Here is a 55,448-nt window from a genome sequence, read left to right as displayed (position 1 = left end):
GGTGTCGATGCTGATCCCGGAAGTGATCGGCTTCAAGCTCACCGGTAAATTGAAAGAAGGCATTACTGCCACTGACTTGGTGCTGACCGTGACCCAGATGCTGCGCAAAAAAGGCGTAGTGGGAAAATTTGTCGAATTCTACGGCGACGGCCTGGCCGACCTGCCGTTGGCCGACCGTGCCACCATCGCCAACATGGCCCCGGAATACGGCGCCACCTGCGGCTTTTTCCCGGTGGATGAGGTAACGCTGGACTACCTGCGCCTCTCCGGCCGTCCTACCGAAACCGTGAAACTGGTCGAGGCTTACACCAAGGCCCAGGGCCTGTGGCGCAACGCCGGCCAGGAGCCGGTGTTTACCGACAGCCTGGCCCTGGACATGGGCAGTGTCGAAGCCAGCCTGGCCGGGCCGAAACGCCCGCAGGACCGCGTGGCACTGCCCAATGTCGGCCAGGCCTTCAGTGACTTTCTCGACCTGCAATTCAAACCCACCAACAAAGAAGAGGGCCGCCTGGAAAGCGAAGGCGGCGGCGGAGTTGCCGTGGGCAATGCCGACCTGGTGGGCGAAACCGACTATGAGTACGACGGCCAGACCTATCGCCTGAAAAACGGCGCGGTGGTGATCGCCGCAATCACCTCCTGCACCAACACCTCCAACCCCAGCGTGATGATGGCGGCCGGGCTGGTGGCGAAAAAGGCCGTGGAAAAGGGCCTGACGCGCAAGCCTTGGGTCAAGACCTCCTTGGCGCCAGGCTCCAAAGTGGTCACCGACTACTACAAGGCGGCAGGCCTCACCCAGTACTTGGACAAGCTCGGCTTTGATCTGGTGGGCTACGGCTGCACCACCTGCATCGGCAACTCCGGCCCGCTGCCCGAGCCGATCGAAAAGGCTATCCAGAAAGCCGACCTTGCGGTGGCGTCGGTGCTGTCGGGCAACCGCAACTTCGAAGGCCGCGTGCACCCGCTGGTGAAAACCAACTGGCTGGCTTCGCCGCCGCTGGTGGTGGCGTATGCCTTGGCGGGCACTGTTCGCATCGATATCAGCAGTGAGCCGCTGGGGAATGACCAAGACGGCAAGCCGGTGTACCTCAAGGACATCTGGCCCAGCAGCAAGGAAATCGCGGATGCCGTGGCCCAGGTCAGCACCGGTATGTTCCACAAGGAATACGCCGAGGTGTTCGCCGGTGACGAGCAGTGGCAAGCCATTGAAGTGCCACAGGCCGCCACCTACGTCTGGCAAAAGGATTCCACCTACATTCAGCACCCGCCATTCTTCGACGACATTGCCGGGCCTCTGCCCGTGATCAAAGACGTCAAAGGCGCCAACGTGCTGGCGTTGCTGGGTGATTCGGTCACCACGGACCACATCTCCCCGGCCGGCAACATCAAGACCGACAGCCCCGCCGGCCGCTACCTGCGCGAACAAGGCGTGGAGCCGCGCGACTTCAACTCCTACGGCTCGCGCCGGGGCAACCATGAAGTGATGATGCGCGGCACCTTTGCCAATATCCGTATCCGCAATGAAATGCTCGGCGGCGAGGAAGGCGGAAATACGCTGTATATCCCCACCGGCGAGAAGATGGCGATCTATGACGCGTCGATGAAGTACCAGGCCTCGGGCACACCATTGGTGGTGGTCGCCGGCCAGGAATACGGCACCGGCTCCAGCCGCGACTGGGCAGCCAAGGGCACCAACCTGCTGGGCGTCAAGGCGGTGATCGCCGAAAGTTTCGAGCGTATCCACCGCTCCAACCTGGTGGGCATGGGCGTGCTGCCGTTGCAGTTCAAGCTGGATCAGAACCGCAAGACGCTCAAGCTGACCGGGAAGGAGAAGATCGACATTCTCGGGCTGACCGACGTGGAGATCGTGCCGCGGATGAACTTGACGCTGGTGATTACGCGGGAGGATGGGAGTACGGAGAAGGTGGAGGTGTTGTGCCGGATCGATACGCTTAATGAGGTGGAATACTTCAAGGCCGGGGGCATCTTGCACTATGTACTTCGCCAGCTGATCGCCTCTTAAGTAACACTGCAAAACAAATGTGGGAGCAAGCCCGCTCCCACATTTTTTACCGTGTTCTGATCAGAACAACCACTTCCACAACAGCACCAGCACCACCACCGCCAGCACCGGCCGCGCAATGCGGTAAGCCTTCGGATGCTTGCGCTTCCACTGCTTGACCACGCCGCTGAACTTGTCACTGAAAGTCTTGCTCCAGGCGTACGCCTGGTTGATCCCGCCCACGCGCTCGTCATCCAGGTTCTGCGGTGCAGTGGCGCGGCCCAATTGCTTGCTGACCCAGCGGTTGACGCGGGTCATGAAGCCATTGCTCAACGGCCGCTCGATGTCACAGAACAGGATCACGCGGGTCTGCTCGGTTTCGTTCTTGACCCAGTGCACATAGGTTTCGTCGAACATCACGTCTTCGCCGTCACGCCAGGCGTACACCTGGCCGTCGACAAAGATGCGGCAGTCGTCGGAGTTCGGCGTGGACAAACCCAGGTGATAACGCAGGGAACCGGCAAACGGGTCGCGGTGCGGGTTGAGGTGGCTACCGCCCGGCAACAGCGCGAACATCGCGCCTTTCACATTGGGAATGCTGCTCACCAGCGCTACGGTTTTCGGGCACAGCGCCTCGGCCGACGGCAGGGGTTTGTCGTACCACTTGAGGTAGAAACGCTTCCAGCCCTTCTTGAAGAACGAACCGAAGCCGGCGTCGTTGTTCTTTTCGGCGGCGCGGATGTAACCCTCGTCGAACAGGTGCATAGCCTCTTCGCGGATCACTTCCCAGTTGTCCTTGAGTACATCCAGTTCGGGGAACTTGCTGCGGTCCAGGTAGGGTTTGGACGGCACGGCCGAGAAGAGGTACATCAAGGCGTTATACGGGGCGAACAGCGCCGAATGGTTGACGAACTGGCGCAATACCGGCAAACGCGCCTTGCCGCGCAGGTGCACGTACAGTGTGCTGCCGATAAACACCAACAACACCGACAGCTTGGCCGCTAAAGAAAAGGTCATGCAGCAACTCCTGAAAAAATGCGCCGGGCATCATAAACACTTGGGCCAGTATGCAGAAGGCCCAAGGTGTCAGTGCTGACACACATCAAGCCTGGTTTTCCTGATCGGTAAACAAATCGCTGAACAGCATGCTCGACAGGTAGCGCTCACCGGAGTCCGGCAAAACCACCACAATGGTCTTGCCCTGCATCTCCGGTTTCTCGGCCAAGCGTACCGCCACGGCCATCGCGGCGCCGCAGGAGATACCGCACAGAATCCCCTCTTCCTGCATCAGGCGCAGGGCCATGGCCTTGGATTCGTCGTCGGTCACCAGCTCCACGCGGTCAACCATCGACAGGTCGAGGTTCTTCGGCACAAAACCGGCGCCGATGCCCTGGATCTTGTGCGGGCTGGGCTTGATCTCTTCGCCGGCCAGCGCCTGGGTAATCACCGGCGACACGATCGGCTCGACAGCCACCGACAGGATCGGCTTGCCCGCAATGTTCTTGATATAGCGCGAAACACCGGTGATGGTGCCGCCGGTACCCACACCCGCCACCAGCACGTCCACAGCGCCATCGGTGTCGTTCCAGATTTCCGGACCGGTGGTTTTTTCATGGATCGCCGGGTTGGCCGGGTTTTCGAATTGGGCCGGCATAAAGTAGGTGGCCGGGTCGCTGGCAACGATTTCGCCGGCTTTTTCGATCGCGCCCTTCATGCCCTTGGCCGGCTCGGTCAGCACCAGTTCGGCGCCGAGGGCCTTGAGTACCTTGCGGCGCTCGATACTCATGGACGCTGGCATGGTCAGCAGCAACTTATAGCCACGGGCGGCGGCGACGAATGCCAGGCCGATGCCGGTGTTGCCGGAGGTGGGTTCGACAATGGTCATGCCCGGCTTGAGTTTGCCGGTGCTTTCAGCGTCCCAGATCATGTTTGCGCCAATGCGGCATTTCACCGAGTAGCCTGGGTTACGCCCTTCGATCTTGGCCAGGATGGTCACGCCACGCGGTGCGATCCGGTTGATCTGAACCAGGGGCGTGTTACCGATGGAGTGCGCGTTGTCTGCAAAGATGCGGCTCATGACGGGTCCTATGGGTCGATTCAAGGAAGGCCACAAGGGTATGCCTCGTGCCGCAAAGCGTCCAGTCGGAGGAACGTTGCGCCCTTCGCAAGAGTCCATCCCCTATACGGACAGAGGACCCTCCCCATGAAACGTCGCTACAGCTGGCCACTATGGACCGTCGCCGGATTGCTGGTGGTACTGGTTGCCTTGAGCATCGCCCTGCCCTACCTGGTGCGTAACTACTTGAATGACAAGCTCGCCAACATGGGCGACTACCGCGGCCACGTCACGGATGTAGACCTGGCCCTGTGGCGCGGCGCCTACAAGATCAACGGCCTGGAAATCATCAAGGTCGACGGCAAAGTGCCAGTACCGTTCGTCAAGGCGCCGCTGATCGACCTCGCGGTGAGCTGGCACTCGTTGTGGTACGACCATGCGGTGGTGGCCAGGGTGCGTTTTATCAACCCCGAGGTGAACTTCGTCGACGGCGGCGCCAACAAGCAGGCGTCCCAGACCGGTAAAGGCACCGACTGGCGCGAGCAGTTAAGCAAACTGGCGCCCATCACCCTCGACGAAGTGCGCATCGAAGACGGCAAGATCGCCTTCCACAACTTCAGCTCCAAACCACCGGTCAACATCAACGCCACCGCGGTCAACGCCAGTTTCTACAACCTGACCAACGTGGTCGACGTCAAAGGCAAGCGCGACGCCCGCTTCGAGGGCAAGGCGCTGCTGCAAGGCCAGGCGCCGCTGGAAGCCACAGCCACCTTTGACCCGCTGAGCAATTTCGAGAACTTCGAATTCCGTTTCCGCGCCAAAGACTTGCAGCTCAAGCGCATGAATGACTTCGCCTCGGCCTACGGCAAATTCGACTTCAAGGCCGGCACCGGCGACGTGGTGATCGAAGCCCAGGCGGAAAAAGGCCAGTTGACCGGCTATATCAAGCCGCTGCTGCGCGACGTCGAAGTGTTCGACTGGCAGCAGGACGTGGAAAACAAAGACAAGAACATCTTCCGCTCGATCTGGGAGGCGGTGGTCGGCGCCAGTGAAACCGTGCTGAAAAACCAGGCGAAAAACCAGTTCGCCACCCGTGTTGAACTCAGTGGCAGCGTGCACCAGCAAAATGTCAGCGCGTTTTCCGCGTTTTTGGCGATTTTGCGCAACGGCTTCATCCAGGCGTTCAATGCGCGCTATGAACAACCCAAGCCCTCGGCGGACTGAAGGTGACTGGTCATTCAGAGACTGAATAAGCCGCCTGCGTTCACAGTCGCCGGGGCTGCGCGGTATAGTCCGGGCATTGATGAATGCGAGGAAACACCGATGAAGTTCGAAGGCACCCAGGCCTATGTGGCTACCGATGACCTGAAACTGGCCGTCAACGCCGCGATCACCCTGGAACGGCCGTTGCTGGTCAAGGGCGAGCCCGGCACCGGCAAGACCATGCTCGCCGAGCAATTGTCCGAGTCCTTCGGTGCCAAACTGATCACCTGGCACATCAAGTCCACCACCAAGGCCCATCAGGGCCTGTACGAGTACGACGCGGTGAGCCGCCTGCGCGACTCGCAACTGGGTGTGGACAAGGTCCACGATGTGCGCAACTACCTGAAAAAGGGCAAGCTCTGGGAAGCGTTCGAATCCGAAGAGCGGGTGATCCTGCTGATCGATGAAATCGACAAGGCCGACATCGAGTTCCCCAACGACCTGCTGCAAGAACTCGACAAGATGGAGTTCTACGTCTACGAAATCGACGAGACCATCAAGGCCAAGAAACGCCCGATCATCATCATTACCTCCAACAACGAAAAAGAGCTGCCGGACGCCTTCCTGCGCCGCTGCTTCTTCCACTACATCGCCTTCCCCGACCGCACCACCCTGCAAAAGATCGTCGATGTGCACTACCCCGACATCAAGAAGGACTTGGTCAGCGAAGCGCTGGATGTGTTCTTCGACGTGCGCAAAGTGCCGGGCCTGAAGAAAAAACCCTCCACCTCCGAACTGGTGGACTGGCTCAAGCTGCTGATGGCCGACAACATCGGCGAAGCCGTGCTGCGCGAACGTGACCCGACCAAGGCCATCCCGCCGCTGGCCGGTGCGTTGGTGAAGAACGAGCAGGACGTGCAGTTGCTGGAGCGTCTGGCGTTCATGAGCCGTCGCGGTAACCGCTGATGCTGCTCAACCTGTTCAACGAGATGCGTGCCGCCAAGGTGCCGGTGTCGGTGCGCGAGCTGCTCGACCTGATCAACGCGCTGAAAATGCGCGTGACCTTCGCCGACATGGACGAGTTCTACTACTTGGCCCGGGCGATCCTGGTCAAGGATGAGCGGCATTTCGACAAGTTCGACCGGGCCTTCGGTGCGTATTTCAACGGCCTGGAGAAACTCGACGACCATTTGCAGGCGCTGATCCCCGAAGAGTGGCTGCGCAAGGAGTTCGAACGCTCGCTGACCGATGAGGAACGTGCGCAGATCCAGTCCCTTGGCGGCCTGGACAAGCTGATCGAAGCATTCAAGAAACGCCTGGAAGAACAAAAGGAACGTCACGCCGGCGGCAACAAATGGATCGGCACCGGCGGCACCAGTCCGTTCGGCTCCGGCGGCTATAACCCGGAAGGCATCCGCGTCGGCGACGCCGGCAAGCGCCAGGGCAAGGCCGTTAAAGTGTGGGACCAGCGCGAGTACAAGAACCTCGACGACCAGGTTGAACTGGGCACGCGTAACATCAAGATCGCCCTGCGTCGCCTGCGCAAATTTGCGCGCCAGGGTGCGGCGGAAGAGCTGGATATCGACGGCACCATCGACCACACCGCCCGCGATGCCGGCTTGCTGAATATCCAGATGCGCCCGGAGCGGCGCAACACCATCAAGCTGCTGCTGCTGTTCGACATCGGCGGCTCGATGGATGCACACGTGAAGATCTGCGAAGAGCTGTTCTCCGCGTGCAAGACCGAGTTCAAGCATTTGGAGTACTTCTACTTCCATAACTTCGTGTACGAATCGGTGTGGAAGAACAACCAGCGCCGCACCTCGGAACGCACCTCGACCCAGGATTTGCTGCATAAGTACGGCGCGGATTACAAAGTGATTTTCATCGGCGATGCGTCGATGGCGCCGTATGAAATCACCCAGGCCGGCGGTAGCGTCGAGCATTGGAATGAGGAGCCGGGGTATGTGTGGATGCAGCGCTTCATGGCCAAGTACAAGAAGCTGATCTGGATTAACCCGTATCCGAAGGATACGTGGGGGTATACGGCGTCGACGGGGATTGTGCGGGAGTTGGTGGAGGATCAGATGTATCCGCTGACGTTGCGGGGGTTGGAAGAAGGGATGCGCTTTCTCTCGAAATAGCGTCGCTGTTTTGTGGCGAGGGAGCTTGCTCCCGTTGGCCTGCGCAGCAGGCCCAATGCCGGGGCCACTACGCGCCCCAACGGGAGCAAGCTCCCTCGCCACAGGTTTCACCCATTCAATAATCGCTGCAAAAAGTCGATGTGCTGGCGATGCGCAGTCTCCTGCACCACCGGCGCCAACCGCACCTTCTCCCCCGGCAAACACTGCGCCAAGCGCGCCAACGCCAATGGCGTCAAGGCTCCCAAGCGCGGATAACCGCCAATGGTCTGCCGGTCATTGAGCAACACAATCGGCTGCCCATCCGGCGGCACCTGGATCGCGCCCAACGGAATCCCCTCGGAGATCAGCGACGGCCCCTGATACTGCAACGGCGTGCCCAGCAGACGCATGCCCATGCGGTCGGCGCGGCTGTCCAGCGTCCATTCGGTGTTGAACGCATCGAACAGGCTTTGCCCACTGAACTGGCCGATCTGGGCACCGACGATCACGTCCAATGCAGTTTTGGAAAGGCCTGGATCATTCAGCACTTTCATTGCGCCGCCGACGCCGGAATACGCCAAGCGTCCACCTTCGACCAGTGCCTTACCGAAACCGTCCACGCCGCCCAGTTCTTCACGCACAACGGTGGCGCAACTGCCCAGCACGTCCGGCGCATCAAACCCGCCCGGCGCCGCCAGATAGGCCCGCGCGCCATTGAATGGCTGGGTAAAGCGCAAACGCTGGCCCTTTTGCAGGATAAAACTGCGGCCGGGGCTGATGGCACGTTCGTCGATGTAAGCACCCAAGTCCGCACCGGCCAGGGCCAGCAGGCAATAATCCTCGGCCTGCACGGTAAAGCCGCCCAGGGTGATTTCCACCACCGGCGCGTCCAGCGCATTGCCCAACAGCCAGTTGGCCCAGGACATCGACACCCAGTCCAGCGCCCCGCCCTGGGTCACGCCCAGATGGCGCACGCCAAAACGGCCGGCGTCCTGCAACAGGCACAGCGGTGTGCTGGCCTCAATGATCAAGCGGCTCATGCCTGCGCCTCCAACGGCGTGTCATCGCCACCCAGTTTGATGAATTGCGCGTGATCGACAGGTTCGAAGCGTACCGTGTCGCCCGGTTGCATCAGGCTGTAGCCGTCGCGCTCACGGTCGAACAACCTGGCCGGGGTGCGGCCGATCAGGTTCCAGCCCCCCGGTGACACCACCGGGTAAGCGGCGGTTTGCCGTTCAGCGATGCCGACACTGCCGGCCGCCACGCGCTTGCGCGGGGTACTCAGGCGCGGCGCGGCAAGGATTTCATCCACCAGGCCCATAAAGGCAAAACCGGGGGCGAAGCCGAGGGCGAAGACTTGGTATTCGTGGGCGCTGTGGCGGCGGATCACGTCATCGACACTTAGCCCGCTGCGCTGGCTGAGCAGGCTCAATTCGGGGCCGACGCTCTGGTCGTACCACACCGGCAGCACATGGCACTGGCCGCTGCCTTGAGTGCGCGGTTGCAGGTCGGTCAGGGCCTGGTCGATCAATTCCCGTGCCTGGGCCGGGTTCAATGCGCTGAGGTCGTAATGCACCATCAAGGTGGTGTAGGACGGCACCAGGTCGACCAAAGCCGCGCCGAAACCGTTGCGCAAGCGATGGGTGGCGGCGAGCATCCAGGGCATGTTGGCTTCGGCGATTGCATCAAACAGACGCACCATCAGGCAGTCGATGGCCACCACTTCAATCCGTGGCTTCATGCTGGCTTCAATGCCTCGCGGATGCGCTGTACGGCGGCGATCGAGCTGGCGTTGTCGCCATGCACGCACAGCGTGTTGGCTTGCAGGACCAACGAGCTGCCGTCGCTGGCGGTCAGCGCTTCCCCCCTGGAAATGGTCAGGGCTTGCTGCAGGATGGTGTCGGCATCGTGGTGCACGGCGCCGGGCAACTGCCGCGAGACCAGGTGGCCCTTATTGTCGTAGGCGCGGTCGGCAAAGGCTTCGAACCACAGGGTGACGCCATATTCATCGCCCAAGGCCTGCGCGGCGCTGTTGTCGCGGGTGGCGAGCAACATCAGCGGCAGGTCGCCGTAAGCCGCCACGGCCTGGATCACCGCGCGCAATTGCGCGGGCTTGGCCATCATGTCGTTGTACATCGCGCCGTGGGGCTTCACGTAGCGGACCCGCCCACCTTGCGCCCGGCAGATGCCGTCGAGGGCGCCGATCTGGTAGTGCAGCAGGTCCTGGATTTCCTGGGCGGTGTAGGCCATGGAGCGACGACCAAAGCCTTGCAGGTCCTGGTACGCCGGGTGCGCACCGACTTGCACGCCATGCTTGAGTGCCAGGCTGACGGTCTTGCGCATGATGCTCGGGTCGCCGGCATGGAAGCCGCACGCCACGTTGGCGCAATCAATGAACGGCATGACCTCGGCGTCCAGACCCATAGTCCAGTTGCCGAAGCTTTCGCCGATGTCGCAATTCAGAAGAAGGCGGCTCACGTTGGTCGCTCCTGTAGGCATTGTTATTTTGTAGTGTGGGATTTTTTACGCAGAACTCGCAACTTGTCCTGACACCCCAACGGCGCTTATCGTGGAATAGCTCGATTTTTGGCGCTGGCTCGGTGCGGCGTCCAACTAATAAAAACCGATCCATGCATAAGAAAAAGTTGATCCCATGAATTTGAAGTTCCTCGAAACCTTCGTCTGGGTGGCCAAGCTCAAGAGTTTCCGCCTGACCGCCGAGAAGTTGTTCACCACCCAGGCGTCGATCTCCAGCCGCATTGCCGTGCTGGAAAGCGAGTTGGGGGTGAAGCTGTTTCTGCGCGACTCACGCGGTGTGAGCCTGACCCCGGAAGGCTTGAAGGTGCTCGACTATGCCGAGCAGATGATGGTGACGATGCAGGGCCTGAAGCAGTCCCTGGAGACCACCAGCAGCAAGGTCGGGCGCATCCGCATTGGCGCGATGGACACGGTGATCCACACCTGGCTCAGCCCGTTGGTGGCGGAATTGATGGACCACTTCCCGCTGGTAGAAATCGAGTTGGTCGCCGATACCGCGCTGAATCTCAGCGATCAGCTGCAAAAAGGCTTCCTCGACCTGATCCTGCAAACCGACCTGCTGCGCCTCGAAACCGTGCGCAGCCTGGAGCTGTGCAGCCACCCCATGGCGTGGATCGTCGCCAGCCAGTCGATCTACAACCGTGACTACGCCTCCCTCGCCGAACTGGCGCAGGAACGCATCATCACCTACTCGAAAAACTCCCATCCACACCAGGACGTGATCAGCCTGATGCAGGCCAACGGCGTGGCCGCGCCACGGATGAACTGCGTGAACTCGGTGTCGGCCATCACCCGTTTACTGCGCGACGGTTTTGGCATTGGCGCACTGCCGCCGGTGCTGGTCAGCGAAGAACTGGCGCGCGGCGAATTGGTGATGTTGCCGATGGCGCAGAAACTGCCGAACTTGCAGGTGGTGGTGTCGTGGCGCGTGGGGGTGGAGCTGGTGGAGGAGATTGTCGGGTTATGCCAGAAAGTAGTGGCGCGGTATGCCGAGGAAGTGGGTGAGGAGCGGATGGTGCTCGCTCACCCGTGAGGCTCAGAGCCCTTTGAGGTCCCGCTCTTCGATCGGCCGGCTCTGGCGCAGGCGCTTGCCGCCCAACACCACCCAGTCGATCAAACGGAACAGGCACTCCAGGCCGAACGACAACAGCATCGCCCCGCCCAACCCCCAGCCCATGGCCTCGGGCGTCAGCAGGATCTGGTAGCTGTAGCCGTTCCAGGTCTCCTGGCGGATATCCGGGTCCGCCGCCACGGCCACTTGCAGGGCGCGGATGTACCACGGGCCTTGCATGGCCTGGAATTGCTTGTCCAACGCCACCTGGCGGTCAAGCATGGCGCCCAGGCTGTTGGCGTCGCTCTGGAACACCGGGTCATCACTGGCGCGGTAATGCGCGACCAACGCCTTCAAGTCACCGTTGAAGAACTGCCGCGCAGTGTTTTCAAACCCGCTGAGGCCGGTCTGGGCCTCGATCAGGTGAGCTTCGACGCGCTTGGCGTAGTCGTTGATGAAGCCCGGCACTTGCACGCCGACCAACAGGCCAATGGCAAACAGCACCAACCGCAGATAACTGAGCAACATGGTCGATATCCTTACTCGGTGATGCCCTGGCTGACGCATTCACCGCGTCGCCACAGGCTCCATTGGCCCGGTTCGTAGCGGGTCCAGTTTTCGTTGTCGGTCAAAGGTTCGGTGGCGATCACGGTCACCACGTCATTGGGCGTGGTTTCGGCCTGAAAATCGACGATCACGTCGACATCTTTCAAGCGTGCCGGGCCAAACGGGGCGCGACGGGTGATTTGCGCCAGCTTGGTCGAGCAATAGCAAAACAGCCAGTCGCCGTCGCTGAGCAGGCAGTTGAACACGCCTTTGCTACGATATTCGGAGCAGGCGGCGATCAGGTCCGGCAGGACTTTTTCAATGTCCACCGGCTCCGGGAAGGCTTCGCGCACGCGGTTGAGCAGATCGCAAAAGGCCGCTTCGCTGTCGGTATCGCCCACCGGGCGGTAGAAAGTGGCGCGGGGATTGAAGTCGGCCAACTGGCCGTTATGCGCAAAGCACCAGTTGCGGCCCCACAGTTCGCGCACGAACGGGTGAGTATTGGCCAGGCTGACCTTGCCGACGTTGGCCTGGCGGATATGGCCTATCACCACTTCGCTTTTGATCGGGTAACGCTGCACCAGCAGCGCGACTTCCGATTCGCTGCTGGCGGCCGGGTCCTGGAACAGGCGCAGGCCACGACCCTCATAGAACGCAATGCCCCAACCGTCACGGTGGGGACCGGTGCGCCCACCGCGCTGCATCAGCCCGGTGAAGCTGAACACGATATCGGTGGGGACGTTGGCACTCATGCCCAATAATTCACACATGCCAGGGCTCTCGCAGCAGGGCGGACAACGTTAAAGGCGCGGTTCGACGCGCAGACCGCTCACGGGTGCAGGACGGCGCAAAGGCACGTCATCGTCGTCCTGATCCGGTTCGGCGGCCAGGGCGGCATCGGCAGCAGCCTTGCGCTCACGGCGGGCCTTGGCGGCGCGCTCGATGGGCCAGCGGATCAGCACAAAGACCAGGTACACGCCAAAGGCGATCATGCTGTACATGAACAGATCGGAAATGGCCCGCCAGGCGTTATTGCCGACCTTGAGCACCAGGTCCAGGGCGGTGATGGCCACGGCCGGCGCGAACTGGGTCTTGACCGGGTCGACGATGGTCGGGCTGAACAGCAACACCGCCATCAGCAACAGCAGCGGCTCACGCAGCCAGCGCCAGATCCAGCGGGTCATGCGCCACCACACCAACAGGCAGCCCAAAGCGGCGAAGGCGTAAAGGCCCCAAGCGGTCAGATAGTCGTTCTCGGTCATGGTGTCCATGGCAAGGTTGGCAAACAGGCGGCTATGATAACGGCTTTTGCGTGTCGCGGCTGCAATGCCTGCCACCGTCCGCCTGATAGAGATTAATCCCATGCCTACATCGACCGCTCCGATCGCCCGCAAGGCCCAAGGCTCAGATCCGTACGCCTGGCTGCAAGAGCGCGACAGCGCTGAGGTGCTCGATTACCTCAAGGCCGAAAACGCCTGGCAGGAAGCGCAACTCGCCGATCAGGCAGCGCTGCGCGAAACCCTGTTCGAGGAGATCAAGGGCCGCATTCTCGAAACCGATCTGTCGCTGCCTTCGCCGTGGGGCCCGTATCTGTATTACACCCGCACCACCGCCGGTGACGAATACGCCCGCCACTACCGCTGCCGTCGCCCGGCCGACGACAGCAACCAGGTGGATGACAGCAGCGAAGAGTTGTTGCTGGACCCGAACGTGCTGGCCAATGGCGGTTTCTTCTCCCTCGGCGCGTTCAGCATCAGCCCCGACCACCAACGCCTGGCCTACAGCCTCGATACCAGCGGTGAAGAGATCTACACCCTGTACGTGAAGGAATTGGCCACCGGCAAAGTCAGCGAACTGGCGTTTGAAAACTGCGACGGCAGCATGACCTGGGCGAATGACAGCCTGACCCTGTTCTTCGGCGAACTGGACGACACCCACCGCCCGCACAAGCTGTATCGCTATCGCCTGGACGGCACGGCGGCGCAGGAAGTGTTCCATGAGCCGGACGGCCGTTTCTTCCTGCATTGCTACCGTTCCAGCTCCGAGCGCCAGCTGCTGCTGTCACTGGGCAGCAAGACCACCAGCGAAGTCTGGGCCCTGGACGCCGATCAGCCACACCTGGACTTCACCTGCCTGGCGCCACGGGTCGAGGATCATGAATACGATGTCGACCACGGCCAGCTGAATGGCGCGTGGACCTGGTTTATCCGCAGCAACCGCGATGGCATCAACTACGCGTTGTTCGTCGCGACCGACATTGGCGACGTACCGACCGAAGCTGAATGGCAGAACCTGATCCCCCACAGCGATGAGGTGATGCTCGACGGCGTGAGCCTGAACACCCACGCCATGACCCTGAGCCTGCGCATCGGTGGCCTGCCGGTGATCGAAGTGCACCCACAGGGCTTGCCGGCCTATCGCGTGGAATTGCCTGACGCCGCCTACAGCCTCTACGTACAGAACAGCCTGGAATTTGTCAGCGACAAGATCCGCCTGCGTTACGAAGCCCTGAACCGTCCGGCCCAGGTGCGTCAGCTGGAACTGGCCAGTGGCGCGCAACAGGTGCTCAAGGAAACCCCGGTACTCGGCGTGTTCAATGCCGACGATTACGTGAGCCAGCGCCTGTGGGCCACCTCGGCAGATGGCACTCAGGTGCCGATCAGCCTGGTGGTCAAGCGCGACCAGCTGGGTAAACCAACGCCTCTGTATCTGTACGGCTACGGCGCCTACGGTTCGAGCCTGGACCCGTGGTTCTCCCACGCACGCCTGAGCCTGCTGGACCGAGGCGTGGCGTTTGCCATCGCCCACGTGCGCGGCGGCGGTGAGCTGGGTGAGGCCTGGTACCGCAACGGCAAGCAGGAACACAAGCAGAACACCTTCAGCGACTTTATCGCCTGCGCCGAACACCTGATCGCCGAGGGCCTGACCACGTCCAAACAACTGGCCATCAGCGGCGGCAGTGCCGGCGGCCTGTTGATCGGCGCGGTGCTCAACCAGCGCCCGGAGCTGTTCCAGGCAGCGATTGCCGAAGTGCCGTTCGTCGACGTGCTCAACACCATGCTCGACCCGGAACTGCCGCTGACCATCACCGAGTACGACGAGTGGGGCAACCCGCAAGAACCGGACGTCTACGAACGCATCAAGGCCTACGCGCCCTACGAAAACGTTCGCGCCCAGGCCTACCCGCACCTGCTGGTGATCGCCGGCTACAACGACAGCCGCGTGCAATATTGGGAAGCCGCCAAGTGGGTGGCCAAGCTGCGCGACACCAAGACCGACGACAACCTGCTGTTGCTCAAGACCGAACTGGGCGCCGGCCACGGTGGCATGAGCGGTCGTTACCAGGGATTACGTGACGTAGCACTCGAATATGGCTTTGTGTTCAAGGCGCTGGGGCTGATTTAAGGAACTTAGCGGGGCGGTTCTGTCTGAACACAGGACCGCCTACTGATTGATGGACCAAGATTGCAGCCATGGCACTACCGACGCTAATGAATACCGAAATCCGCGACATGCTCATGGATTGCGGCCTGTTCGACCCGCTGTTGCCGGAAGACTTTCACGTCGCCGCCGGCTATTTCAATATCAGCAGCATTGCCCGCGACGAGGTAATTTTCCTTGAGGGCGATGCTGGCACGTTCATGTGCATCCTCCACAGCGGCCAGGTGGCGGTGCAAAAAACCAACTACGATGGCCAACGACTGACCATCGCCACCCTGCGCAGCGGCCGTGCCTTCGGCGAAATGGCGGTACTCGACGGCGAGCGCCGCTCGGCCAGTTGCATGGCGGCCAGTGACTGCGTGCTGTTGAACCTGGGCAAGGACTCCCTGGAAAAGATGCTCAACGAAGCGCCCAGGGTTGCCGCCAAGATCATCCGCGCGATTGCCATCGCCCTGTCCAAGCGCCTGCGCATGGCCGACGGGCAATTACTTTCGCAACAGTTTTAGCCGCCCGGCGTCTTCGGCTTGCTGTCGTTTTGCAGCAGGCCCGGCACCGTCTGGTCCTTGGGTGGCGTGGGCAGCACGATGGGCACCAAGGGCGGCGAGCCGTTGGTCTTGGGCACGGCCGGTGGGGTGACTTGCGGGTACAACGTCGGCGTCGGGGTGCCCGGTGCGCCTGGCGTTGGGGCGGGCGCGACCGGTACGGTTTGCAACTCCTGAGCCTGCACCGCACCAGAGGCGAGCGCGCTCAACACAATGACCGTTAGAATGCTGCACTTCATCGATGGCTCCATGGCCTGACCGGAATGTCGTAAGGCTACTCCCAACCGCGCAAGAATGCCCTTCCCAATGAGATTTCCATGAAACGTTTCGTTCTGCTGGACACCACCCCGATCCCCGACAACGGCGGTGCCTTGTGCCTGTTCGAATACGGTGAAGATTTCGTCATCAAGATCCAGGGCGGTGACGGCGGCCAGCTGATGAACACGCGCATGCACGGTTCCGAAGATGCCTTGGCCGAGATCCCCTGCCGCAAAGTTGCCGGGCGTGCGGATTCACGGGTGTTGATCGGTGGCTTGGGCATGGGCTTTACCCTGGCGTCAGCGCTCAAGCACCTGGGCAAGACGGCCGAAGTGGTCGTTGCAGAACTGGTACCAGGCGTCGTGGAATGGAACCGTGGGCCACTGGGCGAAAAATCCGGCCGGCCGCTGCTGGACCCGCGCACGGTGATCCGCCTGGAAGACGTGGCCAAGGTGCTGCAAGCCGAGCCCCAGGGCTTTGACGCGATCATGCTGGACGTGGACAACGGCCCCGAAGGCCTCACGCAAAAGGCCAACAGTTGGCTCTACTCGGCCGGAGGCCTGGCGGCCTGCGCCAAGGCCCTGCGCCCCAAAGGCGTGCTGGCCGTGTGGTCGGCCAGCGCGGACAAGCTGTTCAGCGACAAACTGCGCAAGGCCGGTTTCAAGGCCGAGGAAGTGCAGGTATTCGCCCATGGCAACAAGGGCACCCGACACACCATCTGGATTGCGCAGAAGCTGTGATCGGCTAACGCAGGGAGTTGCGGTAATCGATCACGTACGGCACTTTTTTGTCGAAGGTTTTTTCCAGCTCGTTACGGTCGAGTTGGGTCATGCCGCCCAGTTGATGGGCGGTGAAACCGCTGTCGCCGACCTGTGAGCCCGGCGCCAGGCTGACCATGCGCTTGGCCACGGCCTCGATGGCGTCCTTGTAGCCACCCTTCTTGTTCAGGTTGTACTTGCCCAGGTCAATTTGAGTGCGCAGCCAATTGCCCCAGTAGAACTCCAGGAACTCCGGCGCGATCTCGCCCGCCTCGGGCTTGCCATACGCGGCCTTGCGGGTGAAATACACCAGGCTGCGGAAGGTATCGTCCTGCAGGTTCTTGAAGCCCAGGTGCGCCGGCAATTGCTCGGGCGGCAAGGTCTGGCCTTGATTGTCCTTGAGCCAGACCTTGCGCGCGGCCTGCATGCGCTGCCAGAAGTTGGCCAGGGTGGGGCTGTTGCTGAAGTCGTCGGTGACCTTGACCCACATGTTCAGGCGAGGCCCGCCGCCGGGCACTTCCCACAAGGTGGTGAAGCTGTGGTGACCGTCGGTCAGGTACAACTGGCCGCCGGGGCCGACTACTACGGTTTTCATGTCGTCGGGATGGGTGCCCACCGGGTCCTTGCAGGTGAAGCTCGCCGGTATGTGAAGGTCCGCGCCCTTGGGCACGTTGTCGGCTTCGCCCTGGCCGTTGGTTTCGCAGTATTCATCGAAGACCTTGGCGGGTTTGTCGGCGAACAGGCCGAGGCTGTAGTAAATCTGGTCGAAACCCACCACGGCCTGGGTCGGGTGCAATTGGTCGAGGGCCACCTCGATCACCTGGCCGGGCTGGGGTGTCGAGAACGCTTGGGCTTGGGCCGTGAGCCCACACAACAACAGTGCAACAGTCCATGAATGCAGACGCATGAGTTTCAGTCCTTATGAGTAAAGTGAAGCGGTTATTTGCAACGCGAGCGGCTAGAATCAACCCTATCCGTGAACCCCCAAATAGCCAGGAGCCATGATGAGCTCGACCAACCCGCCCTCCCACACCGCCAAGCTGGACCGCATCCTTGCCGATGCCCAGCGCGACCGGGAAATGGGCTACCGCGATAAAGCCTTGAAAATGTACCCCCACGTGTGCGGCCGCTGCGCCCGTGAGTTCGCCGGCAAACGCCTGAGCGAACTGACCGTACACCATCGAAACCACAATCATGATGACAATCCCCAGGACGGTTCGAACTGGGAGTTGCTGTGCCTGTATTGCCATGACAACGAACACTCGCGCTATACCGACCAGCAGTACTTCGGCGAAGGCTCCACCAGCAGCCCGACGATTGCCAAGGCCACGCACAACCCGTTTGCGGCGTTGGCGGGGTTGATGAAGAAAGACGACTGAAACCGTCGCTGACTGTGCCGGCCTCTTCGCAGGCAAGTCGAATCGTCGCACCGCAGCTCCCACAATTGGAATGCATTCCCCTGTGGGAGCCGGGCTTGCCCGCGATAGCGATATCCCAGACAACACCGCACCCTGCCTAATCCCCGTATAATCGCCGTTTTTCTCCAAGGCACCCTTCCCCGTGGGCAATAAACGCTACAGCTGCATCGGTTTGTATAACCCCAAATCCCCCGAAAACGTCGGTTCGGTCATGCGTGCCGCCGGCTGCTACGGCGTGGCCTCGGTGTTCTACACCGGCGTGCGTTACGAGCGCGCGCGGGACTTCATCACCGACACCAAGAAAGTCCACCACGACATTCCGCTGATCGGCATCGATGACCTGAAAAAGATCCTGCCCCTGGGCTGCATCCCCGTCGCCGTGGAACTGGTAGAAGGCGCTCGCCCCCTGCCCGAATACACCCATCCGGACCGCGCGCTGTACATCTTTGGTCCGGAAGACGGGTCGCTGGACAAAGAGATCCGCGACTGGTGCGAAGACGTGGTCTACATCCCGACCACCGGTTGCATGAACCTCGCCGCCACCGTCAACGTGGTGCTCTACGACCGCCTGGCCAAGGGCAACAACACCCGCTCGGGCCCCAAGTACTGATCTTTTGGGAACATCCGACGCCTGCGGGCAGTCAGCTACTTATCAATAGCCCTCGTTGGAGACAGATCATGAGCGACAGCAAAACCTTGCGACCTATCATCGAACACACGCCTTTCGAGACTCAGCCCACACAGAACGTGCACGGCTGGGAGCGCATCGGCTCGGTGGCCGGTGGCGTGATGATGGTGGGCAAAGGCCTGCGCCGTGGCGGGATTTTCGGCTTGATCCAGGTGGCGATCGGCGGTGTAGCGCTGGCCCGTGGCTTTACCGGGCACAGCTCGCTCAAGGACAAGCTGGAACAGGGCCGCCAGGAAATGAATACCGTGCGCACGAAGATCGAACGCGCCGGGGCCGAGCTGAAGAACCTGAAGACCAAGGCCGAAGTGGCGGCCGAGAAGGCCACCAAAACCACCGGCTAACGCAGCAGCTTGTTGTCCAGCACCACCGACGACTCGCCAATGATACTTTCAGCCAGTTGCACGAACTCCGCGGTGGTGATGCTGTTGGCCCGCATCACCGCCTGCGCGAGGTCATCCAGCGAGCGCTTGTTATGCGTCTTTACGCGAATCTCGCGGTCCAGCTCCTGCAACACCACCACCGCCCGTGCCACCGTCGCACCGCTGACGTGTTCGCCGCGCAGGCTGGTCACGTCCTTGCCTTCCTTGTTCAATCGCGCCTGTATCGCCTGATACCGTTCGTCGGTGATGCCACCTGCCCGACGCACCAGCTCGATGGCGTAGTACTCGGCCAGGCCCTCGCTGATCCAGTCACTGGTGTCGTGGTCATTGAAACGCCCAATCGCCTGCACCACTTCGCGAATCAACGGGCTGCTGCCGTTTTCGCTGACCAGCGGCGTGCGGCTGTTGAGGTAGACCGAATCCCGCGCCGAGAACGCGCCACGGCGCATCGGGTCACTGGCGCCCACCACCAGCAGCTTGGCCGGATGGCGCGGGAAGGCCGCTTCCACTTGGGGCCAGACGAAGGTCAGCAACGTCAGCACGTCCATGCGACGCATGGCCTGGCCCTTGGGCGAAGCCACGGTGACTTCCGTCTCGCCCAGGCGCACGCGGCGGCTGCCGAGGTTGCCGGCGAGCATCCAGCCGGTGGGCCGGTCGAACAGGCGGGAGATGTTGTCGATGCGGAATTTGTTCTTGCCGATGCGCGGCCAAGCGGTTTCAACGCTTTTCCAGCCGGCCGGCAGTTCGAACACCAGGCGCGAGACCAACTCGACGCCGTCCTGCTGGTCGAGCCGCGCAGTCGGCACCAAGTCTTCGCCGCGAAACAACGCCCAGCCCGGCGTCATCCGCGCTTCATAGAGACCGGCCTTGCGTGCATGGGTGAGGCGTACGCGGTAAGTCAGGCTGGCCTTGTTGGCGCTGGGTTGCCACAGGCCACGATGCTCGGTGATGCTCCACTGGCCGTCGGCCTTGAAATCGCTGTAGTCACCGTCGGGGCCGAGGTCGAAGTTCAAGCTGCGCACCGCCGAGCCTTGGGAAAGGCTCACCCGCACCTCGGCCTGATCACTCTGGGGCAACAGTTTGACGTGATAATCCAGGTCGACTTTCTTCGCGCACCACGCCGATGTACTCAGCGCCAGCAACACCACAGATGCCGCCAGCTTGATTGCCCCCCTCATACCCACTCCTTGTCAGCCCGCGCGGAAAATCAGGTAATCCTCCCAGTCATCCTCAGGCACGCTGCCTTCGCTGAGCATGCGCCCGGACTGGGAAATGCGTTCGTGGTGCACGGCATCGCGGTCGCCGCAGACCAGGTGGTGCCACAGTGGCAGGTCCTTACGTTCGCTGACCAGGCGATAGCCGCAGGTGGGCGGCAACCATTTGAACTGGTCGGCCTGGCCCGGCGTGAGCTGGATGCAGTCCGGCACCGAGGCGCGACGGTTGGGGTAGTCGGTGCACTGGCAGGTTTTCAGGTCGAGCAGTTTGCAGGCGATCCGCGTGTAATAGACGCTGTTGTCGTCTTCATCCTCAAGCTTTTGCAGGCAGCACAGGCCACAGCCGTCGCACAACGACTCCCACTCCTCCTGGTCGAGGTGTTCAAGGGTTTTGCGTATCCAGAAAGGTTCGACTTTGGCGGCCATGGCTCTACATCGGTATCGGTAGGTGAAAAGGCCGCCAGTCTAGTGCCCAAGGCCCCTGGGGCCAAGCGCTTACGACTGGCGGTGTAACAACACTTGTCAGTCTAGTGGCCGCGCAGTAGTTTTGAGCGCCGAATTGACGATCAGGAACTGCTCCATGACACGTGTTGCCGATTATCCGATCCACACCCAGTTCACCGACCGTTGGTCGCCCCGCGCCTTCACCGGCGAGAGCATTTCCCAGGAGACACTGCTGAGCTTCTTCGACGCCGCGCGCTGGGCGCCGTCCGCCTACAACTCGCAGCCATGGCGCTTTCTCTACGCGCGCCGCGATACGCCGGACTGGGAGCGTTTCCTAGGCTTGCTGAATGAATTCAACCGCAACTGGGCGCAGCATGCGTCGGCCCTGGTGATCATCGCCTCGAAAACCGACTTCACCGCCCCCGGCGCCAGCGAAGAAACCCCGGCGCTCTGGCACACCTTCGACACCGGCTCGGCCTGGGGCCACCTGGCGCTGCAAGCCAGCCTCAGCGGTTGGCACACCCACGGCATGGCCGGTTTCGATCAGGAACTGACCCGCAAAGAGCTGAAAATCCCGGAAGGTTATGCCCTGCATGCCGCTGTTGCGGTTGGCAAGCTGGGGGACAAGTCGAGCTTGCCGGAGTACCTGCAGGGTCGTGAAGCGCCGAGCCCGCGTCGTCCGTTGAGCGAGTTGGTCTCGGAAGGTGATTTCAGCCTGTAATGCCAAGAGGAGCCGGCATGCCGGCTCCTCTGCTGTCAGTAACCGCGCTCGAAATCCACGGTTCCACGCAATGCTTGCTTGGCTTGATACGCCCGCACATTTTGCACGAACAGCTCCACCATCAGTGCCGGCGAGGTCGGCGCCGAACTGTGACCCGTCAGCAGAAGGCCCCACGCCGTCCAGAACGGATGACGTTGCGGCAACGGTTCCTGGCGGCACACATCAATCACCGCACCGGCCAGATGCCCTTCTTTCAAGGCCTCGACCAGGTCGGCGTCCACTACCGACACACCACGGCCGACGTTGATAAACAACCCGGTCGGCTTGAATTGCTTGAACAGCGCCGCGTCGTACAGATCATGGGTGCTTGGCGTGTTAGGCAGCAGGTTGATTACGTAGTCCACCTCACCCACCAGGCGACCCAGGGCTTCAAGCCCGGCCACTTCGATAAACGGCGCCTGTTCCCGAGTGGAACTGGCGATGCCGTACAGCTTCACGCCGAAGGGCACCAGGAACTCGGCAACACTCTGGCCGATGTCGCCGGTGCCGACGATCAGCACCTTGCGCCCCGCCAGGCTCTGGCCCATGCGGTTGTCCCATTTGCGCTCGACCTGGCTGACCAGGCGCGCCAGTACTTCGCGTTCATGGCCGAGCATATAAGTGAGCACGAATTCGGCCATGACCTGGCCATAAATACCGACCGCACGGGTCAGGCGATAGTCGCGTGGCAAACCTTCAGCCAGCAGCGGCGTTATGCCGGCCCAAGTCGATTGCAGCCATTGCGGCTGATGGCCTTGGCGCAACAGCGTCGCCAGCAAGTCCGGCTGGCCCAGCCAGACCGGGCAATCGGCGGCCAGGCGCGACAGTTCGGCCGAGTCGCCGCTGGTCAGCACTTCAAGGTCCGGTGCCGCTTCGCCGAGCAATTGGGCGTAGAGCGGGTGATCCTGTTCAGCAATCAGAACACGCATGCATAAAACCTTTCAAAACAGAACGGACGGCTGCCCGCATCCTTACGGCCACCGCCCACTTATACGATTCCATTGAAGCACGTGCCCCGGACGGAGCACGGGTCGATCACATCGGGTCGTTGCGACGCAGCAGCTCTTCGGGCAAGTGTTCGATGTACTCGTCCTCGGGTGGCGGCATTTGCAGGTGGTAACCCTGTTTGTCGAGGTTTTCCAACACCTGCACGATGTCTTCCTGTTGCAGCTTGCGCTCAGGCGTCAGCACCAGGTTGAACGCGTGTACCGGCTTGCCGAATACGGTGAGCAGGCCTTCAGGCACGCGCTCGAGGGCATCGCTTTTCAGGACGTAAAGGTACATGCCGGCGCGTTTAGGGCTGCGGTAGATGGAGCAGATACGTTTCAAGGCTGTTCTCCGGCGGAGGCCAGGCTGTCGAGCAGCGCCTGGCCCATCAACTCGCGGCGCCAGCCACGCAGCGAGTCTGGCAATTTATAAGGCCCATCGGGGTAGCCACTTTTGACCAGGGCTTCGAGGGTTTTCTTGCGCAGCATCAGTTCCGGCGCCATCTCCAGGCGTTCGGCTTCAGCTTGGCCAAGGGCACGCAATTGCTTGATCAGTGCGGCGGCATCCACCGGCAACGGTTCGGCAACGGCAGGCGGCCATTGGTCCATCGACACGCTGCCGGCACGTTTGATCAGGTCCAGCAGGAACTGGCCGTCCTGACGCACGGTGCGCGGGTGCATGTCTTCGATCTTGCCCAGGGCGGCGAGGTTATCCGGCTGGGATTTGGCCAGGGGCCACAATGAGTGTTCGCGAATGATGCGGTTGCGCGGCAGGTCACGGGCGCGGGCCTGCTGCTCGCGCCAGGCGCAGAGTTCACGCAGCACGGCGAGTTGGGCGCGGGACAGCTTCCATGCCAGCTTGGCGTCGCGATACACCTCGTACGGGTCGACTTCGCGGCGCAGGTTGGCGACCAACTCCGCGCCGTCTTCCAGCACCCAGGCGTACTTGTCGTCCGATAGTTGCGGACGCAGGCGCGTGTAAACCTCGGCCAAGTGCACCGCGTCTTCGGCGGCGTAGCTGACTTGCGTCTCGGACAACGGCCGCTGCAGCCAGTCGGAACGGGTCTCGCCTTTGGGCAGCTCGATATCCAGCACGGCTTGCACCAGGCGCGAGTAGCCCATGGAGAAACCAAGATTCAGGTAAGCGGCGGCCAATTGGGTGTCGAACAATGGCACGGGCAGGCTGCCGGTCAAGCGCAGCAACACTTCGAGGTCTTCGCTGCAGGCATGCACCACCTTGATCACCGCCGGGTTCTCCAGCAAGGCGGCCAAGGGTTGCCAGTTGTCGATGGTCAGGGGATCGATCAGGTAAGCGCGTACGCCATCACCAATCTGGATCAGCCCGGCAATGGGATAAAAGGTGTCGACCCGCATGAATTCGGTGTCGAGGGCGACGAATGGCAACTGCTGCCATTCGGCGCAATGCTGGCCGAGGCTATCGTTGTCGCAGATCCAGTGAATATCGATGGCCACACGGCTCTCCCTTGAAGAATGGCGCGCAGTATATATCGCGAAAGGGGCTAGCGAGCATCCGCAGTGCACAGGCAACCATGAAAACTCAGACAGGAGTTGAAGAATAGTCCGACAGGCGGGACTTATCCTCTCTTACGCAGCACGTAGACCCGCCACAGGCTTGAGCCCGGCATGAATTCCTGCTGATGCAGGACCTTGAAGCCCGCCTGGCGGAACTCCTCTTCGACGGCGGTACGGGAATTGACCGAGACAATCACCGTGTCGCGGCTGACCCGGTGAAACTCGCGCAGCAGGGCCGAGCGCCCTTCACTGCTGGGCACATGGCGAAACAATTCCAGGCAGAAAATGCAGTCCACCGCATTCGCCGACAAACCGATGGAAAACGCTGAGCCCTGGAACGTCTTGACGCGCTTGAGCAACGACGCCGGGTGATGGGTGCGGGCATGGTCGAGCATGTCCTGGGAGTTGTCCGACGCCAGGATCACCCGATTGACGTGTTCGGCCAGCACGGGCCAAAAGCGCCCCGAGCCACAGGCCAGGTCCAGCACCAGTCCAGGCTCGCCCGCGACTTTCAGCGCCTGGCGCACCAGCCACTCGTCGCGCCACGATGCCAGTCGCTGCCGCAGCCCTGGCGGGCGTGTATCGGCGCAGACCCTGGCGTGCTCGCGGTCACAGCGCTCGGCGTATTCGATCTCGATGGATGAGGGTGGTTGTGGCGACATCGTGGGCTCATGTGGGTGGAACGGCAGTGAACGACCTTGATTCGCAGCTTAACCAGTGCAATGTCAAAAAAAGGTCGAAACGTTCACCACCGAATCCGGTTCACGCCTGATGCAGATACCAGCCCCAATCCTGCTCGCCCACCTCGCCCATGAACTGGCGGTATTCGGCGCGCTTGACCGCCAGGTACACGCCGAGGAATTCACTGCCGAACGCGTCCCGCGCCCAGCTCGACCCTTCCAGGGCGCGCAAGGTGGTCAGCCAGTCGGTGGGCAGCAACTCCTTGGCCTGGGCGTAGCCGTTGCCTTCTACCGGAGCGCCGGGGTCGCGCTGTTCGCGGATACCGCGATGGATGCCGGCCAGGATCGCGGCAGCGGCCAGGTAGGGGTTGGCGTCGGCGCCGCAGATGCGGTGCTCGATATGCCGCGAGTTGGCCGGGCCGCCCGGCACGCGCAGGCTGACGGTGCGGTTGTCCACGCCCCAGGTGGCGGCCAGCGGGGCGTAGCTGTTGGTCTGGAAGCGGCGATAGGAGTTGGCATTCGGGCAGAACATCAGCAAGGAATCAAGCAAAGTACTGAGCATGCCGCCCACGGCGTGGCGCAGCAGCGGCGTACCGTCGGTGGCTTCGCTGGCGAACAGGTTGTTGCCCTCGGCGTCTGCCAGGCTGACGTGCATGTGCATGCCGGTGCCGGCCAGGTCGTCGAACGGCTTGGCCATGAAGCAGGCGGTCATCCCGTGTTTATGCGCCACGCCCTTGACCAGGCGTTTGTAGCGCACCGCTTCGTCCATGGCTTGCAGGGCATCGGCGCGGTGTTCCAGGGTGATTTCAACCTGGCCCGGCGCGTATTCGGAGATGGCCGTGCGCGCCGGGATGCCTTGCAGTTTGCAGGCGCTGTAAAGGTCAGCGAGGAAAGGCTCGATCTGCTCCAGCTCGCGCAGGCCGTAGACCTGAGTCGAACGCGGGCGACCGCCGTCCACATCCCGCGCCGGCTGCGGGCGGCCGTGGCTGTCGGGTTTCTGGTCGAGCAGGTAGAACTCCAGTTCCGCCGCCATCACCGGGTAATAGCCGTCGGCCTTGAGTCCGTCAATCACCTTGGCCAGCAAGTGCCGGGGGTCGGCGACGGTGGCGGGCAGGCCTTCGGTGGGGTGCATGCTGACTTGCACGGCGGCCGTCGGAATCAGGCGCCACGGCATGCGCTGCAAACTGCCGCTGATCGGGTAGGCGCGGCAATCGATATCACCCACTTCCCACACCAGCCCGGAGTTTTCCACGTCGTCGCCATTGATGGTCAGGCCAAGAATGGTACTGGGCAAAGGCCGGCCACTTTCATACACCGCCAGCAACTCATCGCGGTGCAGCAACTTGCCGCGTGGCACGCCATTGTTATCGAGGATAAACAGCTCGAACATCTCGATGTCCGGGTTCTGTTCAAGGAAGGACTGGGCTTCGTGCAGGCAGGCAAAGACACTCATGGGCATTCTCATACGTGTGGGTCAGGCAGGCGCGCACGTGCGCGCCATCCAGGGGATGGATCAACGTAGGAATGCAGTATCTGGTGGGCGTGCGTGTCGGCAGTGGAACAGGGCCCAGAACGCGAGATCGGACGGCAGTGTCGCGGGGTGGGTGTCGGAAGAGCCGTCCATGCGGGAATCACAATGCTAGAGGTAACCGCCAGCGTCACACGCCAGCACAGGTGATTAAATTCAGGGTTGGCGGAGTTTGGTTGCGACTTGGCTAAACATTCGCCACACCTTGCTACCGTGCCCGGTGCTGGAAATAATGAGCGCCCACGCCCATGCCCCAAGGACTCGACCGCATGAAAGCTCCTTTCGCCCTCTGTGTACTGGCAAGTCTGGCCACCAGCGCCCTGGCCGACACCGCGCCGTCGCGCCTTGACCAGGTGTTGCAACGCGGCACGCTGACGGTCTGCACCACTGGCGACTACAAGCCCTACACATCGCTGCGCGCCGACGGCCGCTACGAAGGTATCGACATCGCCATGGCCGAGTCCCTGGCCAAGAGCCTCAACGCAAAAATCCAATGGGTGCCTACCACCTGGAAAACCCTGATGCCGGACTTCCTGGCCCAACGCTGTGACATCGCCGTAGGCGGCATTTCGGTATCGCTGGAGCGTCAGAAAAAAGCCTTCTTCAGTCAATCCCTGGGCGTCGACGGCAAAATCCCGTTAGTGCGCTGTGCCGATGTGCAGCGCTACCAGAGCGTCGAACAGATCAACCAGCCCCAGGTGCGCGTGATCGAGCCCGCCGGCGGCACCAACGAAGTATTCGCCCGCACCCACTTGGGCCAGGCGCAGATTCGCCTGCACGACAACGTGACCATTTTCGACGAACTGCTGGCGGGCAAGGCCGATGTGATGATCACCGACGCCAGCGAAGCGCGTTACCAGCAGAAGCTCAAGCCGGGGCTGTGTGCCGTGAACCCCGAGCGGCAGATGCAGTACAGCGAAAAAGCCTTCCTGTTGCCCCGTGATGATGTGGCCTGGAAAAGCTACGTCGACCAATGGCTGCACCTGAGCCAGGCCACGGGGGCGTATGACGCTATCGTCAGCCAGTGGCTGGCCGCGCCTTGATCAACGCCACGAAGGCGCGACACGCGGCACTGCGATAGGCGCCCTTGCGACTCAGCAGGGCCACGGTGCGTTGCGGTAATGCCGGGCTGATCGCCACCGCGTTCAACCCTGGCTGGGCCTCGGCGATCGCGCTGGGCAGGATGGTTGCCAGCGCCGTGCTGCGCACGATTTCGATGATTGCGCTGATGGAGTTGGCCTCCATCGCAATCAACGGCCTTATCCCCTGGGCACGGCAGTAATCATCGATGTAGCGCCGGGTCGCAAAGCCTGGGTTCAACAACACCAAGGGTTGCGCCAGCCACTGCCGGCCATCCAGGCCCGGATGGTTGGCGCCGACCACCCCACTCAGCGTTTCAACAAACAGCCCTTCGCACTCGATGTCCGGCAGATGCTCGCCGGTAAAACCAATGCCGATATCCAGCGCGTCTTCCGCCAAGGCGGTTTCCATGCGGTCCTGGGTCAGTTCCTCGATGCTCACGGTAATGCCCGGATAGCGCTGATTGAACTGCGCCAGCAACGGCCCGACCAGGTAGGCGGTAAAGGTCGGCGTCATGGCCAGGCGCAGGTTGCCTCGGCTCAACTCCTGCACGTCATGCATGGCGCGGGTGCCGGCCTGCAGGTCCTGCAAGGCCAGGCGCGCAAAGCGTACATAGGCTTCACCGGCATCGGTCAGGCTGACGCTACGCCCTGAGCGGTCCAGCAGCGGTGCGCCCAAGGTGTCTTCCAACTGCTTGATCTGCTGCGACAAGGTCGGCTGCGACACATGCAGCGCCTCGGCAGCGCGGGTGAAATTGCGGTGTTCAGCCACCGCCAGCAGGTAACGGATATGGCGCAGCAACATCGAAGCCCCCAACTATAGGCATGACCAATGGAAACCATAATAAGCCGGTCTTGGACGCTATAGCTGAAAACTTCCATCCTTGCCCTATCAGCGACGCAAGGAGAACTTCCCATGCAACATCTCATCGACGGCTTCCGCAAATTCCAGGCCGAAGCCTTTGCCCAACGCAGTGACCTGTTCAAACACCTGGCGACCACGCAAACCCCGGGCACGCTGTTTGTGTCCTGTTCCGACAGCCGTGTGGTCCCCGAGCTGCTGACCCAGCAGGAACCGGGCGATCTGTTCGTGATCCGCAACGCCGGCAACATCGTGCCGTCCTACGGCCCGGAGCCGGGTGGTGTGTCGGCCACCGTCGAATACGCGGTGGCGGTGCTGGGGGTCAGCGACATTGTGATCTGCGGCCATTCCGACTGCGGCGCAATGACCGCCATCTCCACCTGCAAATGCCTGGATCACCTGCCGGCCGTGGCCAACTGGTTGCGCCATGCCGAGTCGGCCAAGGTGATCAACGCCGCCCGCCAACACGCATCCGATGCCGCCCGCTTGAGCGACTTGGTGCGCGAAAACGTGATCGCCCAGTTGGCCAATCTCAAGACCCACCCTTCCGTCGCCCTGGCCTTGGAACAAGGTCGGCTGACGTTGCACGGCTGGGTGTACGACATCGAAACCGGCGCCATCGACGCCCTGGACAGCCGCAGCGGGCGCTTCGTTTCGCTGCTCGGCCAACCCACTCACGCGGCCTGACCCCATTTCCAACCCAGAGGACATCACCATGTTGCAATCCAACTTCTCCCAAACCCCACGCCTGGCCCTGGCCGACACTATCATCGACCTCAAGGCCCGCAAGAACCTGTCCTGGCAGGACCTCACCGACGGCACCGGGCTCAGCCTGGCGTTCGTCACCGCCGCCCTGCTCGGCCAGCACCCGCTGCCCAGGGACGCTGCGGACGTGGTGTGCGACAAGCTCGGCCTGGACCAGGACGCCAGCCGCCTGCTGCAAAGCGTGCCGCTGCGCGGCAGCTTCCCCGGCGGCGTGCCGACGGACCCGACGATGTACCGTTTCTACGAAATGCTCCAGGTCTACGGCACCACCCTCAAGGCGCTGGTCCATGAGCAGTTTGGCGACGGCATCATCAGTGCGATCAACTTCAAGCTGGACATCAAGAAGGTCGAGGACCCGGACGGTGGTTCCCGCGCAGTGATCACCCTGGATGGCAAGTACCTGCCGACCAAACCCTTCTGAGTCGCCCGCGACCGTCTACGCTCTTGTCACACCAACAAGAACGAGGGACGGATAATGAAGGCAGTGTTCCGACTCACCTGGCTGCTGCTGTTGTGTTTCAGCCAGGTGCACGCCGCAACGACTCAGGATGAAGACGCCCAGGCGGCCAAGGCGCTGCTGGAAAAAGCCTTGGCCTACTACCAGAGCAACGGCGACAAGGCGTTTGCCGCCTTCAGCCGACAGGGCGAATTCGTCGACCACGACCGCTATGTGTTCGTGGTCGACACCCAAGGCGTCCTGCTGGCCAGCGGTGGCCCCTCCTCCGCCTTGATCGGCCGCGATGTATCCGAAGTGCTCGGGCCGGACTTGCGCCAGTCCTTCAAGGATGCGCTCAAGGTGCCGGAAGGCCAGGGCATCCAGCAGGCAGACTATCGCTGGCAGAACTGGAACGATGGCAAGGTCGAACACAAGCATGTGTTTTATCAGCGCGTGGGCGAACGCATTCTCGCGGTGGGTTATTACCTGCCACGGGCCACGCCGGAACAGGCCCGGGCCCTGCGCAACAAAGCGGCAACCGCCTTGCTCAAGGATGAAACCGGCACACTCAAGGCCATCAACTCATTGCAGGGCGGTTTCCTGCAGGACGACCTTTATGTGTTCGTGGTGGACCTCGATACCCAGCGCTATGTAGCCCACGGCACCAACCTGCGACTGGTCAACACCGACTTCAGCAAGATCAAGGACCCGGACGGCAAGCCCGTGGGCGAGCCTATCCTCAAGTTGATGGCCGAGCAGGACCAGGGCGAATACAAATACCGCTGGAAAAACCCGGTGACCGACAAGGTCGAGAATAAGCACGCGTATGTGCGCAAGGCCGGGCATTTCATGGTGGCGGTGGGTTATTACAGCCCTTGAGACTACTTGGCCTTGTCTTCACGGCCACGCAACACCCGATTGGGCATCGCGATTGCCGCCGCCAGCCCCAGCAGTGACACCGCCGCACTGACCATCAACAAATGCCGGAACGTCACCGCCAACTCTCCGCGCAGGGCATCCTGCGCCGGGCCGGGGGCGGCGTTGAGGCCGTCGAGCAGCACGTTGCCGGAACTGCCTTCGGCCACCAGCGCGCCGCTGGCCAAGTGGGCGAAGCTGGAATCCTGCAACAGCGCCAGCAACAGCGCCGACATGCACGCTACTCCCACCGCCCCGCCCAGGGAACGGAACAGGTTGGTGGTGCTGGTGGCGACGCCGATATCGCGCTGTTCCACCGAATTTTGCGTACCCACCAGGGACGTCGGGAATTGCATGCCAGCCGCGATTCCGCACAACAACATAAACAGCGCCGTCAGCCCCACCGCCTGGGGCGCGCTCAGGGCCATGCCGAGAATCGCGAAGGGGCTCAGCAACGCGCCGCTGAGGATCATCGGCTTATAGCGACCGGTCACCGAGGTCATGCGCCCGGCAAAATAAGCCCCCATCGGCAAGCCCATGGCCAACGGCAACAGGTGCAACGCCGCGCTGTCCGCACCCGAACCGGTCACTGTCTGATAACGCAGCGGCATCAGCACCGTCAGGGAAATCGCCTGGAAGCTGGTGAAAAAGATCGTGCACCAGCACAACACCGCACTGCGGTTGGCGAACAAATGCATCGGCAACAACGGCTCTCGCGCCCGACGCTCATGCCAGACAAACACCGTCAACGCCACCAGCGCACACACCAGCAAGCCCAGCACCTGACTGTCACGCCAGTGATGACCCTGGCCGATTTCGGTGATGCCCAACAACAAGGCCGTGAGGCCAACGATCATCAACACTGTGCCGAGGTAATCGATGATCGGCTTGCGCTGCGGCACCGGCAGGCCCACCAGGGTGCGATGAGCCACGTACCAGGCGCCAGCGCCCAAGGGCAAGTTGATCAGGAACACCCAACGCCACGACAGGTATTCGGTCATGTAGCCGCCCAGCACCGGCCCGGCCACGCTGGCCACCGCGTACATGCTGCTGAAATAGCCTTGGTAGCGGCCGCGTTCGCGGGGCGGGATGATGTCGCCGATGATCGCCTGGCTCACCGAGATCATGCCGCCGGCGCCGATGCCCTGGAGGATCCGCGCCAGCACCAGTTGCTCCATGCTTTGCGCCATGCCGCAGAACAGCGAGGCCAGGGTGAACAGGCCCATGCCGATCAGCATCATTGGCCGCCGCCCGTACAGGTCGCCGAGCTTGCCGTAGATCGGCACCGCCACGGTCATCGCCACCATGTAGCCGGAGATGACCCAGGCCAGCAGGTTGACGTCGTGGAACTGGGCGGAAATAGCGGGCATGGACACGGCGACAATGGTCTGGTCCAGCGCCCCCAGGAAGATCGCCATCATCAGTGAGGCGAGAATACTGCGCACAGCGGGCAGTGGCGGAGCAGGCTGATTGAGGTGCGTCACGGCAAGACCTTCGAGCAAGGCCCGCGGGAAAAGGCGGCCCACGGGAATGCTCGATACGATAGCAGGCTATTCGATAGCTTCGTAAGGAAGTCCGACGTAATTTTCTGCGATGGTCTTGCGCCCCGCCTCGGAGTGAATGAAGTACTCCAGCTCACTCTCGGCGATGCGCTGGCTGAACCCATCCGCCTCGGGAAACTGGTGCAGCATCGAGGTCATCCACCAGGAAAACCGCTCGGCCTTCCATACCCGCCGCAGGCAGATGGCGGAGTAACGCTCCAGCAAATCCACGCGCCCTTCGCCGTAGACCTTGAGCAGAATCCGGTACAGCGTACTCACATCACTGGCCGCCAGGTTCAAGCCTTTGGCCCCGGTGGGCGGCACGATATGCGCCGCGTCACCGAGCAGGAACAGGCGCCCGTACTGCATCGGTTCCACCACAAAACTGCGCAGCGGTGCGATGCTTTTTTCGATCGAAGGGCCGGTGACCAGCTGTTCGGCGAGGTGGCTGGGCAGGCGGGTTTTCAGTTCACCCCAGAAACGGGCGTCGGACCATTCGTCAATCGGTTCCTCCACCGGCACCTGCAGGTAATACCGGCTGCGCGTCGGCGAACGCATGCTGCACAACGCGAAACCGCGCGGGTGTTTGGCGTAGACCAACTCAGGGTGAACGGGCGGCGTGTCGGCGAGGATGCCCAGCCAGCCGAACGGGTAGACACGTTCAAAGACCTTGAGCGATTCAGCCGGGATCGATTGGCGCGCAACGCCGTGATAACCGTCGCAACCGGCGATGTAATCGCACTCCAGGCGAAAGGCTTGGCCCTGATGTTCGAAGGTCAGCCAGGGTCGATCACTTTTGAGAGCGTGGGGCTGCACATTGCGCGCTTCATACAGGGTGGTGGCACCGGCGGCGGCACGGGCAGCCATCAGGTCGCGGGTGACTTCGGTCTGGCCGTAGATCATCACCGATTGACCGCCGGTCAGGCCCTTGAGATCGATATGGGTCAACCGGCCGTTCAGCGACAACTCGAAACCGTCATGCACCAGGCCTTCGTTGTCCATGCGCTGGCTGACGCCGGCCTGCCGCAGCAGGTCGACCATGCCTTGTTCCAGCACGCCGGCACGGATGCGGCCTTGCACGTAATCGGCGCTCTGGCGCTCTAGGATGAGGGTCTCGATCCCTGCCTGATGCAGCAGTTGGCCAAGCAGCAGTCCGGAAGGACCGGCGCCGATAATGGCGACTTGGGTTTTCAGCGTTTTCATTATTTTTATGGCCCGCAAGTTCCACTCGAACGGATCGGGTGAAAGAGTTGTCATTGGTCTTGTTGCTGACATTTTTCACTTGAGTGAGCGGCATAAGAAGGTGAAAACTGCGCCAAAGCCTGCGCTTTTTGCCAATCGGGGCGATTACCGCACCACTCTTCCGAGTATCGGGTTGAAACCATGACCAAAACCGCAATTCCGGTCTTCAAGCTTTACGGGGAACACCAGCAATGGCCCACCCCCGATTTGTTGCACTGCGAAACCATTTCCCGGCGCAGTCGGGAATACCAGTGGGAAATCCAACCCCACCGGCACGCGGACCTGTGCCAGTTGCTCTACGTGCACAAAGGCCAGGCACAGTTGGAAATCGAAGGCCAGCGCACCACCCTGAACGAAGCAACCCTGCAAGTCCTGCCCCCCTTGTGCGTGCACGGGTTCCGTTTTCCTGAGGACGTCGAAGGCTACGTAGTGACGCTTTCGGCGCCGTTGGTCAGCCACCTGCAAACACAATTGGGCGCCACCGTGGACGGTTTACAAACGCTCGGCAGTTACCCGGCGGGCAAAGACAGTGATTACCTGAACAGCCAGTTCGCCCGCTTGCAGGATGAATACGCCGATGAACAACCGGCACGGGACATGATGATGCACGCGTTGATCAGCGTGTTGCTGGTATGGATCAGCCGCCAGGCCATCCAGCGCCGTCACCCACGTGCGCCAAGGGGGCGTGAATACTTCCGGCGCTTTACCCAGTTGGTCGAGCAGCATTACCGCGAACACCCGAAGATCGAGGATCTTGCCCACAAGCTGGGGATCTCGGTCTCACACCTGAACGGGACATGTCGGGAATTGGGTGGGCAACCTGCGTTGCAGATCATGCATGACCGCCAATTGCTCGAAGCCAAACGCCTGCTGACGTACACCAGCATGACCATCAATGAGATGTCGGAAGTGCTGGGCTTTTCCGACCCGACCAACTTCTCTCGGCTGTTCCGCCGACGGGTCGGGTTCTCACCCAAGGCGTTTCGCGAGCAGTTGAAAGCCGAACCATCGGCTACCTGAGCGCGCTGAAACTGCCGGTTCGGGGAACACATTGATCCTGATGGCAGCTGATCGCAAAGGTCGGCTGCATACGGGTTTGCTCCACACGGTAGGCGGCGGTCCCGTAGAGTGCGCTGGCAATGGCGCACAGGCTGAAAATCATCAGGTACTTTCTGGTTTTAATGCTCATGGCACAGACCTCTGCGGATCTACAGGGTGCTGTCTAAAGCATAGGTCAACCAGGCCAAGTTGCCATTATCGGACGACATTCAACCGGTTGATCCCAGCCTAGAGCCCGACATCCCACGCCGGCTCTTCCGGAAACCGCAGCACCAGGAAATCCAGCAAGCTGCGCAGCGCCGACGGCATGTGTTTGCGCGAGGCGTACACCGCGTAGATGTTCATCTGCCGAGGCTCGGCCTCGGGCAGCAAGCGCACCAGTTCGCCGCGACGGATGTAATCGCCGGCCTGGTAAGTGGGCAACATCGACACCCCGGCACCGGCCAACGTCACGCGTAACAACGTACTGGCCTCGTTGGAGGTGATATTGCCGTTGATCGGCACCGAGACCGGCTCACCTCGCTCTTCGAAATGCCACAGGCTTTTACCGAAATAGGAATGGGTGAGGCAATTGTGACCGGCCAGGTCTTCGACCTTCTGCGGCGCAGGATGCTCCAGCAGGTAGGCCGGCGAGGCACACACCACCGAGCGGCACACCGTGAGGCGCCGGGCAATGAGGTTGGGGTCCAGGTCGTTGCTGGTGCGGATAGCCAGGTCGATGCGCTCATCCACCAGGTTCACCGTGCGGTCGAGCATCTGCAGGTCGACCGTTACCAGCGGGTAGCGCTTGACGTATTCGGCAATGGCCTGGGCCAGTTGCGCCTGGCCGAACGAGGTGCTGACGCTCAAGCGCAGCAAACCACGGGGGGCTTCATCGGGCTCGCTGACGGCGGCTTGCATGTCGCAACACAATTCCAGCAATTGCCGACAGCGTGGCAGGGTTTCACTGCCCGCTGCCGTCAGGCTGAGCTTGCGCGTGGTGCGGTGCAGCAAACGGGCGCCGACCCAGTCTTCCAGCTCTGCCAGGTAGCGCGACACCACCGGCCGCGACAGGTCCAGATGATCGGCGGCGGCGGACTGGCTGCCCAGGTCCACCACCGTGACAAACACGCGCATTGCTTGAAGACGATCCATGATCTGCCCGATTTCAGAAACAAACTATGTCCCAGCATCGCATTTTTAGTCTGGTTTTGTGCAACTAAGCTCTGTGCATCCTTTACCGATGCTGGAGCTGCCCGATGTTCTCAACCTTCAAGCGCCTGACCCTGGCCACCGCCGCCCTGGCGTTCGCCGCCCATGCGGCTGCGGCCGAGCTGAAGCTGGACGTGTACAACCCAGGCGAAGCCGCGATCTTCCCGGTCAGCTCGGTGTTGGTCAGCGGCGCCAAGGACGCGATCCTGGTGGACGCCCAATTCGGCAAAGGCCAGGCCGAGCAATTGGTGCAGAAGATCCGCGCCAGCGGCAAGCACCTCACCACCATCTACATCAGCCATGGCGACCCGGACTACTACTTCGGCCTCGACACCCTCACCGCCGCCTTCCCCGATGCCAAGGTGCTGGCGCCGCAACCGGTGGTAGACCACATCAAGGCCACCGTCGCCGGCAAGCTGGAGTTCTGGGGCCCGAAAATGGGCGCCGACAAGCCGTCTAAAACCATCGTGCCGCAGGTCCTCGAAGGTCACAGCCTGAGCCTGGAAGGCCAGCCACTGGAGGTCATCGGCCTGGATGGCGCGCAGCCGGATCGAAGTTTTGTGTGGATCCCGTCGATCAAGGCCGTGGTCGGTGGCGTGGTTGTCTCCGAAAACATCCACCTGTGGATGGCCGATACCCAGAGCGCGAAGTCCCATAAAGACTGGCTGGCGACACTGCAACGCATCCAACAGCTGAAACCAAAGACCGTGATCCCGGGCCACTACCTCGGCACACCGACGCTGCAATCGGTGGCCTTTACCGCCGACTACATCAAGGCCTTCGACGCCGAGACCGCCCAGGCCAAGGATTCCGCCGCCCTGATCGCGGCCATGAAAAAGCGTTACCCCACCCTCGCCGACGAAAGCTCGCTGGAACTGAGCGCCAAAGTCGCCAAGGGCGAAATGAAGTGGTGAACCGTTTCAAACCCTAACGTACTGGAGAACGTCATGAGCAAGATTGCAATCATTGGGGCCACCGGCCGTGCCGGTAGCCAACTGCTGGAAGAAGCGCTGCGTCGTGGGCACACCGTCACCGCCATCGCTCGTAATACCGACACGCTGGCCGTGCGCCCTGGCGTCACCGTCAAACAAGTCGACGCCCTGGACGCCAACGCCCTGCAACAGGCGGTGAGTGGCAGCGACGTGGTGATCAGCGCGGCGCACTTCGCCACCCTGCCCGCCAGCGCCGTGATCGAGCCGGTGAAAAAGGCCGGGGTAAAACGTCTGCTGGTGGTGGGCGGCGCCGGTTCGTTGTTGCTGCCAGGTGGCGGTCGGGTGATCGACAGCGTGGGTTTCCCTGAGGAATACAAAGCGGAAGCCACGGCGGGTGCGGCGTTTCTTGACGCACTGCGCCAGGAGAAGGAACTGGACTGGACGTTCCTGTCGCCGTCGGCGGAGTTCGTCGAGACCGAGCGCACCGGTCAATTCCGGGTGGGCCAGGATGACTTGCTGGTGAGCAGTGAAGGTCGCAGTTGGATCAGTTTTGCGGACTATGCGATTGCGTTGATCGACGAAGTTGAATCGCCGAAACACTCAAGCCAGCGTTTCACCGTAGGTTACTGAGGCAACGCGGTTAAAAACTGTGGGAGCTGGCTTGCCTGCTCCCACAGTTGATCTCGGGTGTTACGACTGTTGCGCTTGGCTCACTAACCAGTCCATCAGGGCCTCAAGCCCAGCCGAAGGCTCGGTCCCCGGCGGATACACCAGGTAATACCCCATCCCCGTCGGCACCCGAAGCTCAAACGGCATCACCAACCGCCCCGCCTTCAAATCCTCGCCAATCAACGCACTGTCGCCAATCGCCACGCCGGAACCTTGTGACGCAACCGTCATCGCCAAATCCAGCGTTTCAAAATGATGGCCCTGGCTCAAATTGCCCAGCCGCGTCTGCGCCGCCTTGAGCCACAATGCCCAATCCCGTTCATCCCGCGTGGGGTGCAGCAAGACCTGTTGCTGCAAATCTTGCGGTGTGTGCAAGCCCGCGAGCAGTGCCGGTGCGCAGACCGGCGTGAGCTGTTCATCGAACAGATGCCGCGCCTCGGCCGATTGCTCGGCGATGGGCGCATAGATCACCGCCGCGTCGAATTGCTCGCGGCGAAAGTCCACGGTGTAGGCCACGGTGGTGGTGAGTTCCACCGGCACGTCCGGGCGTTCCTTCTGCCATTGCATCAGGCGCGGCAGCAGCCAGCGCATCACACAGGTGGACGCCTTGAGTTGCAGGACCTGGCGGCGACTGCCGATCTGCTCCACCGCCTCGCCGAGCAGGCCAAACACCTGCTGTGCGCGCAGTGACCATTCGCGACCCTCTTCGGTCAGGCTCAAGCCACGCGCCTGGCGCTGGAACAGCGCATAACCCAAATGACTTTCCAGCCCGGCAATCTGCCGGCTCACCGCGCCCTGGGTGATGTGCAGTTGCTCGGCGGCGCGGGTGAAGTTGCAGCACTGGGCCGTGACCCAGAAGGTGTGCAGCGCGGGCAGTGGCGGGAGGCGTTTCATCGGGGCGCAGCCATGACGTGAGGACATGGCTAGTATGACTTTTTATCGATTGTTGCCGCTACAGGCCAGCCGGTCCAATAACGCCTTATCTCAACAATAAGAGCGACCTTTATGGCGACCTGCGGCGAAGTATTGGTCAACCTCCTGGAAGGCTACGGCGTGGACCAGGTGTTTGGCATTCCCGGCGTACACACCGTGGAGTTGTATCGCGGCCTGGCCCGTTCCAGCATCCGCCACGTCACCCCGCGCCACGAACAGGGCGCCGGCTTCATGGCCGACGGTTACGCGCGCACCAGCGGCAAACCCGGCGTGTGCTTCATCATCACCGGCCCCGGCATGACCAATATCACCACCGCCATGGGCCAGGCCTATGCCGACTCGATCCCGATGCTGGTGATTTCCAGCGTGCAGTCGCGCAGCCAATTGGGCGGCGGGCGCGGCAAGCTGCATGAGCTGCCGAACCAGGGCGCGATGATGGCCGGCGTGGCGGCGTTCTCCCATACCCTGATGTCGGCGGCAGAGTTGCCCGGCGTGTTGGCGCGGGCGTTTGCGTTGTTCCAGGCCGGACGGCCGCGCCCGGTGCACATCGAAATCCCGCTGGATGTGCTGGTGGAAAATGCCGACGCGTTGCTGGGCAGTGAACCGGTCAGCGTGGCCCGTGCCGGCGCGGCGCCGTCGGCGGTCAAGCAAATGAGCCAGTTGCTCGCAGCCGCCAAGAAGCCCTTGATCCTGGCCGGTGGGGGCGCCATCGACGCAGCGCCGGAACTGACCCGACTGGCCGAAGCCCTCGGCGCACCGGTGGCCCTGACCATCAACGCCAAAGGCATGCTGCCCGGCCACCACCCGCTGCTGATCGGCTCAACCCAGACCCTGGTTGCCACCCGCGCACTGGTGGCCGAAGCGGACGTAGTACTGGCCATCGGCACCGAGCTGGCGGAAACCGACTACGACGTGACCTTCGCCGGTGGTTTCGAGATTCCCGGCGCGCTGCTGCGCATCGATATCGACCCCGACCAGACCGTGCGCAACTACCCGCCGCAAGTGGCCTTGGTGGCTGATGCACAAATCGCCGCCGAAGCGCTGTTGGCCGAGTTGACCAGCAAGTCGTTGCCACCGCGTAACAGCGCGTGGGGCGCTGAACGCGTATCGCGCCTGTGGGCGGAACTGACCCCCAGCTGGGACGCCGCCACCCGCGCGCAAACCCTGTTCCTCAATACGGTCCTCGAAGAGCTGCCCAACGCCGTGCTGGTGGGCGACTCCACCCAACCGGTGTACAGCGGCAACCTGACCCTGAACCTCGACCACCCGCGCCGCTGGTTCAACTCGTCCACCGGCTACGGCACCTTGGGCTATGCCTTGCCTGCCGCCATCGGCGCCTGGCTGGGGCGTGGCGATGGGCAGCCGGTGGTGTGCCTGATCGGCGACGGCGGCCTGCAATTCACCCTCCCGGAACTGGCCAGCGCGGTGGAAGCGCGCACGCCGGTGATCGTGTTGCTGTGGAATAACCACGGCTATGAGGAGATCAAGAAATACATGGTCAACCGCGCCATCGAGCCGGTCGGCGTGGACATCTACACGCCGGACTTTATCGGCGTGGCCAAGGCACTCGGTTGCGCCGCCGACAGCATCCAAGGGATTGAGTCGCTGCGCGTGGCACTACGCGCAGCGGCTGATCGCCAAGGGCCGACGCTGATTGAAATCGAACAGGGGCTGTGGATGAAGGCGGTGACGGTATGAGCGCGGTATTGAACGGTGTGTATATCAATGGCGCATGGCGTGCCGGACTGGCCTCGCTTGATGTGATCAACCCCGCGACTGAAGCCGTCCTGGCCCACGTCAGCGTCGGCGATGCGAGCACGGTCACTGAGGCGGTCGACGCCGCCAGCGCCGCGTTCATCGACTGGTCAAAAAGCACCGGCCGCGACCGCGCCGCGCTGTTGCGCAAGATCGCCCAAGGCGTCAGCGAGCAGCGCGAACAGCTGATGCACCTGCAGTCGAGCAACAACGGCAAACCGCTGTTTGAAGCCGCGATTGATGTGGACGATGTGATCGCCACCTTCGACTATTACGCCAGCGTGGCCGAAGCGATGGATGCCAGCCAGGATAGCCCGGTGGCATTGCCCAGCGCGGACTTCAGCGCACGCCTGCGTCGTGAGCCGTGCGGTGTGGTCGGGCTGATCGTGCCTTGGAATTTCCCGATGGTCACCACCGCGTGGAAACTCGCTCCCGCCCTGGCGGCCGGTTGCTGCGTGGTGCTCAAGCCATCGGAAGTCACGCCATTGGCGGAACTGCAACTGGCACGGATTATCGCCGAGGCAGGCTTGCCGGCCGGGGTGTTCAACCTGGTGTGCGGCACGGGCCTGGAAGTGGGCGCGCCACTGGCGGCGGATCGCCGCGTGGCGAAGATCTCCTTCACCGGCAGCAACGCCGTCGGCGTGCAAGTGATGCAGCGCGCCGCCGAAACCATCAAGGGTGTGAGCCTGGAACTGGGCGGCAAATCTTCCCTGCTGGTGTTGGCCGATGCCGACCTGGACCTGGCGGTGGAACTGGCCTGTGGCGGTGGATTTTTCAACGCCGGGCAGATGTGTTCCGCCACCAGTCGCGTGCTGGTAGCTGACAGCCTGGCGGATGAATTCCTGCAACGTGTACAAGCACGGGCTGAAGGCATTCGCGTGGCTGACCCGTTTGCCGATCACGTGGAAATGGGCGCGTTGATCAACCGCGTGCAATATCAACGCGTGTTGGGGCATATCCAGCGCGGTGTTGAGGACGGCGCACGTTTGCTGTGTGGCGGTGACCGACCTGCGGACCTGCCGAAGGGCTTTTTCATCCGCCCGACCGTGTTCACCGACGTACCGCTGGACAGCGCGTTGTGGAACGAAGAGATCTTCGGCCCGGTGCTCTGTGTACGACGCTTCACCTCGCAAGCCGAGGCCATTGCCCTGGCCAACGACAGTGATTTCGGCCTGGTGGCGAGTGTGGTCAGCGCCAGCCACGAAACCGCCGAGCGCGTGGCGAACGCCTTGCAGGCCGGGCTGGTGTGGATCAACGCACCGCAGGTGATCTTCCCGCAGGCCGCGTGGGGCGGTTACAAGCAGAGCAGCCTTGGCCGCGAGTTGGGGCCTTGGGGGTTGGCGGCGTTTCAGGAGATCAAGCATGTGATCCGGTCCCTTTAGCCCATAACGATCTTTTGTGGCGAGGAAGCTTGCTCCCACGCCACAAAGTCATCCGCATTTTTTAGATAGCCCCTGCGACTTTCTCATTTGCCCCCCTCCTCCACCCATGGCCTGATTCGCCCCTGTTCACTCAAGGCCGTCTCATGGAAACCGTCCAAACAAAACCCACCACCGCCGTCTGGCTGATGATCAGTGTCGTGCTGGTCGCCCTCAACCTGCGCCCGTCGATGGCTGCTGTCGGCCCACTGTTGTCCTCGATTCGCGGCGACGTGCCCTTGAGCTTCAGCAGTGCAGCGTTGCTGACCATGTTGCCGGTGATGGCCATGGGCTTGGCGATGTTCTTCGGCATGGGCCTGGCCAAACGTTTTGGCGAGCACCGCAGCATCGTGGTGTCGCTGCTGGTGATTGGCATGGCGACATTGTCGCGGTTGTTCCTCGATTCGGCGCTGGAGTTGATTGTCAGCGCCATCGCCGCCGGTGTGGGGATTGCGATGATCCAGGCGCTGATGCCCGCACTGATCAAGTCGCGGTTCAGTGACAATGTTTCGCTGTTCATGGGCCTGTACGTCACCGCGATCATGGGCGGCGCGGCGCTGGCCGCCTCGTTTGCACCGTTCGTGCAGGTGCAGACCGGCAGTTGGCGCATCGGCCTGGCGATCTGGGCCGTGCTGGCGCTGTTGGCCTTGGTGTTTTGGTACGCCCAGCGCTCGGTGTTGCCGCCACTGCCCCAAGCCGGTGCTGGTCCTCAAGAATCATTTTTCGGTAACGGTCGCGCGTGGTTGCTCGCGGTATTTTTCGGACTCGGTACCGCGTCCTACACCTGCGTGCTCGCCTGGCTGGCGCCGTATTACGTGGAGCAAGGTTGGAGTGAACAGAACGCCGGCTTGCTGCTGGGTTTCCTGACGGCCATGGAAGTCGTCTCCGGCCTGATCACCCCGGCCATCGCCAACCGTCGCCAGGATAAACGCGGCGTAGTCGCGGTGTTGCTGGTGCTGATCATCCTGGGTTTCTGTGGCCTGATCCTCAGCCCGCAACACCTGAGCCTGCTGTGGCCTTGCCTGCTCGGCCTGGGCATCGGCGGCCTGTTCCCGATGAGCCTGATCCTGTCCCTCGACCACCTCGACAACCCGCGCCGCGCCGGTGGCCTCACCGCGTTTGTGCAAGGCATCGGCTACCTGATTGCCGGGTTGTCGCCGCTGATCGCCGGGATGATCCGCGATCAACTGGGCAGCTTCGAATGGGCCTGGTGGTCGCTGACGGCGGTGATCGTGGTGATGCTGTTGATCGTCACGCGCTTTAACCCAAAGCATTACGCACGACATATCCGCTGAGGTCGTGTTGCAAACAGTATTTGTCTCACACCAAACATAGAAACGCCCTACAGAGCATTCTATTGGCACGCTCGTTCCGTTAAGCTTTTGTGCTGTCTTGTACTGAGTTCGGTACAAAGGGTTTACGGACGAAACCGATGCTAAACAGTAACTTGCTCAGAAAGCTCGATATGCAGGACTTGATGGTGTTTATCGCCGTCTATGACCAGAGCAGCGTTACCGAGGTGTCTGAAACGCTGTTTGTCAGCCAGTCCACCGTGAGCTACAGCCTGAAGAAGCTGCGCACCAGTTTTGAAGACGAGCTGTTTATCAACACGCGCGCCGGCATGCGCCCGACGTACAAGGCCACCACCATGTACGGCCATGTGCAGAAGATCCTCGAAAGCATCAACCTGTGCCACGCCGGCAGCCAAGCCTTCGATCCGACGCTGAAGGCCGTGACCTTCAACGTGTGTGCGCCGGAATATTTCGAACAGTTGATCCTGCCGCGCCTGTTGAAAAACTTTGACCGCGCCGACCTGCCGGTGATCGTCAATGTGCAGAAGCTGGAAACCGACATCCCCGCCGACGACCTGCGCGAAGGTCGTCTCGACCTGGTGATTTGCTTCGGCCCCAACTTCCATCGCGCCCACAAAGACTTCCGCACCCAGATGCTGCTGGAGGACGACTTGGTGTGCGTGTTCGATAAACACTCGGCGCCGCGGGAACCGGCCTTCAGCCTGCAGTCCTTCGTCGAACGACGCCACGTGTTTCCCACGCCGTGGACCTCCGACACCAACATGATCGACGGCTGGCTCGCACGCCAGGCCCACAAGCGCCAGGTCATCGCCCGTGCCAACAGCTACAGCGCAGCCTTGAAGATGATCACCGGCACGGACTTCATCGTCACCTTGCCCCGTCGCGTGCAAAAGTTGCTGGCGCCGTCCACGGTGTTCGGCCATTGCGAAGCGCCGAACGGCTTGCCGGGGTTCACCCTGGAGATGCAGTGGAACGAAACCAGTGAACAGGACAGTGCCAATACCTGGTTTCGTGAGCAGGTGGTGAAGGTGTGTGCGGATCAGGGGTTGTTGTAGGGCTTAGCCAATTGCGACTTTGCTGTAGGAATCGCGGTCCATGTCGACCAACAGGACACTCAGTTGAACCTGCACGCCCTCCGGCCAGTCGCCCAGGTCCTGCAAGGCTGCCAGCAGGCTTTCCGACAACTGCTTCTTGACCTGCGGCGAACGCCCGCTGAGCAGTGACAGCTTCACCGCGATAAAACCGCGCGGGTCGAGGGAGGTGCCCACCTGGAACGTCTCGACCTTGACCGCACGGCTTTTGATATCGAACTCGGAACCGAACTGGCCAGACACCATCAACACGTTGTTTAGCCGTAGCAGGGTTTTCTCAACGGCCAGGTTCGTCAGGTTGGCGGTGTATTCCAGGTGCAGGTGTGGCATGGAGGGCTCCGAGTCTTTGGTAGGAAGAATCCTAGATATACCACGGAGTCAGGCCTTGGTCGCCAACCCTCGATCGCTCATGAACGCTTCCAGTCGCGAGCGTACCCAGCGCTCGGCCGGGTCCGTGTCCACGTGGCTGAGCCAGACCATGGACAAATCCAGGGTCGGCGTCTCGAACGGGAACGGCTCGCAGAACAGGTGGCCCGACACGGCCATGGCCTCGGCGGTGTAGTCCGGCAGGCTGGCGATCAGGTCGGTGCCGGCGAGCAACGCCGGCAGTGCGCTGTATTGCGGCACCGACAACACCACGTGGCGCTTGCGGCCGATTTCCGCCAGCCACTCATCGGCGAACCCCGCCACGTTGGCGGTGTGGGACACCAGCACGTGAGGGCGTGAGCAGTATTCGTCAAGGGTCAGCGGTGTGTCCGAGGCATCGGCACGCAGGATGCGCGGGCGGATATGGCGCAACAGCTTGCGCTTGGCATTCGCTGGCAGGCCACGGGTCTGGGTGATGCCGACGGTGATATCGCCAGAGGCCAGCAGATCGGGGATGCGCCAGTAGTCCACATGTTGCACCACGAACACCACTTGCGGCGCTTCCTGACGCAGGGCGCGCAGCAACGGCGGCAACAGGCCGAACTCGACATCATCGGACAGGCCGATGCGAAAGGTCATGGTACTGATCGACGGGTCGAAGTCATGGGTCAGGCTCAAGGCCGAGGACAACGAGTCCAGCGCTGGCGATAAATGCTGGATGATTTCCTCGGCCCGCGCCGTGGGCTCCATGCGGTGGCCGACGCGAATGAACAGCGGGTCATTGAACAAAGTACGCAAGCGGTTGAGGGCCGAGCTGATGGTCGGCTGGCCGAGAAACAGCTTCTCTGCCACCCGCGTGACGTTGCGTTCCAGCATCAGTGCTTCGAACACCACCATCAGGTTGATGTCGGCCTTGCGTAATTCATTGCGATTCATCGGCGCCTGCCCCTTTCCCCAAGACAAGCCGCAGTGTAGAAAGCCCCGTTGCCGGCGTCTACGTGTAGGACGCTTCGCTGGCCTGTGCGCCACGCTCAGGTTCGTGCCCCATGCGCAACCGCAGCGCCGCAATAGCCGCCACCACCAATACCAGCGCAATCACCTTCAGGCCGTTCATGGGATTGCCGGTGCTTTGCTCGATCACACCCATTACCGACGGCCCGACAAACCCACCAAGCAGCCCGCACGCGTTGACGAAACCCAGCCCGCCCGCCAGCGCAACACCTTTGAGGCGCGAAGCCGGGTACAGAAAGATGATCGACTGCACCACAAAGAACATCACCGCCGACAGGCAAAAACCGAGCAGGCTGAACACCGGCCCCGATATCGACGCGATGCCCAGGCCCAGCGCCATGGTCAACAGGCCCGTGATCAGCAACCGCCGGCAACGCCCGGGCGTGGTGGCAAAACGCGGTATCAGCAAGGCCCCAAGTGCCGCCGCGATCCACGGCAGCGAGGTCAGCAGGCCGACGCTCATGGTGCTCAGCTCGCCGTATTTGCTGATGATGCTCGGCAGGAAAAAGATCACGGTATAGATGGTGATCTGGTGGCAGAAGTACACAAAGATCGCCAGCAGGATTTGCGGGGTCAGCCAGTTTTTCAACGAGTGACCACCCTCGCCCGCTCCCTCTTCGGTTTCCTGGGCGATGCGCTGTTCGATGCCGCGCGCTTCCTCGGCCGACAGCCATGGCGCCTTGCTCGGACGGTCCGGCAGTTTGCGCCAGACCACCCAGGCAAACGCCACCGCCGGCAGGCCTTCGAGCATGAACATCCACTGCCAGCCGTGCCAGCCGAGCATGCCGTCCATGCGCATCAAGGCCGCGCCCACCGGGCCGCCGATGATGTTGGCGAAGCACACACCGAGCAGGAAATAACCGGTGGCGCGTGCCCGCTGTTCGCGGTTGAACCAGTAGGTCAGGTAGAGCATGACGCCAGGGAAGAGTCCGGCTTCGGCAATGCCCAGCAACAGGCGCAGCACGTAGAACGAGGTCTCGCCCTGCACAAAGGCCATGGCCGCCGAGATCAGGCCCCAGGTCACCATGATCCGCGCGATCCAGAACCGTGCGCCGACCTTGTGCATGATCAGGTTGCTGGGGATTTCCGACAGTGCATACGTCAGGAAAAACAGCCCCGCGCCCAACCCGTACGCCGCGGCGGAAATGCCCAGGTCGACGTCCAGGTGATGTTTGGCCAGGGCGATGTTGGTGCGGTCCAGGAAGCTCAGAATGTAGGCGATGATCAGCAAGGGCATCAGCTTGACGAACATCAGTTTGTTCAACGCCTGCGGTGTGCGGGCGGAAGTCGCGGTAGTCATCGGCAATTCCTCTTGGCGCCCCGCCAGCCGGGCTGGGGGGCGCATCGGTGTTGTTCTAGGAGTCGAGTTGCATAGCCAACGCCTGGGGGCGATGGGAAAACAGTTGCAGCAGCGCGCCGCCCAGGGCGCAGCCGGCCATCACGAAGAAACACACGGTGTAGCCGTGCAGCGTGGTCCAGCCGCCGCCCATGGCGATCAAGCTGCCCATCAGCACCGGCGCCAGGCCGCCACCGATGAACATCGCGGTGGTGATGATGCCGTTGGCGGTGGACGTCGCTGACGGTTCGGCCGAGTCGCAGGCCACGGCGTAATAGATCGGCCACACCGCATTGGCCACCAGGCCGAACAGCAGTTGCACCACGACGATCAGCGTCAGGGTGTTGGCGAAGTAGAACGCGCCGACACTCGCCGCCATCCACACGCCGCAGATGATCAGGGTGGTGCGTCGGCCGATAATGTCCGACAGCGACGGCCACACCAGTTGCCCGAGGATGCCGGTGAGGGTGAACACCACGCTCATCCCCGCCGACTCGGCCAGGGACAGCCCGGCAATGTTGTAGAGGTAGGCCGGCAGCACGATGTTGACGCCCATGTATACGACTTGGGTGAGCATGGTGTTGCCCGCCGTGAGGGCGATATTGCGGTTGCGCAAGGTGGCAAGGAATGTACGCCAGGCCTCGCCTTTGACTTGACTGGCCGGCGCGTTGTCCGGCGGGGTCATGCCTTTGGCGGCGATGTCGACGTACAGTGCAGTGATGCGCTCGGCGGTGGAATAACGCGCCCAGAAAATCATCAGCGGCAGCGCCACCACGAACGCGAAGAAGAACACATAGCGCCAGTTCTCTTCACCAAACACGGTGATGACAAAACTCGCGACGATACCGCTGAGCATCGCGCCAATCGGGTAACCCGTATGGTGCGCGCCCAGGGCAAAACCGCGACGCTCAACCGGCCACCATTCGGCAGTGTTGCTCACCCCCACCGGCTCGCCCCAGCCGGCGCCGAGGTTGACGCCGACGCGTAGGGCAATGAAGGTGGCGAGGTTGCCGCTCAACGCCTTGAAGCCGGACAGAAACGAGATCGCCGTGTAGCCCAGCACCAGCGGCACCTGGAAGCGCGCACGTTTCCAGCCGCCACCATAACGGTCGCTCCACATCGAACCGGGAATATCCAGCAGCGCCAGGGCCAGCATCACCACGGTAGCCACGGTGCCCCATTGGTCGGCGGATAAGTCGAAATGCTTGGAGATGGTCGGCCCCAGACGCAGCACGATCTCACGGTCGTAGGCGTTGAGGATCCAGATCATCCAGCAGACCAGCAGCGACACCCAGGAATGCCGGTGAATACTGCGCAGCGACGCTTTTTTGATAGTTGCCATGGGCCTCTCCAGGCGCGCAAGGGCGCGCACTGACACAAGGTTGCGAAGGAATATGCCTTGTCACACACACGCGCTAGCTGGCGAACCGTCGCTCGGCTATTCCTTGCACGCCCAACCCGGTAATGGCGAACAGCGCTCCGCGCTGCTGGCCGTCTGCCGGAAAACGCGGCAGCGGCGGCTTGGCCATGGAGGTCACAAACAGGGTGTCCAGGTTCGGCCCGCCAAAGGTCAGGCTGGTAACCTTTTTCACCGGCATCTGGATGATGCGATCGACGTGGCCGTCGGGGGTATAGCGCACCAGTTTTCCGGCGTAGACCAACGCCTGCCACAGGCAGCCTTCGGCATCCACGGTGCAACCATCGGCGGCACCACCGCCGGAAGTATCGACCTTGGCGAAGGTGCGACGGTGGCTGACGTTGCCGGTGGCCAGGTCGTAGTCGTAGGCCCAGATCTCGCCGGACCAGGTGTCGCAAAAGTAGAAGGTGTCACCCGACGGGCTCCAGCACGGGCCGTTGGACACGATGATGCCCTCGTCCAATGTGTGCAGGCTCAGGCCGGCGTCCAGGCGGTAAAGCTTGGCGCTGGCGTTGTCTTCCTGGGTGTCCATGGAGCCGAAGATAAAGCGGCCTTGGCGGTCGACCTTGCCGTCATTGAGGCGGTTGTTGGGCAGGTGCGGTTCCGGATCAGCGACAAGGTTGAGTTCGCCGCTGTTGAGGTCGAGGGTGTGCACGCCGTTTTGCAGGGCGACGATGGCCGACTCGCCGTCACGGCGCAGGGCCATGGAGCCGATTTTCTGGCCCACGTCCCAGGCCCGCAGCTCGCGACCGTCGTCGGTGCAACGCAGGATGCGGCCGTCGGCGCTGTCGATCCAATACAGGCGTTGTTGCTCGACGTCCCACACCGGGCCTTCGCCCAGGGTGGTCTTGACGTCGACGAGCACTTCGATACGCATGGTGATCCCCTTATTGTTGTTGTGCGGGATGCAAGCCGCGCCTTGACGCGGCGGTTTGTTGGGTTAGAAGTTGACCTGATCGCGCCCCTTGAGCCCGAGGATTTCCCGCGCTTCATCCGGCGTGGCGACGCGGTGGCCGAGGGCTTCGATCACGGTGCGAATGCGCCGGACCTGATCGGCATTCGACGCCGCCAGTTTGCCCGGCCCGTCCCACAGCGAATCCTCAAGCCCCACGCGCGCGTTGCTGCCCATGGACAGGCCCATGGTCGCCAGCGGAATCTGCCCACGCCCGGCGCCGAGGATCGACCACACGTAGTCGTCGCCAAACAGACGGTCGGCGGTACGGCGCATGTGTGCCAGGTCTTCCGGGTGCCCGCCGATGCCGCCGCGCAAGCCAAATACCGACTGGATAAACAACGGTGGCTTGAGCAGGCCGCGCTCCAGGAAGTGCGCAGCGGAGTAGAGGTGGCCGATGTCGTAGCACTCGATCTCAAAACGCGTACGGTTTTCGGCGCAGGAATTGAGGATGTGAGTGATGTCACGGAAGGTGTTGCGGAAGATCCGGTCGTCACTTTCTTCGAGGTACGGCCGCTCCCAGTCGTGCTTGAAATCGGTGAAGCGGTTGAGCATTTCGTACAGGCCGAAGTTCATCGAGCCCATGTTCAGCGAGGCCAGTTCCGGCTTGAACTGCATCACCGGCTGCAGGCGTTCTTCCACGCCCATGGTCGGCGCGCCGCCGGTGGTGATGTTGATCACCACGTCGCTGGCGGCCTTGATCTGCGGCAAGAATTCGGCGAACAGCGCCGGGTCCTGGCTGGGGCGGCCGTCGTTGGGGTCACGGGCATGCAGGTGCACAATCGCGGCGCCGGCTTCGGCGGCACCGATGGCGGCGTCGGCAATTTCCTGGGCGGTGATCGGCAAATGCGGTGACATCGACGGCGTATGAATCGCACCGGTAACGGCGCACGTAATGATGACAGGACGATTTTTGGGCATGACGAATCTCCGACTTTTATTCTTATGAAAAAAATCCTGGGTACAGCGCGATGTGTTCTTGCGTGGCTTACAGGTACTCGACGTTACCGTCGACGCTGATCGCTTGGCCGGTCACGTTGCGTGCGGCGGGCGAACAGAGGAACAACGCCATGGCGGCCACGTCTTCGGCGGTGACCATGCGCTTGAGGGAAATCTTGTTGAGGTATTCCTGGCGCATCTCGGCTTCGGGCACGCCGACCTGCTCTGCACGCGCGCGGATCACGCCGTCCATGCGCGGGCCTTCGACGATGCCGGGAAGCAAGGCGTTGACGCGGATGTCGTTCTCGCCCAGCTCCGAGGCCAGGGATTTCATCAAGCCGACGATCGCCCATTTCGTCGCCGCATAGGGCGTGCGCCACGCGTAGCCCAAGCGCCCCGCCACCGAGGCGATATGCAGCAAATGGCCGTGGGACGATTCCTTGAGCATCGGCACGGCGTGGTGGGCAAAGCGGTACTGCGCGGTGAGATTAATATTGATGGTGGCTTGCCACTCGGCGTCGCTGATCGCATCGATCCCGCCGGTAGGCCCGGCGATCCCGGCATTGTTGACCAGCACATCGAGGCCGCCGAACTGCTCGCGCTGCACCTGGAACACCGCCTCGATCTGCGCGGCATCGCCGACATCCGCGCGGGTGGCGACGCTGCCTGGGTATTTGTCGCGAAACGCCGCCAGGGCCGGCTCACTCACATCACACACATGCACCTGCGCACCGGCTTCCAGATACGCCGCTGCCAGCACTTCACCAATGCCGGCAGCCCCGCCGGAAATCAACACACGTAACCCAGGATAGGGCTGCAGCCGTTGTAGGACACTCATGCACGTTTACCTCCTGAAGCAGACGACCGCGAACGGTCGTTCTTGACGAGCAGGCGCGCCAGGGAATCGGCGGCCTGCATGATGTCATCGGTCACCGCTGCGCGTGCGCCGGCGCCGTCGCGGGCAGCCAGGGCTTCGACGATGCGCGTGTGCGCCTCCATCGAGCGTTGCAGGTGAGCTTTATCCGGGGCGACCAACGCAAAGCACGGGCCCATGTGCAGCCAGAAGTTTTCCACGGCAGCCATAGTCAACTCGGCCTGGGCCACGGCGTAGATGCGCCGGTGAAACGCAAAGTTGGTCCACAGATAGCGCGACACGTCGACTTCGTCGGCAGCGTGTTGCATCTGCTGGCAGAGGTCAGTGATTTCGTCGAGGTCGGCTTTTTGCAGGAGCAGCACCGCCTTTTCGGCGAGCAAACCTTCGAGGGCGACCCGCGCATCACGGATTTCGCGCAAGCGTTCGACCGTCATCAGCCGCACACGCAGACGGGAGGTTTCGGTGACTTCAAAGGCGTTTTCGGCGCTGAGGCGTTGCAGCGCTTCGCGCACTGGCATCGGGCTGGAACCGAGCGCTTCGGCGAGACCGCGGATGGTGAGTTTCTGGCCAGGCTGGAAACGGCCACTCATCAAGGCTTCGCGGATCTGGCGGTAGACCTGGTCTTGCAAGGTATCGCGGGACACCTGGCGCAGGGTGGGCAGGAGGAGCGGACCATCTGTCATGAGGCAAAACCTGTGTTGTCGTTCTTATGGCCTCAATATGTGATCACAAATCAAATATGTCAAATAATTTCCCATTTATGAGAGTGCACAGATAAATGCGGGAGCGGGCTTGCTCGCGAAAGCGGTTGATCAGTCACAGCGCTGTTGACTGACACTCCGTCTTCGTGAGCAAGCCCGCTCCCACATTTGGACCGCGTTTAGCCTGATATTAGGGTTTTAGCGGGCGCTCCTGATCCCGCTCGGAAAGCTCCGTCCCATCATCGGGATGCTTCCAGGTCTGCGGTTTTTCTTCCTCCCGCCGCCGGGGTTGTTCACGCTCCGGCTCGTCCCGCCGTTTCTGTTGATCAGTCATCGCCACCTCCCATCCGTAAGAATTGGTCACACCTTCAGCATAGAACAGCGAACGCATTTATGACCGCATCACTGATTGATAGCCAATGCGCATCAATCTATCCAAATTTGTCACTTATCATTTCTAAATGTGTCAGCCACTATTCTCGGTCTTAGGCGAAACAAGCACTTTAAAAAGAACGCTGGAGACACAAAACCATGACTAGCCCTACCCGACCCGACTCTGCCCGCTCGAAAGTGGGCGCGGTTTTCCGCGTGACTTCGGGCAACTTCCTCGAACAGTTCGACTTCTTCCTGTTCGGTTTTTACGCCACCTACATCGCTGCCGCGTTCTTCCCTGCCGCTAATGAGTTTGCGTCATTAATGATGACCTTCGCCGTGTTCGGCGCGGGCTTCCTGATGCGTCCATTGGGCGCGATCATCCTGGGTGCCTACATTGATGACGTCGGTCGCCGCAAAGGACTGATCGTGACCCTGTCGATCATGGCCAGCGGCACGCTGCTGATCGTGCTGGTGCCGGGTTATCACACCATCGGCCTGTGGGCACCGCTGCTGGTGCTGCTTGGCCGCCTGCTGCAAGGTTTCTCGGCCGGCGCGGAACTGGGCGGTGTGTCGGTGTACCTGTCCGAAATGGCCACACCCGGCCGCAAAGGCTTCTACACCAGCTGGCAATCGGGTAGCCAACAGATCTCCATCGTGGTCGCCGCCGCACTGGGTTATGGCCTGAACGTGTGGATGGAACCCGCCGTGGTGGCCGATTGGGGCTGGCGCATTCCGTTCGCCATCGGCTGTGTGATCATCCCGTTCATCTTCATCCTGCGTCGCAACCTGCAGGAAACCGAAGAGTTCGCCAACCGCAAGCATCGCCCGACCATGCGTGAAGTGCTGGCGACCCTGGTGAAGAACTGGACCGTAGTCATCGGCGGCATGCTGATGGTGGCCATGACCACCACCGCGTTCTACCTGATCACCGTGTATGCACCGACCTTCGGCAAGACCGTGCTGCAATTGAGCACCTCCGACGCGCTGTTGGTGACCCTGCTGGTGGCGGTGTCGAACTTTGTCTGGCTGCCGATCGGCGGCACCCTGAGCGACCGTTTCGGCCGCAAGCCGGTGCTGATCGCCATGACCGTGCTGACGGTTCTCACGGCTTATCCAGCATTGTCCTACGTGGTAAATGCGCCGAGCTTTGCCCACATGCTGGAAACCCTGCTGTGGTTCTCCTTCCTCTACGGCCTGTACAACGGCGCCATGATCCCGGCCCTGACCGAAATCATGCCGGTGGAAGTGCGCGTGGCAGGTTTCTCCCTGGCCTACAGCCTGGCGACTGCGATTTTCGGCGGCTTTACCCCGGCGATCTCCACCTGGTTCATCCACATCACCGAAGACAAGGCCTCGCCGGCCTACTGGATGATGTTCGCCGCCGCCTGCGCGCTGTGCTCGACCCTGGCGCTGTACCGTCGCGCCAACACCCGTGGCCAGGTGATGCAGGAGGCGGCATGATGAAGCCGTTGCTCAAGACCCTGACGGCCCTGGCCCTCGGCGCCCTGGCGCTGTCGGCACAGGCCGAACAGCTCAAGGTGATGACATCGGGTGGCTTCACCGCTGCGTATAAGTTGCTTGGCCCGCAGTACGCCAAGCAAAGCGGTGACAGCCTCGACACCATCCTGGGTCCGTCCATGGGCAAGGCGCCGGAAGCGATTCCCAACCGTCTCGCCCGTGGCGAACATGCCGACGTGGTAATCATGGTCGGCTACGCCCTGGATGACCTGATCAAACAAGGCAAGGTCGACCCGGCTTCCCGTGTGGAACTGGCGGACTCGCGCATCGGCCTGGTGGTCAAGGCCGGCGCGGTCAAACCTGCAATCGGTACGGATGCCGAACTGAAAGCCGTGCTGAGCAAGGCCAAATCCGTGGCTTACTCGGACAGCGCCAGCGGTGTGTATGTCGAGAAGGAGTTGTTCAAGAAGCTCGGCATGCCGGCCAAAGGCACCATGATCGAACGCCTGCCGGTGGCCGAACAGGTCGCCAAGGGTGACTACGAAGTGGGCCTGCAGCAGGTCGCGGAATTGCTGCCGGTGGCGGGTGTGACCTACGTCGGAAAGATCCCGGAAGACGTGCAATCGGTGACCCGTTTTGCAGCCGGTATCCCGGTGAATGCCGAACACCCTGAGCAGGCCAAGGCCTTGTTGCAGTACCTGGCGTCGCCCCAGGCGCAACCGGTGGTGCAAGCCACCGGCCTGGACTCGGTGTCACGCTGACCGAAACGGCATCTCCCGCACCAACCGTTCCAACTCCAGCGCCGCTGGCGGCAAGGTCCGCCCGCGGCGTTTTATCAAGCCCACATTGCGCATCACCTGCGGCTCCACCAGCGGCACACTCACCAGGATCGGATGCTCGCCGGCCGGCATCGCAATCGAGGGCACCATCGCGACCCCCAGCCCTGCCTCCACCAGCCCGATCATCGTCGTGACGTGGTGCGTCTCGCAGATACTCGGCTTTTTCACCCGCACGCCACGCAACGCCTGGTCGAGCAGGAAGCGGTTGCCGGAAGTCTTGTCCACGGTGATGTAGTCGTGTTCGTAGGCTTCGGACCAGGTCACGCTGCCACGCTGGGCCAGGGGATGATCGCGGCGACAGGCCAGCACATAACGCTCCTGCAGCAGCAGTTCGAACTCCACTTCATCGGCCAGGCTGCCGCTGAAACTCACGCCGAAATCCGCCTCGCCACTTTCTACGGCATTGCACACTTCACCGGCGCTGGCATCCAGCACCCGCAGGCGAATTTTCGGATACAACTTGTGGAATTCAGAGATCACGTGGGGCATGAAGTAATACGCAGTGGACGGCACGCAGGCGATGGTGACATTGCCCATGCGTGTGGACGCGACATTGCTGATGCCCATGAGCGCGACATCGAGATCGTCGAGCATGCGCTCGACCTGCGGCAGGAATGCGCGGCCGACCATGGTCAGGCTGACGCGCCGCGTGGTGCGTTCGAACAGCTTCACATCCAGGGCAGTCTCGAGCTTTTCGATACGCCGGCTGAGGGCCGGCTGCGAGATCCGGATGGCTTCGGCGGCACCGCGAAAACTGCCCTTGTCTACCACGGCGCGGAAGGCTTGGAGGTCGTTGAGGTCGAAGTTGATGATCACGGGAAGGCCAATGTGGTCGAGGTGGCAGGCATTATCGTATGGGAGCCGATGGCGCGCCATGCATGCCGAGACCGGTTTGTCGCAATAACCCTGCTACAAATATGAAGTCATACATATCAGTGGGTTATTGGGTTTTTTGCGGCCACGCAATCGTCGAAATGGGTCAATACTTGCGGCCTGACCTTCACAACGGGAGATGTAGCACACATGGAAACCCCTTACTTCTGGACAGACGACGAGATGCTGGATATCGGCATCGACCAGTTGCTTCTTGCATCACGACAGTGGTCGAGTAGGATTGAATCCTACCCTCCTTCGGCGGACTTCCACATGCGCTCAACCCAGCAAATGAGCATTACCTTGCCAATCGAAATGGCGGCCCTGGTCAAAGCCAAAGTCGCGGCCGGTGAATATGCATCCGAGAGCGAAGTGATCCGCGACGGCCTGAGAGTATTGCTGGCCCGTGATCGCGCCATGGAAGACTGGCTGCGGGACGAGGTGATCCCAGCTGCGGCAGCCCTCAAGGCCGAGCCCGAGCGCGCGCTGTCCGTCGAACAGGTTCGAGAACACATGGCAGCCAAGCGTCAGCGAAAAGGCACCGGGAAAGCGTGAGTTACACGGTAGCCTTTTCGCCTGAAGCCTTGGCGCAACTCGACGCCCTTGAAGACTACATCAGCGATGCCGGTTCCCCAGTTATAGCTGCACGCTTTATCGACAGCCTCATCCGCTACTGCGAAGGCCTTTGCCTGTTTCCCTTGCGCGGCACCCGCCGTGATGACCTGCTCAAAGACTTGCGCATCACTCACTATCGGCGCACCACGGTCATCGCGTTCGTGCTGAACGCTGCCAGCGAAACGGTATCGATCCTGGGCCTGTATTACGGCGGCCAGGATTATCTGGCGTCGCTGGAGTGCAGCGAAAGCTGATCGAAATCAAATGCTGGATTCGCCATGGGTGTGACCTGTCCGTTTATGTTCGGAAAATTCGGCGAAATACTTCAAAACGGTTCTATTTAGT

At 61.9% G+C, this 55,448-nt stretch carries 60 protein-coding genes (1 of these 60 only partly in view); 27 read left to right on the top strand and 33 right to left on the bottom strand.

Translation table 11 applies throughout. From position 1 onward, the window contains the following. Positions 1-2,020 carry the 3' portion of an aconitate hydratase AcnA gene (gene acnA / locus HX812_RS17700; RefSeq protein ID WP_038846535.1) on the top strand. Its footprint begins 722 nt before the window's first position, so the window shows 2,020 of its 2,742 coding nt (coding positions 723-2,742); its start codon lies beyond the left edge, outside the window; its stop codon occupies positions 2,018-2,020. Between the two features lie 60 nt (positions 2,021-2,080). Here acnA and HX812_RS17695 read toward each other — a convergent pair whose 3' ends face one another. Then, positions 2,081-3,016 (bottom strand): aspartyl/asparaginyl beta-hydroxylase domain-containing protein, encoded by a 936-nt coding sequence (locus HX812_RS17695; RefSeq protein ID WP_038846533.1) that lies wholly within the window; start codon positions 3,014-3,016, stop codon positions 2,081-2,083. Positions 3,017-3,101: 85 nt separating this feature from the next. Continuing rightward, positions 3,102-4,076: a cysteine synthase A gene (gene cysK / locus HX812_RS17690; protein WP_038846532.1), complete on the bottom strand. Its 975-nt coding sequence runs from the start codon at positions 4,074-4,076 to the stop codon at positions 3,102-3,104. Between the two features lie 126 nt (positions 4,077-4,202). Here cysK and HX812_RS17685 point away from each other — a divergent pair, with 126 nt between their 5' ends. From HX812_RS17685 to HX812_RS17675, 3 genes are all read left to right on the top strand, one after another. Beyond that, positions 4,203-5,279: a DUF748 domain-containing protein gene (locus HX812_RS17685; protein WP_038846531.1), complete on the top strand. Its 1,077-nt coding sequence runs from the start codon at positions 4,203-4,205 to the stop codon at positions 5,277-5,279. 99 nt (positions 5,280-5,378) lie between these two features. Next, positions 5,379-6,224, top strand: a complete 846-nt coding sequence (locus HX812_RS17680) for a MoxR family ATPase (protein ID WP_038846528.1) — start codon at positions 5,379-5,381, stop codon at positions 6,222-6,224. Beyond that, on the top strand, positions 6,224-7,402 hold the full coding sequence (locus tag HX812_RS17675; RefSeq protein WP_038846526.1) for a VWA domain-containing protein: 1,179 nt from the start codon (positions 6,224-6,226) through the stop codon (positions 7,400-7,402). Before HX812_RS17680 ends, HX812_RS17675 begins: the two co-directional genes overlap by 1 nt. 107 nt (positions 7,403-7,509) lie before the next feature. On the opposite strand, the gene HX812_RS17670 is transcribed toward HX812_RS17675, so the two are convergent. From HX812_RS17670 to HX812_RS17660, 3 genes are read right to left on the bottom strand one after another with little or no spacing between them, the layout of a single operon-like run. Next, the gene (locus HX812_RS17670; protein ID WP_038846220.1) at positions 7,510-8,421 is read right to left on the bottom strand and encodes a biotin-dependent carboxyltransferase family protein; all 912 of its coding nucleotides are present in this window, start codon (positions 8,419-8,421) and stop codon (positions 7,510-7,512) included. Then, a complete protein-coding gene (pxpB, locus tag HX812_RS17665) occupies positions 8,418-9,122 on the bottom strand; it encodes a 5-oxoprolinase subunit PxpB (protein WP_038846223.1) in 705 nt (234 codons plus the stop codon). Before pxpB ends, HX812_RS17670 begins: the two co-directional genes overlap by 4 nt. After that, on the bottom strand, positions 9,119-9,859 hold the full coding sequence (locus HX812_RS17660; RefSeq protein ID WP_038846224.1) for a 5-oxoprolinase subunit PxpA: 741 nt from the start codon (positions 9,857-9,859) through the stop codon (positions 9,119-9,121). Before HX812_RS17660 ends, pxpB begins: the two co-directional genes overlap by 4 nt. 175 nt (positions 9,860-10,034) lie before the next feature. On the opposite strand from HX812_RS17660, the gene HX812_RS17655 reads away from it, so the two are divergent. After that, positions 10,035-10,952 carry a LysR family transcriptional regulator gene (locus HX812_RS17655; RefSeq protein WP_038846225.1) on the top strand — a complete coding sequence of 306 codons (918 nt, stop codon included), beginning with the start codon at positions 10,035-10,037 and terminating at the stop codon, positions 10,950-10,952. Positions 10,953-10,955: 3 nt separating this feature from the next. Here the strand turns inward: HX812_RS17655 and HX812_RS17650 are convergent, their stop codons facing one another. Genes HX812_RS17650 through HX812_RS17640 form a run of 3 tightly spaced genes read right to left on the bottom strand, consistent with a single transcriptional unit; the run spans position 10,956 to position 12,853 of the window. Then, complete coding sequence (locus HX812_RS17650; protein WP_016975238.1) at positions 10,956-11,498, bottom strand: DUF2937 family protein; 543 nt, start codon at positions 11,496-11,498, stop codon at positions 10,956-10,958. A gap of 11 nt (positions 11,499-11,509) precedes the next feature. After that, on the bottom strand, positions 11,510-12,286 hold the full coding sequence (locus HX812_RS17645) for a class II glutamine amidotransferase (RefSeq protein WP_016975237.1): 777 nt from the start codon (positions 12,284-12,286) through the stop codon (positions 11,510-11,512). Positions 12,287-12,316: 30 nt separating this feature from the next. Continuing rightward, positions 12,317-12,853, bottom strand: a complete 537-nt coding sequence (locus HX812_RS17640; protein WP_038846227.1) for a hypothetical protein — start codon at positions 12,851-12,853, stop codon at positions 12,317-12,319. A 25-nt stretch (positions 12,854-12,878) separates the two neighbouring features. Between HX812_RS17640 and HX812_RS17635 the strand changes: the two genes are divergently transcribed. Further along, positions 12,879-14,921 (top strand): S9 family peptidase, encoded by a 2,043-nt coding sequence (locus HX812_RS17635; RefSeq protein ID WP_038846228.1) that lies wholly within the window; start codon positions 12,879-12,881, stop codon positions 14,919-14,921. Positions 14,922-14,989: 68 nt separating this feature from the next. Continuing rightward, complete coding sequence (locus tag HX812_RS17630; RefSeq protein WP_038846230.1) at positions 14,990-15,463, top strand: cyclic nucleotide-binding domain-containing protein; 474 nt, start codon at positions 14,990-14,992, stop codon at positions 15,461-15,463. On the opposite strand, the gene HX812_RS17625 is transcribed toward HX812_RS17630, so the two are convergent. After that, positions 15,460-15,738 (bottom strand): hypothetical protein, encoded by a 279-nt coding sequence (locus HX812_RS17625; RefSeq protein WP_038846232.1) that lies wholly within the window; start codon positions 15,736-15,738, stop codon positions 15,460-15,462. The genes HX812_RS17630 and HX812_RS17625 overlap by 4 nt on opposite strands. A 78-nt stretch (positions 15,739-15,816) precedes the next feature. On the opposite strand from HX812_RS17625, the gene HX812_RS17620 reads away from it, so the two are divergent. Beyond that, positions 15,817-16,497 (top strand): spermidine synthase, encoded by a 681-nt coding sequence (locus HX812_RS17620; RefSeq protein ID WP_038846233.1) that lies wholly within the window; start codon positions 15,817-15,819, stop codon positions 16,495-16,497. A 4-nt stretch (positions 16,498-16,501) separates the two neighbouring features. Here the strand turns inward: HX812_RS17620 and HX812_RS17615 are convergent, their stop codons facing one another. Beyond that, positions 16,502-17,422 (bottom strand): ParB/Srx family N-terminal domain-containing protein, encoded by a 921-nt coding sequence (locus HX812_RS17615; protein ID WP_038846235.1) that lies wholly within the window; start codon positions 17,420-17,422, stop codon positions 16,502-16,504. A 97-nt stretch (positions 17,423-17,519) separates the two neighbouring features. Here HX812_RS17615 and HX812_RS17610 point away from each other — a divergent pair, with 97 nt between their 5' ends. The 3 genes from HX812_RS17610 to HX812_RS17600 all read left to right on the top strand — a co-directional run bounded on the left by HX812_RS17610 (position 17,520) and on the right by HX812_RS17600 (position 18,962). After that, positions 17,520-17,894, top strand: coding sequence for a YajD family HNH nuclease (locus HX812_RS17610; protein ID WP_003210675.1), 375 nt, complete (start codon positions 17,520-17,522; stop codon positions 17,892-17,894). 181 nt (positions 17,895-18,075) lie between these two features. Beyond that, entirely contained in the window at positions 18,076-18,543 is a 468-nt protein-coding gene (locus tag HX812_RS17605; RefSeq protein WP_003189607.1) for an RNA methyltransferase, read from the top strand. 68 nt (positions 18,544-18,611) lie between these two features. Continuing rightward, on the top strand, positions 18,612-18,962 hold the full coding sequence (locus tag HX812_RS17600) for a DUF2892 domain-containing protein (RefSeq protein WP_033902602.1): 351 nt from the start codon (positions 18,612-18,614) through the stop codon (positions 18,960-18,962). On the opposite strand, the gene HX812_RS17595 is transcribed toward HX812_RS17600, so the two are convergent. Further along, the gene (locus tag HX812_RS17595) at positions 18,959-20,179 is read right to left on the bottom strand and encodes a hypothetical protein (RefSeq protein ID WP_038846240.1); all 1,221 of its coding nucleotides are present in this window, start codon (positions 20,177-20,179) and stop codon (positions 18,959-18,961) included. The two genes, HX812_RS17600 and HX812_RS17595, sit on opposite strands and share 4 nt — an antisense overlap. A 12-nt stretch (positions 20,180-20,191) precedes the next feature. Next, positions 20,192-20,641 carry a YcgN family cysteine cluster protein gene (locus HX812_RS17590; RefSeq protein ID WP_003172524.1) on the bottom strand — a complete coding sequence of 150 codons (450 nt, stop codon included), beginning with the start codon at positions 20,639-20,641 and terminating at the stop codon, positions 20,192-20,194. 154 nt (positions 20,642-20,795) lie between these two features. Here HX812_RS17590 and HX812_RS17585 point away from each other — a divergent pair, with 154 nt between their 5' ends. Further along, entirely contained in the window at positions 20,796-21,380 is a 585-nt protein-coding gene (locus HX812_RS17585; RefSeq protein WP_038846242.1) for a nitroreductase family protein, read from the top strand. A 35-nt stretch (positions 21,381-21,415) separates the two neighbouring features. On the opposite strand, the gene HX812_RS17580 is transcribed toward HX812_RS17585, so the two are convergent. The 5 genes from HX812_RS17580 to HX812_RS17560 form a co-directional block, all read right to left on the bottom strand. Further along, complete coding sequence (locus tag HX812_RS17580) at positions 21,416-22,348, bottom strand: D-2-hydroxyacid dehydrogenase (protein ID WP_038846243.1); 933 nt, start codon at positions 22,346-22,348, stop codon at positions 21,416-21,418. Between the two features lie 106 nt (positions 22,349-22,454). Next, on the bottom strand, positions 22,455-22,748 hold the full coding sequence (locus HX812_RS17575; RefSeq protein WP_033902606.1) for a YcgL domain-containing protein: 294 nt from the start codon (positions 22,746-22,748) through the stop codon (positions 22,455-22,457). Next, positions 22,745-23,878: a ribonuclease D gene (rnd, locus tag HX812_RS17570; RefSeq protein WP_038846244.1), complete on the bottom strand. Its 1,134-nt coding sequence runs from the start codon at positions 23,876-23,878 to the stop codon at positions 22,745-22,747. Before rnd ends, HX812_RS17575 begins: the two co-directional genes overlap by 4 nt. Positions 23,879-24,000: 122 nt before the next feature. After that, positions 24,001-24,600: a class I SAM-dependent methyltransferase gene (locus HX812_RS17565; protein ID WP_038846246.1), complete on the bottom strand. Its 600-nt coding sequence runs from the start codon at positions 24,598-24,600 to the stop codon at positions 24,001-24,003. A 100-nt stretch (positions 24,601-24,700) separates the two neighbouring features. Then, complete coding sequence (locus HX812_RS17560) at positions 24,701-26,071, bottom strand: glutamine synthetase family protein (RefSeq protein WP_038846249.1); 1,371 nt, start codon at positions 26,069-26,071, stop codon at positions 24,701-24,703. A gap of 344 nt (positions 26,072-26,415) precedes the next feature. On the opposite strand from HX812_RS17560, the gene HX812_RS17555 reads away from it, so the two are divergent. Beyond that, positions 26,416-27,189, top strand: a complete 774-nt coding sequence (locus tag HX812_RS17555; protein WP_038846251.1) for a transporter substrate-binding domain-containing protein — start codon at positions 26,416-26,418, stop codon at positions 27,187-27,189. Here HX812_RS17555 and cynR read toward each other — a convergent pair. Beyond that, positions 27,164-28,030: a transcriptional regulator CynR gene (cynR, locus tag HX812_RS17550; RefSeq protein ID WP_038846254.1), complete on the bottom strand. Its 867-nt coding sequence runs from the start codon at positions 28,028-28,030 to the stop codon at positions 27,164-27,166. The two genes, HX812_RS17555 and cynR, sit on opposite strands and share 26 nt — an antisense overlap. Before the next feature lie 111 nt (positions 28,031-28,141). Here cynR and HX812_RS17545 point away from each other — a divergent pair, with 111 nt between their 5' ends. From HX812_RS17545 to HX812_RS17535, 3 genes are read left to right on the top strand one after another with little or no spacing between them, the layout of a single operon-like run. Beyond that, entirely contained in the window at positions 28,142-28,774 is a 633-nt protein-coding gene (locus HX812_RS17545; RefSeq protein ID WP_038846255.1) for a carbonic anhydrase, read from the top strand. Positions 28,775-28,802: 28 nt separating this feature from the next. Continuing rightward, positions 28,803-29,273 carry a cyanase gene (cynS, locus tag HX812_RS17540; protein WP_038846257.1) on the top strand — a complete coding sequence of 157 codons (471 nt, stop codon included), beginning with the start codon at positions 28,803-28,805 and terminating at the stop codon, positions 29,271-29,273. 54 nt (positions 29,274-29,327) lie between these two features. Next, positions 29,328-30,167, top strand: a complete 840-nt coding sequence (locus tag HX812_RS17535) for a cache domain-containing protein (protein WP_033902614.1) — start codon at positions 29,328-29,330, stop codon at positions 30,165-30,167. A gap of 2 nt (positions 30,168-30,169) precedes the next feature. On the opposite strand, the gene HX812_RS17530 is transcribed toward HX812_RS17535, so the two are convergent. Both HX812_RS17530 and pobA read right to left on the bottom strand, forming a co-directional pair. After that, the gene (locus HX812_RS17530) at positions 30,170-31,687 is read right to left on the bottom strand and encodes an MDR family MFS transporter (RefSeq protein WP_050572430.1); all 1,518 of its coding nucleotides are present in this window, start codon (positions 31,685-31,687) and stop codon (positions 30,170-30,172) included. Between the two features lie 66 nt (positions 31,688-31,753). Next, positions 31,754-32,938, bottom strand: a complete 1,185-nt coding sequence (gene pobA / locus HX812_RS17525) for a 4-hydroxybenzoate 3-monooxygenase (RefSeq protein ID WP_177128243.1) — start codon at positions 32,936-32,938, stop codon at positions 31,754-31,756. Between the two features lie 189 nt (positions 32,939-33,127). Between pobA and HX812_RS17520 the strand changes: the two genes are divergently transcribed. Then, a complete protein-coding gene (locus HX812_RS17520; RefSeq protein WP_038846261.1) occupies positions 33,128-34,006 on the top strand; it encodes a helix-turn-helix domain-containing protein in 879 nt (292 codons plus the stop codon). On the opposite strand, the gene HX812_RS17515 is transcribed toward HX812_RS17520, so the two are convergent. Both HX812_RS17515 and HX812_RS17510 read right to left on the bottom strand, forming a co-directional pair. After that, positions 33,999-34,175 carry a hypothetical protein gene (locus HX812_RS17515; protein WP_016975214.1) on the bottom strand — a complete coding sequence of 59 codons (177 nt, stop codon included), beginning with the start codon at positions 34,173-34,175 and terminating at the stop codon, positions 33,999-34,001. The genes HX812_RS17520 and HX812_RS17515 overlap by 8 nt on opposite strands. Before the next feature lie 98 nt (positions 34,176-34,273). Continuing rightward, on the bottom strand, positions 34,274-35,179 hold the full coding sequence (locus HX812_RS17510) for a LysR family transcriptional regulator (protein ID WP_038846263.1): 906 nt from the start codon (positions 35,177-35,179) through the stop codon (positions 34,274-34,276). 104 nt (positions 35,180-35,283) lie between these two features. Here HX812_RS17510 and HX812_RS17505 point away from each other — a divergent pair, with 104 nt between their 5' ends. Both HX812_RS17505 and HX812_RS17500 read left to right on the top strand, forming a co-directional pair. Continuing rightward, positions 35,284-36,150, top strand: a complete 867-nt coding sequence (locus HX812_RS17505; RefSeq protein ID WP_038846265.1) for an MBL fold metallo-hydrolase — start codon at positions 35,284-35,286, stop codon at positions 36,148-36,150. 33 nt (positions 36,151-36,183) lie between these two features. Further along, complete coding sequence (locus HX812_RS17500) at positions 36,184-36,798, top strand: NAD(P)-dependent oxidoreductase (protein ID WP_038846267.1); 615 nt, start codon at positions 36,184-36,186, stop codon at positions 36,796-36,798. Positions 36,799-36,858: 60 nt separating this feature from the next. Here the strand turns inward: HX812_RS17500 and HX812_RS17495 are convergent, their stop codons facing one another. Continuing rightward, positions 36,859-37,731, bottom strand: coding sequence for a LysR substrate-binding domain-containing protein (locus tag HX812_RS17495; RefSeq protein WP_038846269.1), 873 nt, complete (start codon positions 37,729-37,731; stop codon positions 36,859-36,861). Positions 37,732-37,842: 111 nt separating this feature from the next. Between HX812_RS17495 and HX812_RS17490 the strand changes: the two genes are divergently transcribed. From HX812_RS17490 to HX812_RS17475, 4 genes are all read left to right on the top strand, one after another. Beyond that, positions 37,843-39,468 carry a 5-guanidino-2-oxopentanoate decarboxylase gene (locus HX812_RS17490; protein ID WP_038846272.1) on the top strand — a complete coding sequence of 542 codons (1,626 nt, stop codon included), beginning with the start codon at positions 37,843-37,845 and terminating at the stop codon, positions 39,466-39,468. Further along, the gene (locus tag HX812_RS17485; RefSeq protein WP_038846275.1) at positions 39,465-40,907 is read left to right on the top strand and encodes an aldehyde dehydrogenase family protein; all 1,443 of its coding nucleotides are present in this window, start codon (positions 39,465-39,467) and stop codon (positions 40,905-40,907) included. The genes HX812_RS17490 and HX812_RS17485 overlap by 4 nt, the downstream gene beginning before the upstream one ends. A gap of 143 nt (positions 40,908-41,050) precedes the next feature. Beyond that, on the top strand, positions 41,051-42,238 hold the full coding sequence (locus HX812_RS17480; RefSeq protein WP_038846278.1) for a cyanate transporter: 1,188 nt from the start codon (positions 41,051-41,053) through the stop codon (positions 42,236-42,238). Between the two features lie 137 nt (positions 42,239-42,375). Continuing rightward, positions 42,376-43,311, top strand: a complete 936-nt coding sequence (locus tag HX812_RS17475; RefSeq protein WP_038846280.1) for a LysR family transcriptional regulator — start codon at positions 42,376-42,378, stop codon at positions 43,309-43,311. 3 nt (positions 43,312-43,314) lie between these two features. Here the strand turns inward: HX812_RS17475 and HX812_RS17470 are convergent, their stop codons facing one another. From HX812_RS17470 to HX812_RS17430, 9 genes are all read right to left on the bottom strand, one after another. Continuing rightward, positions 43,315-43,677, bottom strand: a complete 363-nt coding sequence (locus HX812_RS17470; protein ID WP_038846283.1) for a 5-carboxymethyl-2-hydroxymuconate Delta-isomerase — start codon at positions 43,675-43,677, stop codon at positions 43,315-43,317. A 48-nt stretch (positions 43,678-43,725) separates the two neighbouring features. Next, complete coding sequence (locus tag HX812_RS17465) at positions 43,726-44,649, bottom strand: LysR substrate-binding domain-containing protein (protein ID WP_033902626.1); 924 nt, start codon at positions 44,647-44,649, stop codon at positions 43,726-43,728. 58 nt (positions 44,650-44,707) lie between these two features. Continuing rightward, complete coding sequence (locus HX812_RS17460; protein ID WP_038846286.1) at positions 44,708-46,024, bottom strand: MFS transporter; 1,317 nt, start codon at positions 46,022-46,024, stop codon at positions 44,708-44,710. A 55-nt stretch (positions 46,025-46,079) separates the two neighbouring features. Then, on the bottom strand, positions 46,080-47,402 hold the full coding sequence (locus HX812_RS17455; RefSeq protein WP_038846289.1) for an MFS transporter: 1,323 nt from the start codon (positions 47,400-47,402) through the stop codon (positions 46,080-46,082). A gap of 73 nt (positions 47,403-47,475) precedes the next feature. Continuing rightward, a complete protein-coding gene (locus HX812_RS17450) occupies positions 47,476-48,354 on the bottom strand; it encodes an SMP-30/gluconolactonase/LRE family protein (protein ID WP_038846290.1) in 879 nt (292 codons plus the stop codon). Between the two features lie 63 nt (positions 48,355-48,417). Next, positions 48,418-49,350 carry a 3-keto-5-aminohexanoate cleavage protein gene (locus HX812_RS17445; RefSeq protein WP_038846292.1) on the bottom strand — a complete coding sequence of 311 codons (933 nt, stop codon included), beginning with the start codon at positions 49,348-49,350 and terminating at the stop codon, positions 48,418-48,420. Positions 49,351-49,417: 67 nt separating this feature from the next. Beyond that, the gene (locus tag HX812_RS17440) at positions 49,418-50,206 is read right to left on the bottom strand and encodes an SDR family oxidoreductase (protein WP_038846293.1); all 789 of its coding nucleotides are present in this window, start codon (positions 50,204-50,206) and stop codon (positions 49,418-49,420) included. Then, positions 50,203-50,925, bottom strand: a complete 723-nt coding sequence (locus tag HX812_RS17435; RefSeq protein ID WP_016975198.1) for a GntR family transcriptional regulator — start codon at positions 50,923-50,925, stop codon at positions 50,203-50,205. Before HX812_RS17435 ends, HX812_RS17440 begins: the two co-directional genes overlap by 4 nt. A 208-nt stretch (positions 50,926-51,133) precedes the next feature. Continuing rightward, positions 51,134-51,334: a hypothetical protein gene (locus HX812_RS17430; protein ID WP_038848344.1), complete on the bottom strand. Its 201-nt coding sequence runs from the start codon at positions 51,332-51,334 to the stop codon at positions 51,134-51,136. 140 nt (positions 51,335-51,474) lie between these two features. Between HX812_RS17430 and HX812_RS17425 the strand changes: the two genes are divergently transcribed. Together HX812_RS17425 and HX812_RS17420 are read left to right on the top strand one after the other, a co-directional pair. Next, positions 51,475-52,779, top strand: coding sequence for an MFS transporter (locus HX812_RS17425; RefSeq protein ID WP_038848342.1), 1,305 nt, complete (start codon positions 51,475-51,477; stop codon positions 52,777-52,779). Further along, positions 52,779-53,537, top strand: coding sequence for a substrate-binding domain-containing protein (locus tag HX812_RS17420; protein WP_038848341.1), 759 nt, complete (start codon positions 52,779-52,781; stop codon positions 53,535-53,537). The genes HX812_RS17425 and HX812_RS17420 overlap by 1 nt, the downstream gene beginning before the upstream one ends. Here HX812_RS17420 and HX812_RS17415 read toward each other — a convergent pair. After that, positions 53,529-54,431, bottom strand: coding sequence for a LysR family transcriptional regulator (locus HX812_RS17415; protein WP_038848369.1), 903 nt, complete (start codon positions 54,429-54,431; stop codon positions 53,529-53,531). The genes HX812_RS17420 and HX812_RS17415 overlap by 9 nt on opposite strands. Positions 54,432-54,761: 330 nt before the next feature. Between HX812_RS17415 and HX812_RS17410 the strand changes: the two genes are divergently transcribed. Further along, on the top strand, positions 54,762-55,043 hold the full coding sequence (locus tag HX812_RS17410; RefSeq protein ID WP_038848366.1) for a type II toxin-antitoxin system ParD family antitoxin: 282 nt from the start codon (positions 54,762-54,764) through the stop codon (positions 55,041-55,043). Further along, a complete protein-coding gene (locus HX812_RS17405; protein WP_038848339.1) occupies positions 55,040-55,357 on the top strand; it encodes a type II toxin-antitoxin system RelE/ParE family toxin in 318 nt (105 codons plus the stop codon). Before HX812_RS17410 ends, HX812_RS17405 begins: the two co-directional genes overlap by 4 nt. Positions 55,358-55,448: the final 91 nt, after the last annotated feature.

This window comes from Pseudomonas sp. IPO3749, from assembly GCF_013386605.1.
In the GTDB taxonomy this organism is placed as follows: Bacteria; Pseudomonadota; Gammaproteobacteria; order Pseudomonadales; family Pseudomonadaceae; genus Aquipseudomonas; species Aquipseudomonas azotoformans_A.
The sequence above is the reverse complement of the archived record's forward strand: the minus strand, read 5'-3'. Positions and strand labels throughout refer to the sequence as shown.

Coding starts and splice junctions, on each gene's coding strand:
- HX812_RS17695 (WP_038846533.1), bottom strand. CDS start 3,016: ATGACCTTTTCTTTAGCGGCCAAGCTGTCGGTGTTGTTGGTGTTTATC.
- cysK (WP_038846532.1), bottom strand. CDS start 4,076: ATGAGCCGCATCTTTGCAGACAACGCGCACTCCATCGGTAACACGCCC.
- HX812_RS17685 (WP_038846531.1), top strand. CDS start 4,203: ATGAAACGTCGCTACAGCTGGCCACTATGGACCGTCGCCGGATTGCTG.
- HX812_RS17680 (WP_038846528.1), top strand. CDS start 5,379: ATGAAGTTCGAAGGCACCCAGGCCTATGTGGCTACCGATGACCTGAAA.
- HX812_RS17675 (WP_038846526.1), top strand. CDS start 6,224: ATGCTGCTCAACCTGTTCAACGAGATGCGTGCCGCCAAGGTGCCGGTG.
- HX812_RS17670 (WP_038846220.1), bottom strand. CDS start 8,421: ATGAGCCGCTTGATCATTGAGGCCAGCACACCGCTGTGCCTGTTGCAG.
- pxpB (WP_038846223.1), bottom strand. CDS start 9,122: ATGAAGCCACGGATTGAAGTGGTGGCCATCGACTGCCTGATGGTGCGT.
- HX812_RS17655 (WP_038846225.1), top strand. CDS start 10,035: ATGAATTTGAAGTTCCTCGAAACCTTCGTCTGGGTGGCCAAGCTCAAG.
- HX812_RS17650 (WP_016975238.1), bottom strand. CDS start 11,498: ATGTTGCTCAGTTATCTGCGGTTGGTGCTGTTTGCCATTGGCCTGTTG.
- HX812_RS17645 (WP_016975237.1), bottom strand. CDS start 12,286: ATGTGTGAATTATTGGGCATGAGTGCCAACGTCCCCACCGATATCGTG.
- HX812_RS17635 (WP_038846228.1), top strand. CDS start 12,879: ATGCCTACATCGACCGCTCCGATCGCCCGCAAGGCCCAAGGCTCAGAT.
- HX812_RS17630 (WP_038846230.1), top strand. CDS start 14,990: ATGGCACTACCGACGCTAATGAATACCGAAATCCGCGACATGCTCATG.
- HX812_RS17625 (WP_038846232.1), bottom strand. CDS start 15,738: ATGAAGTGCAGCATTCTAACGGTCATTGTGTTGAGCGCGCTCGCCTCT.
- HX812_RS17620 (WP_038846233.1), top strand. CDS start 15,817: ATGAAACGTTTCGTTCTGCTGGACACCACCCCGATCCCCGACAACGGC.
- HX812_RS17615 (WP_038846235.1), bottom strand. CDS start 17,422: ATGCGTCTGCATTCATGGACTGTTGCACTGTTGTTGTGTGGGCTCACG.
- HX812_RS17610 (WP_003210675.1), top strand. CDS start 17,520: ATGAGCTCGACCAACCCGCCCTCCCACACCGCCAAGCTGGACCGCATC.
- HX812_RS17600 (WP_033902602.1), top strand. CDS start 18,612: ATGAGCGACAGCAAAACCTTGCGACCTATCATCGAACACACGCCTTTC.
- HX812_RS17595 (WP_038846240.1), bottom strand. CDS start 20,179: ATGAGGGGGGCAATCAAGCTGGCGGCATCTGTGGTGTTGCTGGCGCTG.
- HX812_RS17590 (WP_003172524.1), bottom strand. CDS start 20,641: ATGGCCGCCAAAGTCGAACCTTTCTGGATACGCAAAACCCTTGAACAC.
- HX812_RS17585 (WP_038846242.1), top strand. CDS start 20,796: ATGACACGTGTTGCCGATTATCCGATCCACACCCAGTTCACCGACCGT.
- HX812_RS17580 (WP_038846243.1), bottom strand. CDS start 22,348: ATGCGTGTTCTGATTGCTGAACAGGATCACCCGCTCTACGCCCAATTG.
- HX812_RS17565 (WP_038846246.1), bottom strand. CDS start 24,600: ATGTCGCCACAACCACCCTCATCCATCGAGATCGAATACGCCGAGCGC.
- HX812_RS17560 (WP_038846249.1), bottom strand. CDS start 26,071: ATGAGTGTCTTTGCCTGCCTGCACGAAGCCCAGTCCTTCCTTGAACAG.
- HX812_RS17555 (WP_038846251.1), top strand. CDS start 26,416: ATGAAAGCTCCTTTCGCCCTCTGTGTACTGGCAAGTCTGGCCACCAGC.
- cynR (WP_038846254.1), bottom strand. CDS start 28,030: ATGTTGCTGCGCCATATCCGTTACCTGCTGGCGGTGGCTGAACACCGC.
- HX812_RS17545 (WP_038846255.1), top strand. CDS start 28,142: ATGCAACATCTCATCGACGGCTTCCGCAAATTCCAGGCCGAAGCCTTT.
- cynS (WP_038846257.1), top strand. CDS start 28,803: ATGTTGCAATCCAACTTCTCCCAAACCCCACGCCTGGCCCTGGCCGAC.
- HX812_RS17535 (WP_033902614.1), top strand. CDS start 29,328: ATGAAGGCAGTGTTCCGACTCACCTGGCTGCTGCTGTTGTGTTTCAGC.
- HX812_RS17520 (WP_038846261.1), top strand. CDS start 33,128: ATGACCAAAACCGCAATTCCGGTCTTCAAGCTTTACGGGGAACACCAG.
- HX812_RS17515 (WP_016975214.1), bottom strand. CDS start 34,175: ATGAGCATTAAAACCAGAAAGTACCTGATGATTTTCAGCCTGTGCGCC.
- HX812_RS17510 (WP_038846263.1), bottom strand. CDS start 35,179: ATGGATCGTCTTCAAGCAATGCGCGTGTTTGTCACGGTGGTGGACCTG.
- HX812_RS17505 (WP_038846265.1), top strand. CDS start 35,284: ATGTTCTCAACCTTCAAGCGCCTGACCCTGGCCACCGCCGCCCTGGCG.
- HX812_RS17500 (WP_038846267.1), top strand. CDS start 36,184: ATGAGCAAGATTGCAATCATTGGGGCCACCGGCCGTGCCGGTAGCCAA.
- HX812_RS17495 (WP_038846269.1), bottom strand. CDS start 37,731: ATGAAACGCCTCCCGCCACTGCCCGCGCTGCACACCTTCTGGGTCACG.
- HX812_RS17490 (WP_038846272.1), top strand. CDS start 37,843: ATGGCGACCTGCGGCGAAGTATTGGTCAACCTCCTGGAAGGCTACGGC.
- HX812_RS17485 (WP_038846275.1), top strand. CDS start 39,465: ATGAGCGCGGTATTGAACGGTGTGTATATCAATGGCGCATGGCGTGCC.
- HX812_RS17480 (WP_038846278.1), top strand. CDS start 41,051: ATGGAAACCGTCCAAACAAAACCCACCACCGCCGTCTGGCTGATGATC.
- HX812_RS17475 (WP_038846280.1), top strand. CDS start 42,376: ATGCTAAACAGTAACTTGCTCAGAAAGCTCGATATGCAGGACTTGATG.
- HX812_RS17470 (WP_038846283.1), bottom strand. CDS start 43,677: ATGCCACACCTGCACCTGGAATACACCGCCAACCTGACGAACCTGGCC.
- HX812_RS17465 (WP_033902626.1), bottom strand. CDS start 44,649: ATGAATCGCAATGAATTACGCAAGGCCGACATCAACCTGATGGTGGTG.
- HX812_RS17460 (WP_038846286.1), bottom strand. CDS start 46,024: ATGACTACCGCGACTTCCGCCCGCACACCGCAGGCGTTGAACAAACTG.
- HX812_RS17455 (WP_038846289.1), bottom strand. CDS start 47,402: ATGGCAACTATCAAAAAAGCGTCGCTGCGCAGTATTCACCGGCATTCC.
- HX812_RS17450 (WP_038846290.1), bottom strand. CDS start 48,354: ATGCGTATCGAAGTGCTCGTCGACGTCAAGACCACCCTGGGCGAAGGC.
- HX812_RS17445 (WP_038846292.1), bottom strand. CDS start 49,350: ATGCCCAAAAATCGTCCTGTCATCATTACGTGCGCCGTTACCGGTGCG.
- HX812_RS17440 (WP_038846293.1), bottom strand. CDS start 50,206: ATGAGTGTCCTACAACGGCTGCAGCCCTATCCTGGGTTACGTGTGTTG.
- HX812_RS17435 (WP_016975198.1), bottom strand. CDS start 50,925: ATGACAGATGGTCCGCTCCTCCTGCCCACCCTGCGCCAGGTGTCCCGC.
- HX812_RS17430 (WP_038848344.1), bottom strand. CDS start 51,334: ATGCGTTCGCTGTTCTATGCTGAAGGTGTGACCAATTCTTACGGATGG.
- HX812_RS17425 (WP_038848342.1), top strand. CDS start 51,475: ATGACTAGCCCTACCCGACCCGACTCTGCCCGCTCGAAAGTGGGCGCG.
- HX812_RS17420 (WP_038848341.1), top strand. CDS start 52,779: ATGAAGCCGTTGCTCAAGACCCTGACGGCCCTGGCCCTCGGCGCCCTG.
- HX812_RS17410 (WP_038848366.1), top strand. CDS start 54,762: ATGCGCTCAACCCAGCAAATGAGCATTACCTTGCCAATCGAAATGGCG.